The sequence below is a fragment of the Deltaproteobacteria bacterium HGW-Deltaproteobacteria-2 genome (assembly GCA_002840505.1).
In the GTDB taxonomy this organism is placed as follows: domain Bacteria; phylum Desulfobacterota; class Syntrophia; order Syntrophales; family Smithellaceae; genus Smithella.
Genome location: PHBC01000006.1, coordinates 183,952 through 241,622, shown reverse-complemented (window position 1 = coordinate 241,622; position 57,671 = coordinate 183,952). Strand labels below are relative to the sequence as shown.

The 57,671-nt window shown below is 42.1% G+C and carries 63 protein-coding genes, 1 tRNA gene and 1 pseudogene (1 of these 65 running past the window's edge); 34 read left to right on the top strand and 31 right to left on the bottom strand.

What is annotated here, in order from left to right:
* Positions 1–247: the beginning of a multidrug transporter AcrB gene (locus tag CVU62_13045; protein PKN37012.1), read on the bottom strand. 2,987 nt of this gene lie to the left of the window's left edge; the window shows 247 of its 3,234 coding nt (coding positions 1–247); it begins with the start codon at positions 245–247; the stop codon falls past the left edge of the window.
* The gene (locus tag CVU62_13040; GenBank protein ID PKN37011.1) at positions 244–1,341 is read right to left on the bottom strand and encodes a hypothetical protein; all 1,098 of its coding nucleotides are present in this window, start codon (positions 1,339–1,341) and stop codon (positions 244–246) included. Before CVU62_13040 ends, CVU62_13045 begins: the two co-directional genes overlap by 4 nt.
* A 325-nt stretch (positions 1,342–1,666) precedes the next feature.
* Between CVU62_13040 and CVU62_13035 the strand changes: the two genes are divergently transcribed.
* Positions 1,667–2,347, top strand: a complete 681-nt coding sequence (locus CVU62_13035) for a Crp/Fnr family transcriptional regulator (GenBank protein ID PKN37010.1) — start codon at positions 1,667–1,669, stop codon at positions 2,345–2,347.
* Positions 2,348–2,487: 140 nt separating this feature from the next.
* Here CVU62_13035 and CVU62_13030 read toward each other — a convergent pair whose 3' ends face one another.
* Together CVU62_13030 and CVU62_13025 are read right to left on the bottom strand one after the other, a co-directional pair.
* Positions 2,488–3,819, bottom strand: a complete 1,332-nt coding sequence (locus tag CVU62_13030; GenBank protein PKN37009.1) for an NADH oxidase — start codon at positions 3,817–3,819, stop codon at positions 2,488–2,490.
* An 81-nt stretch (positions 3,820–3,900) separates the two neighbouring features.
* Positions 3,901–4,268, bottom strand: a pseudogene (locus tag CVU62_13025) (permease).
* Positions 4,269–4,493: 225 nt separating this feature from the next.
* On the opposite strand from CVU62_13025, the gene CVU62_13020 reads away from it, so the two are divergent.
* From CVU62_13020 to CVU62_13005, 4 genes are all read left to right on the top strand, one after another.
* Entirely contained in the window at positions 4,494–4,841 is a 348-nt protein-coding gene (locus CVU62_13020; protein ID PKN37008.1) for a hypothetical protein, read from the top strand.
* 17 nt (positions 4,842–4,858) lie between these two features.
* The gene (locus tag CVU62_13015; protein PKN37007.1) at positions 4,859–5,218 is read left to right on the top strand and encodes a dinitrogenase iron-molybdenum cofactor biosynthesis protein; all 360 of its coding nucleotides are present in this window, start codon (positions 4,859–4,861) and stop codon (positions 5,216–5,218) included.
* A 164-nt stretch (positions 5,219–5,382) separates the two neighbouring features.
* A complete protein-coding gene (locus CVU62_13010; protein PKN37006.1) occupies positions 5,383–5,865 on the top strand; it encodes a thioesterase in 483 nt (160 codons plus the stop codon).
* A 317-nt stretch (positions 5,866–6,182) separates the two neighbouring features.
* Positions 6,183–7,376: a methionine adenosyltransferase gene (locus tag CVU62_13005; protein ID PKN37005.1), complete on the top strand. Its 1,194-nt coding sequence runs from the start codon at positions 6,183–6,185 to the stop codon at positions 7,374–7,376.
* Between the two features lie 129 nt (positions 7,377–7,505).
* Here the strand turns inward: CVU62_13005 and CVU62_13000 are convergent, their stop codons facing one another.
* Positions 7,506–8,234, bottom strand: a complete 729-nt coding sequence (locus CVU62_13000) for a hypothetical protein (GenBank protein ID PKN37004.1) — start codon at positions 8,232–8,234, stop codon at positions 7,506–7,508.
* Between the two features lie 354 nt (positions 8,235–8,588).
* Between CVU62_13000 and rsfS the strand changes: the two genes are divergently transcribed.
* The 5 genes from rsfS (at position 8,589) to CVU62_12975 (ending at position 13,386) form a co-directional block, all read left to right on the top strand.
* Positions 8,589–8,945, top strand: coding sequence for a ribosome silencing factor (rsfS, locus tag CVU62_12995; protein PKN37047.1), 357 nt, complete (start codon positions 8,589–8,591; stop codon positions 8,943–8,945).
* Positions 8,942–9,676, top strand: a complete 735-nt coding sequence (locus CVU62_12990; GenBank protein ID PKN37003.1) for a competence protein ComF — start codon at positions 8,942–8,944, stop codon at positions 9,674–9,676. The genes rsfS and CVU62_12990 overlap by 4 nt, the downstream gene beginning before the upstream one ends.
* A gap of 20 nt (positions 9,677–9,696) precedes the next feature.
* Positions 9,697–10,200: a D-glycero-beta-D-manno-heptose 1-phosphate adenylyltransferase gene (gene rfaE2, locus CVU62_12985; protein PKN37002.1), complete on the top strand. Its 504-nt coding sequence runs from the start codon at positions 9,697–9,699 to the stop codon at positions 10,198–10,200.
* Positions 10,201–10,358: 158 nt separating this feature from the next.
* Positions 10,359–10,706, top strand: coding sequence for an RNA polymerase-binding protein DksA (gene dksA / locus CVU62_12980; protein PKN37046.1), 348 nt, complete (start codon positions 10,359–10,361; stop codon positions 10,704–10,706).
* Between the two features lie 271 nt (positions 10,707–10,977).
* Positions 10,978–13,386 (top strand): primosomal protein N', encoded by a 2,409-nt coding sequence (locus CVU62_12975; GenBank protein ID PKN37001.1) that lies wholly within the window; start codon positions 10,978–10,980, stop codon positions 13,384–13,386.
* A gap of 172 nt (positions 13,387–13,558) precedes the next feature.
* On the opposite strand, the gene CVU62_12970 is transcribed toward CVU62_12975, so the two are convergent.
* The 6 genes from CVU62_12970 to CVU62_12945 form a co-directional block, all read right to left on the bottom strand.
* On the bottom strand, positions 13,559–14,224 hold the full coding sequence (locus CVU62_12970) for a GNAT family N-acetyltransferase (protein PKN37000.1): 666 nt from the start codon (positions 14,222–14,224) through the stop codon (positions 13,559–13,561).
* Positions 14,225–14,708: 484 nt separating this feature from the next.
* Positions 14,709–15,080, bottom strand: coding sequence for a cupin domain-containing protein (locus CVU62_12965; protein PKN36999.1), 372 nt, complete (start codon positions 15,078–15,080; stop codon positions 14,709–14,711).
* 44 nt (positions 15,081–15,124) lie between these two features.
* Complete coding sequence (locus CVU62_12960) at positions 15,125–15,616, bottom strand: hypothetical protein (GenBank protein ID PKN36998.1); 492 nt, start codon at positions 15,614–15,616, stop codon at positions 15,125–15,127.
* A gap of 12 nt (positions 15,617–15,628) precedes the next feature.
* Positions 15,629–17,110 (bottom strand): hypothetical protein, encoded by a 1,482-nt coding sequence (locus tag CVU62_12955; protein ID PKN36997.1) that lies wholly within the window; start codon positions 17,108–17,110, stop codon positions 15,629–15,631.
* A gap of 93 nt (positions 17,111–17,203) precedes the next feature.
* The gene (locus tag CVU62_12950; protein ID PKN36996.1) at positions 17,204–17,602 is read right to left on the bottom strand and encodes a hypothetical protein; all 399 of its coding nucleotides are present in this window, start codon (positions 17,600–17,602) and stop codon (positions 17,204–17,206) included.
* A gap of 37 nt (positions 17,603–17,639) precedes the next feature.
* Positions 17,640–17,843, bottom strand: a complete 204-nt coding sequence (locus CVU62_12945) for a cytosolic protein (GenBank protein PKN36995.1) — start codon at positions 17,841–17,843, stop codon at positions 17,640–17,642.
* 286 nt (positions 17,844–18,129) lie between these two features.
* Between CVU62_12945 and CVU62_12940 the strand changes: the two genes are divergently transcribed.
* The 3 genes from CVU62_12940 (at position 18,130) to CVU62_12930 (ending at position 21,977) form a co-directional block, all read left to right on the top strand.
* Positions 18,130–19,413 (top strand): acyl-CoA dehydrogenase, encoded by a 1,284-nt coding sequence (locus CVU62_12940; GenBank protein ID PKN36994.1) that lies wholly within the window; start codon positions 18,130–18,132, stop codon positions 19,411–19,413.
* Positions 19,414–19,519: 106 nt separating this feature from the next.
* Complete coding sequence (locus CVU62_12935; protein PKN36993.1) at positions 19,520–20,629, top strand: hypothetical protein; 1,110 nt, start codon at positions 19,520–19,522, stop codon at positions 20,627–20,629.
* A 91-nt stretch (positions 20,630–20,720) separates the two neighbouring features.
* On the top strand, positions 20,721–21,977 hold the full coding sequence (locus CVU62_12930; protein PKN37045.1) for a 2-hydroxyacyl-CoA dehydratase: 1,257 nt from the start codon (positions 20,721–20,723) through the stop codon (positions 21,975–21,977).
* Positions 21,978–22,148: 171 nt separating this feature from the next.
* Here CVU62_12930 and CVU62_12925 read toward each other — a convergent pair whose 3' ends face one another.
* The 8 genes from CVU62_12925 to CVU62_12890 all read right to left on the bottom strand — a co-directional run bounded on the left by CVU62_12925 (position 22,149) and on the right by CVU62_12890 (position 27,576).
* The gene (locus CVU62_12925) at positions 22,149–22,751 is read right to left on the bottom strand and encodes a TetR/AcrR family transcriptional regulator (protein ID PKN36992.1); all 603 of its coding nucleotides are present in this window, start codon (positions 22,749–22,751) and stop codon (positions 22,149–22,151) included.
* A 119-nt stretch (positions 22,752–22,870) separates the two neighbouring features.
* Positions 22,871–23,653, bottom strand: coding sequence for an enoyl-CoA hydratase (locus tag CVU62_12920; GenBank protein ID PKN36991.1), 783 nt, complete (start codon positions 23,651–23,653; stop codon positions 22,871–22,873).
* Between the two features lie 103 nt (positions 23,654–23,756).
* Positions 23,757–24,551 (bottom strand): radical SAM protein, encoded by a 795-nt coding sequence (locus CVU62_12915; protein PKN36990.1) that lies wholly within the window; start codon positions 24,549–24,551, stop codon positions 23,757–23,759.
* Between the two features lie 60 nt (positions 24,552–24,611).
* Entirely contained in the window at positions 24,612–24,980 is a 369-nt protein-coding gene (locus CVU62_12910) for a VapC toxin family PIN domain ribonuclease (GenBank protein PKN36989.1), read from the bottom strand.
* 3 nt (positions 24,981–24,983) lie between these two features.
* Complete coding sequence (locus CVU62_12905) at positions 24,984–25,178, bottom strand: DUF2191 domain-containing protein (GenBank protein ID PKN36988.1); 195 nt, start codon at positions 25,176–25,178, stop codon at positions 24,984–24,986.
* A 123-nt stretch (positions 25,179–25,301) separates the two neighbouring features.
* On the bottom strand, positions 25,302–25,733 hold the full coding sequence (locus tag CVU62_12900; GenBank protein ID PKN36987.1) for a hypothetical protein: 432 nt from the start codon (positions 25,731–25,733) through the stop codon (positions 25,302–25,304).
* Positions 25,734–25,800: 67 nt separating this feature from the next.
* Positions 25,801–26,172: a hypothetical protein gene (locus tag CVU62_12895; GenBank protein ID PKN36986.1), complete on the bottom strand. Its 372-nt coding sequence runs from the start codon at positions 26,170–26,172 to the stop codon at positions 25,801–25,803.
* Between the two features lie 213 nt (positions 26,173–26,385).
* The gene (locus tag CVU62_12890) at positions 26,386–27,576 is read right to left on the bottom strand and encodes an MFS transporter (GenBank protein PKN36985.1); all 1,191 of its coding nucleotides are present in this window, start codon (positions 27,574–27,576) and stop codon (positions 26,386–26,388) included.
* Positions 27,577–27,767: 191 nt separating this feature from the next.
* Between CVU62_12890 and CVU62_12885 the strand changes: the two genes are divergently transcribed.
* The 9 genes from CVU62_12885 (at position 27,768) to CVU62_12845 (ending at position 35,555) form a co-directional block, all read left to right on the top strand.
* On the top strand, positions 27,768–28,706 hold the full coding sequence (locus CVU62_12885) for a methionyl-tRNA formyltransferase (GenBank protein ID PKN36984.1): 939 nt from the start codon (positions 27,768–27,770) through the stop codon (positions 28,704–28,706).
* Between the two features lie 38 nt (positions 28,707–28,744).
* On the top strand, positions 28,745–29,347 hold the full coding sequence (locus CVU62_12880; protein PKN36983.1) for a glycerol acyltransferase: 603 nt from the start codon (positions 28,745–28,747) through the stop codon (positions 29,345–29,347).
* Positions 29,344–30,687: a 16S rRNA (cytosine(967)-C(5))-methyltransferase RsmB gene (locus CVU62_12875; GenBank protein ID PKN36982.1), complete on the top strand. Its 1,344-nt coding sequence runs from the start codon at positions 29,344–29,346 to the stop codon at positions 30,685–30,687. Before CVU62_12880 ends, CVU62_12875 begins: the two co-directional genes overlap by 4 nt.
* 277 nt (positions 30,688–30,964) lie before the next feature.
* On the top strand, positions 30,965–31,594 hold the full coding sequence (locus tag CVU62_12870; GenBank protein ID PKN36981.1) for a hydroxyacylglutathione hydrolase: 630 nt from the start codon (positions 30,965–30,967) through the stop codon (positions 31,592–31,594).
* A 14-nt stretch (positions 31,595–31,608) separates the two neighbouring features.
* Positions 31,609–32,490, top strand: a complete 882-nt coding sequence (locus CVU62_12865) for a phosphoribosylaminoimidazolesuccinocarboxamide synthase (protein ID PKN36980.1) — start codon at positions 31,609–31,611, stop codon at positions 32,488–32,490.
* A 92-nt stretch (positions 32,491–32,582) separates the two neighbouring features.
* Positions 32,583–32,981, top strand: coding sequence for a hypothetical protein (locus CVU62_12860; protein ID PKN36979.1), 399 nt, complete (start codon positions 32,583–32,585; stop codon positions 32,979–32,981).
* On the top strand, positions 32,978–34,045 hold the full coding sequence (gene dnaJ, locus CVU62_12855; GenBank protein PKN36978.1) for a molecular chaperone DnaJ: 1,068 nt from the start codon (positions 32,978–32,980) through the stop codon (positions 34,043–34,045). The genes CVU62_12860 and dnaJ overlap by 4 nt, the downstream gene beginning before the upstream one ends.
* 85 nt (positions 34,046–34,130) lie before the next feature.
* Positions 34,131–34,538, top strand: a complete 408-nt coding sequence (locus tag CVU62_12850; GenBank protein PKN36977.1) for a hypothetical protein — start codon at positions 34,131–34,133, stop codon at positions 34,536–34,538.
* A gap of 30 nt (positions 34,539–34,568) precedes the next feature.
* A complete protein-coding gene (locus tag CVU62_12845; GenBank protein ID PKN36976.1) occupies positions 34,569–35,555 on the top strand; it encodes a hypothetical protein in 987 nt (328 codons plus the stop codon).
* On the opposite strand, the gene CVU62_12840 is transcribed toward CVU62_12845, so the two are convergent.
* From CVU62_12840 to CVU62_12790, 11 genes are all read right to left on the bottom strand, one after another.
* Positions 35,552–36,922, bottom strand: a complete 1,371-nt coding sequence (locus CVU62_12840) for a Fis family transcriptional regulator (protein PKN36975.1) — start codon at positions 36,920–36,922, stop codon at positions 35,552–35,554. The genes CVU62_12845 and CVU62_12840 overlap by 4 nt on opposite strands.
* 165 nt (positions 36,923–37,087) lie before the next feature.
* Positions 37,088–39,295, bottom strand: coding sequence for a PAS domain-containing sensor histidine kinase (locus CVU62_12835; protein ID PKN36974.1), 2,208 nt, complete (start codon positions 39,293–39,295; stop codon positions 37,088–37,090).
* A gap of 45 nt (positions 39,296–39,340) precedes the next feature.
* A complete protein-coding gene (locus CVU62_12830) occupies positions 39,341–39,916 on the bottom strand; it encodes a hypothetical protein (GenBank protein PKN36973.1) in 576 nt (191 codons plus the stop codon).
* Positions 39,917–40,067: 151 nt separating this feature from the next.
* The gene (locus CVU62_12825) at positions 40,068–41,000 is read right to left on the bottom strand and encodes a UDP-3-O-[3-hydroxymyristoyl] N-acetylglucosamine deacetylase (protein PKN36972.1); all 933 of its coding nucleotides are present in this window, start codon (positions 40,998–41,000) and stop codon (positions 40,068–40,070) included.
* 197 nt (positions 41,001–41,197) lie between these two features.
* Positions 41,198–41,728 (bottom strand): hypothetical protein, encoded by a 531-nt coding sequence (locus CVU62_12820; protein ID PKN36971.1) that lies wholly within the window; start codon positions 41,726–41,728, stop codon positions 41,198–41,200.
* Between the two features lie 36 nt (positions 41,729–41,764).
* Positions 41,765–42,790: a Holliday junction branch migration DNA helicase RuvB gene (locus CVU62_12815; protein ID PKN36970.1), complete on the bottom strand. Its 1,026-nt coding sequence runs from the start codon at positions 42,788–42,790 to the stop codon at positions 41,765–41,767.
* Positions 42,791–42,813: 23 nt separating this feature from the next.
* On the bottom strand, positions 42,814–43,422 hold the full coding sequence (locus CVU62_12810; protein ID PKN36969.1) for a Holliday junction branch migration protein RuvA: 609 nt from the start codon (positions 43,420–43,422) through the stop codon (positions 42,814–42,816).
* Positions 43,422–43,901: a crossover junction endodeoxyribonuclease RuvC gene (locus tag CVU62_12805; GenBank protein PKN36968.1), complete on the bottom strand. Its 480-nt coding sequence runs from the start codon at positions 43,899–43,901 to the stop codon at positions 43,422–43,424. Before CVU62_12805 ends, CVU62_12810 begins: the two co-directional genes overlap by 1 nt.
* 206 nt (positions 43,902–44,107) lie before the next feature.
* Complete coding sequence (locus tag CVU62_12800) at positions 44,108–44,857, bottom strand: YebC/PmpR family DNA-binding transcriptional regulator (GenBank protein PKN36967.1); 750 nt, start codon at positions 44,855–44,857, stop codon at positions 44,108–44,110.
* Positions 44,858–44,937: 80 nt separating this feature from the next.
* Entirely contained in the window at positions 44,938–45,462 is a 525-nt protein-coding gene (locus CVU62_12795) for a hypothetical protein (GenBank protein PKN36966.1), read from the bottom strand.
* A gap of 18 nt (positions 45,463–45,480) precedes the next feature.
* Positions 45,481–46,476: a KpsF/GutQ family sugar-phosphate isomerase gene (locus CVU62_12790; GenBank protein ID PKN36965.1), complete on the bottom strand. Its 996-nt coding sequence runs from the start codon at positions 46,474–46,476 to the stop codon at positions 45,481–45,483.
* A gap of 241 nt (positions 46,477–46,717) precedes the next feature.
* Between CVU62_12790 and CVU62_12785 the strand changes: the two genes are divergently transcribed.
* The 9 genes from CVU62_12785 (at position 46,718) to CVU62_12745 (ending at position 53,858) form a co-directional block, all read left to right on the top strand.
* The gene (locus tag CVU62_12785) at positions 46,718–47,491 is read left to right on the top strand and encodes a hypothetical protein (GenBank protein ID PKN36964.1); all 774 of its coding nucleotides are present in this window, start codon (positions 46,718–46,720) and stop codon (positions 47,489–47,491) included.
* A 42-nt stretch (positions 47,492–47,533) separates the two neighbouring features.
* On the top strand, positions 47,534–48,379 hold the full coding sequence (speB, locus tag CVU62_12780) for an agmatinase (protein PKN36963.1): 846 nt from the start codon (positions 47,534–47,536) through the stop codon (positions 48,377–48,379).
* Positions 48,380–48,468: 89 nt separating this feature from the next.
* A tRNA-Met gene (locus tag CVU62_12775) sits at positions 48,469–48,545 on the top strand.
* Between the two features lie 404 nt (positions 48,546–48,949).
* Complete coding sequence (locus CVU62_12770) at positions 48,950–50,236, top strand: hypothetical protein (GenBank protein PKN36962.1); 1,287 nt, start codon at positions 48,950–48,952, stop codon at positions 50,234–50,236.
* A 313-nt stretch (positions 50,237–50,549) separates the two neighbouring features.
* A complete protein-coding gene (locus CVU62_12765) occupies positions 50,550–51,116 on the top strand; it encodes an RNA polymerase subunit sigma-24 (GenBank protein ID PKN36961.1) in 567 nt (188 codons plus the stop codon).
* 142 nt (positions 51,117–51,258) lie between these two features.
* Entirely contained in the window at positions 51,259–51,465 is a 207-nt protein-coding gene (locus tag CVU62_12760) for a glutaredoxin (protein ID PKN36960.1), read from the top strand.
* A 290-nt stretch (positions 51,466–51,755) separates the two neighbouring features.
* Positions 51,756–52,472, top strand: coding sequence for a hypothetical protein (locus tag CVU62_12755; GenBank protein ID PKN36959.1), 717 nt, complete (start codon positions 51,756–51,758; stop codon positions 52,470–52,472).
* Positions 52,473–52,621: 149 nt separating this feature from the next.
* Entirely contained in the window at positions 52,622–53,032 is a 411-nt protein-coding gene (locus CVU62_12750; GenBank protein ID PKN36958.1) for a MarR family transcriptional regulator, read from the top strand.
* 100 nt (positions 53,033–53,132) lie between these two features.
* Complete coding sequence (locus CVU62_12745) at positions 53,133–53,858, top strand: hypothetical protein (GenBank protein ID PKN36957.1); 726 nt, start codon at positions 53,133–53,135, stop codon at positions 53,856–53,858.
* A 106-nt stretch (positions 53,859–53,964) separates the two neighbouring features.
* Here the strand turns inward: CVU62_12745 and CVU62_12740 are convergent, their stop codons facing one another.
* The gene (locus CVU62_12740) at positions 53,965–54,639 is read right to left on the bottom strand and encodes a hypothetical protein (GenBank protein PKN36956.1); all 675 of its coding nucleotides are present in this window, start codon (positions 54,637–54,639) and stop codon (positions 53,965–53,967) included.
* A 352-nt stretch (positions 54,640–54,991) separates the two neighbouring features.
* Here CVU62_12740 and CVU62_12735 point away from each other — a divergent pair, with 352 nt between their 5' ends.
* The 3 genes from CVU62_12735 to CVU62_12725 all read left to right on the top strand — a co-directional run.
* Positions 54,992–55,423 carry a hypothetical protein gene (locus CVU62_12735; GenBank protein PKN36955.1) on the top strand — a complete coding sequence of 144 codons (432 nt, stop codon included), beginning with the start codon at positions 54,992–54,994 and terminating at the stop codon, positions 55,421–55,423.
* A 43-nt stretch (positions 55,424–55,466) separates the two neighbouring features.
* Positions 55,467–55,631 carry a benzylsuccinate synthase gene (locus CVU62_12730; GenBank protein ID PKN36954.1) on the top strand — a complete coding sequence of 55 codons (165 nt, stop codon included), beginning with the start codon at positions 55,467–55,469 and terminating at the stop codon, positions 55,629–55,631.
* Positions 55,632–55,708: 77 nt separating this feature from the next.
* Positions 55,709–57,671 (top strand): formate acetyltransferase (locus tag CVU62_12725; protein PKN36953.1); only part of this gene is annotated, 1,963 nt, incomplete at its 3' end.

Here is a 57,671-nt window from a genome sequence, read left to right as displayed (position 1 = left end):
CCCCTTTGATCTCCCAAAGGAGTTTCTCCATCGGGATCGTCACGCGTTCTTCGACTTCTTTAGGGGATGCCCCGGGATAGCTGACAAATACATCAATCATGGGAACGACAATCTGTGGTTCCTCCTCACGGGGCGTCACAATGACGGCAAATATCCCGAGCAAAAGGGCGGCAATGACGAGGAGCGGCGTGAGTTTCGACTTGATGAAGGCCCTGGCAATTTTTCCGGAAATCCCGATTCCTGTCATTTTGTTTTTTCTCCCGTTATCAAACCGCCATCTATTACCTTTTCGATTCCTGCCGTAATGATCCGGTCATTTACAGTAAGTCCCGACAAAATCTCCGTGCCGCCGGCAGAGGCGTTTCCTTTACGAACCAGACGATACGTGACAATGCCTTGGCCATCAACGGCATAAACGCCCGTTAGCTGTCCTTTTTGAACAATGGCTGTTTCAGGCACCAGGATTGTCTCCCTCTTACCTACTGGAATCCGCACACGGGCAAACAATCCACTTCGTAGATTGACATTCCTGATTTCCACCTTGACCGTAAAAGTCCGGGATAAGGGATCAACAGAAGGGAAAACCTCCCGGATCATTCCCGGAAGAGGCCGATCCATGGTCTCGACGATGGCTTCCACTACCATGCCTGTTTTTACCTTAGCCCCGAGACCGGCATCAATGGACACTTCGATGTAAGAACTGCCCCCGCTCTCAATAACCAGTAGGGGCATGCCGGGAGTGGCCATACTGCCGGCATCTATGCGTTTCTCTGTTATCCTGCCGGAGATCGGCGCGGTAACTCGGGCAAAAGAAAGGTACGTCCCTGCTTCCTCCGCTATGGACTTTATACGTTCATATTCGGCATCCGCTACTTTCTTCCGCGCATCCATCTGGTCCATCTCCTGGAGGGAAATGACATTTTCATCATAGAGTTTTTTATACCGCCGCCAGGTTTTTTCCGCCAAAGACTGACTTTGTTTTGCCGACTCCACTGCCATACCTGCGGCACGCACCCTCTGGGCGGCATCCCGGTCATCAATAGTCAAGAGAACCTGTCCCTCTTTCACAGAGTCGCCTTCCCGAACAGAGAGGGAAGTGACTGTACCCATTACCCGGCTGGCAACAATGCTGGTGCTGTTTGCCCGCACGGTCCCGGTGGCTTCATAGATATCGTCAACCTTTGACATTAAAACGGGAGAAACAGCAACACCGGTAATCTCAGGACGTTTAATCGCCTTCTCTTCCGTCTTGTCTTTGCAGCCTGCTGTCATACCGGCAAGCACGATCATTGCCGCTAGAAAACAGGATGCCATCAACCTGTGATAACTTTTCAATTCCATGGTTGTTTCTCCATTAATGGGCGTTATGATTAATATTCAAATTATTCAAGAAATGTAATATTACGGAAATCAACTGTTCCATATTCATAGGCTTTGGCCTCCTATTCCAATATACCTGGGAATTATCGTTTTATTTATAATACCAACACTTTCGTGTGTCCACTTAAATCGTTTTGAATTACTCATTCCGGTTTCTCCTTATAAATAATATATTTTGTTTCTCTTTTGCATCTGTGATAAAAAATATCTGATTTTGATTTTATGAATACACACTGATATTTAATATTTCATTGATTTGAATCAACGCGGGAGAATATTTTTTCATATGGATATTACAAAACAGATAAAGGATATTAGCCTGTTTCAGGGAGTTTCTTCAGAAAAAATAAGTTTACTGGCGCAGCAGGCAACATACAAAAAATTTAAACCGGGTGAGATGGTTATCGGCGAAACAGATCCTATCCGATCATTTTATGTGGTCATCTCCGGACAGTTAAAACTCTACCGGAGTTCAGCGGAAGGCAAAGAACAGACCCTGCAACTGCTCGGTCCGGGAGATCCTTTCGGTCTGTGCACGGCGTTTGCAACCGATTCCTTTCCGGCTTCCGCCATGGCCATTGAAGATGCTGCAGTTCTTTTAATTCCCGGCACGGTCATGGAGGAAACAGCAAGGCAGGAACCAGCGCTCTTGTTCAACATCATTCAGATACTATCCCAGCGCCTCAAGGATTCCATGGCCCTCATCGAATCTCTCGCCTTAAAAGAAATTCCCGGACGGCTGGCATCTTTCCTGCGCCATTCATTACCAAAGAATGCATCAGACAAAAAAACTGCGGTGGAATTAACGATTTCCCAACGTGAACTGTCTAAGATTATTGGCGCCACGCCGGAAGCACTTTCCCGAGCCCTCAGAAAAATGGCTAATGACGGTATCCTCTCCACATCAGGCCGTGTCATCACCATTCTCGATCATAAAGCGCTGGAACAACTGGCAGAAGGCGAGTAACCAATCACGGGGATGAAACCCCAAAGCAAGCAAGCTGCGTGGTATTATACTCTCCGCTTTGTCACGATGTATCGGGATTCAACTTACCAATTCCGCCGCGCTTCGCTTTCGGAATTGGAGTTTCACGAATAAACAAAACATTATATTATACGGCGCAACGCCTGCGCAGCATTATGAATGATGTCCCACGCCGCGCTGAAGGGAGGTGCGTAAGCCAGATCCAGATAGCCGATCTGATCAAGATCCATTCCAGCCCAGAGTGCGACGGAGAGCGCGTTGATCCTGCCTACAGCACCGGCTACTCCGACAGCCTGCGCTCCCAGCAGTTTGCCTGATGATTTATCGGCTATAAGTTTCAGGCCGATTTTTCTCATACCTAATGCAGGCGCCATTGCACTACCCCACGTAATGTTACTGACCGGCACATACCCAACGGCAAGAGCTTCTTTTTCCGATAGGCCGGTTGCCGCGCATTCCAGATCAAAAAGTCGGAAAGACTGAGCGCCGACAATGCCGTCAAAAGTTAAAGGTTTGCCAGCGATGTTGCGTCCGGCGACGCGTCCCTGTTTGTTGGCAATATCACCGAGAGGGATATTTACCCAGCGGCGGCTGACCTTATGAAATGACTCACAGCAGTCACCAGCCGCATATATACTTTCCAAAGATGTTTGTTGAGCGAAATTTACGGCAATCGCGCCGGTTTTGCCTATATCGAGACCGATGGATTTTGCCAGTCGCGCGTCTGGACGAACACCTACAGCCAATAAAACCAGATCCCCTTCCCAAAAGCCTTTATCTGTTGTTACTTTAAGCGGCGCACTCGTTCCTTTTTCAATAGCATTTGCTTGTGCATTGGCTATGAATTCCACGCCATGCGCTTGTAGTTCTTCGAGCATAATTGCAGACAGGGCTGCGTCCCAGCGATTGGCCGGCAGCGAATCCTTATGGATGATAGTTGTTTTAATGTTTGCAGCATGCAGTGTTTCACTCATTTCCAAGCCAATGAAACCGCCCCCGATGATCACAACACGCTTTGCATTTTTCTCTCGCAACCATGTTTTGATGGATATGGCATTTTCGAGATTTCTCAGTAAAAAGACACCAGGCAGATCGATACCGGTAATGTCTGGCACAATCGCAGAGGTTCCGGTGCTCATCATTAAAAAATCATAGGGAAACCGGCGGCTATCTTTTGTTTCAGCGACACCCGCCTTAGTATCTATATTTATAACCGGAGTATTAAGCTGCACATCGATTCCATCTTCGCTGAATCTCTCCGGCGTTCGTGCAACCAGATTGTTAGCATCCTTGATGAGATTACCAATATAATAAGGAGTTGGACATGATGCGTAAGCAACAAACTTACCTTCTTGCAGAATAGTAACTTTCAAAGAAGGGTCATTGCGTTTTGCTTCGGCGGCTGTGGATGCGCCACCCGCACCGCCACCTATAATCACTAAATTCTTATCCATACGTATCTCCTCTTTATTCCCCTTTTAAATGCAACATCCTTATTTAATATAGTGGTCAATCAATAATTCTTTTATCAATCTTTACTTCGAGAAAATCATTTTTATAGAAATGATCAGTAATGCTATTCCGAATATTCTTTCCAATGTTTGATTAGATAAATTGGTGGCAAATTTTGCGCCAATTAGACCGCCAAATATGAAACCAACGCAGATTAATGCAGCAATTGGAAAATCAACATATACTTGTTATAGTATGTCCACGCGGCAAGTATGCCTATTGGTGGAACCAATAAAGCCAAGGTTGTTCCCTGGGCCATTTTTTGGGAAAGACCGGCAAATATTACGAGAATCGGGACTATAATAGTTCCGCCGCCAATACCGATGAGGCCGCTTAATAGTCCGGCCAACAAACCTGTGAAAACATACAGAAACGCATTAGTGATACCCATATATTTATGCCCTCCTCTTTATTTAAAGCTGAAGGAAATCGCATGGTTATTTGTTCCCTATTAATAATACTGCGGCCATTCATTGTATTCTAACAATAAATATATTATTGCAAAAACGCAAGAACAATCATCTTCTTATCTTACTTTCTGGTAAGCAGAAAAAATTTATTCTTTGACAAGTTATGGGCATATGCTTATAATAACTAAAAGGAGCAATGAAGACAAATGCCCCGCCCCAAATGTCGCCGGAATATCGGTGGAATGCCTGACAAAAATTATTTCAAACCACGGGGAATACCTACTGTGGATTTGGAGGAGATTGTTTTGAATCTGGATGAATTTGAAGCTATTCGTCTTGCGGATTATGAACAGTTGTATCAGGAAGAAGCAGCGGCCAAAATGAACATTTCCCGCCAGACGTTTGGTAGGATAATTGAAGCGGCACACAAAAAAATAGCTGACGTTCTGCTGCACGGGAAAGCGCTGAAGATCGAAGGCGAAGAAGTTAATTTAGGCGAAAATACATCTTGCGGCCAGGGGAAAGGCCGCAGGGCTGGAACAAACAATCAATAATTTTAAAGGAGCAATACATGAAAATCGCGTTACCGTCATACCAAAATCAAATTGATGAACACTTTGGACACTGTGAATATTTCACGGTCTTTACAATTAACGATCAAAAGAAAATCATGGCAGAAGAAAAAATCGCCTCGCCCTCTGGCTGCGGTTGCAAATCGAATATTGCCCAGACACTTGCCGAGAAGGGCGTGAAACTTATGTTGGCCGGGAACATGGGACAAGGTGCAGTAAACGTTCTGAACAATCTGGGAATAGATGTTTTGCGCGGATGTTCCGGTGATGTGAAAGCCGTAACGGAAAGCTGGCTCGCTGGCAACCTTAGGGATTCGGGAATCGCCTGCGTTCAGCACAAGCATGAATGCCATGAATAATGATCGCACGACACAGGAGCTTCAAAATATTCATCCGACTTATGTGATTCCAACACACTGTACAGGCAGAAAAGCAATCATGGCTATGGAAAAACAAATGCCTAAGCAATTTATTTTGAACATGTCGGGAACAAAACTTACATTCAGTTGAGAAAGGAGATACCATGGAGAAAAAAGCGTTTCAGGATTACTATCCGGACGATTTAAGCCACTGTTACGGATGCGGACGACTTAATCAAGATGGTCTGCAAATCAAAAGTTACTGGGACGGAGATGAATCTGTCTGTCTTCACCAACCCAAGGCCTGTTACATGGCTATTCCCGGTATGGCGTATGGAGGTCTCATCGCATCTCTGATTGATTGCCACTCCACCGGCACGGCCGCGGCAGCCAAATATCGCGCGGAGAATCGCGAAATGGACACCTTACCGCCGATTCGCTTTCTGACAGCTTCTTTACATGTTAATTATTTGTTGCCGACACCTTTAAATGGACCAATTGAAATTCGGGGCAAAGTCAAGGAAGTCAGAGGGCGCAAAGTTGTAGTGGAATCCAGACTGATTGCCGAAGGTCAGGTTTGCGCCACAGGAGAAGTCGTGGCCGTTCAGGTATCGGATAATATGATGGATATTCTTCTTAAAAAATAATTTCTTGACAAAATGTTTATGATTTGTTTTATCAAACCAAACAAAAGCGGCGATTTAAACAAGTTAATTGCTCCGCTCTAAAAATGTGCTAAAGGCTGGTGCAAAAGAAAATGAGCCCGTTGCCCTTTGGCGCGGGCTTTTTGTTTTAAGGAAGTTTGAATCACGGGTATGAATCCCAAAGCTATGGTGTTCATAACTCCGTTGTGTCCCGACAGCGTCGGGATTCAACTTACCAATTCCGTTGCGCTATGCTTTCGGAATTGGAGTTTCACAAAAAAAATGAACGCAAAATCTAATAGAGAGGTAATAAAAATAAAATGAGTAAACTAAGCACTCGTCACATTTACACTTCGGAATCGGTTTCAGAAGGACATCCGGATAAAGTATGCGATCAGATTTCCGACGCGATTCTGGACGCATGCCTGGAGCAGGATAAGCATTCTCACGTAGGCTGCGAAACGGCTGTGGGACCGAATATCGTCGTTAATCTAGGAGAAATCACCTGTAAAAACTGGAACAAAATCAATCCCCAGGCCATCGCGCGACAAGTCGTCAAAGACATCGGTTACGATGACCCGTGCGAGAACTTCAGCTGGGACACTTTTAATTACGTTTCCGCCATTCACGGTCAATCACCGGATATCAAACAAGGTGTCGACCGTGATAAGCCTGAAAATCAGGGTGCCGGTGATCAGGGTATGATGTTCGGCTATGCTTCATATGCCACCCCGCAAATGATGCCTGCTCCCATAGTTTATTCGCATCGATTACTGGAGGAGCTGACTAAACTCCGCAAGGAAAAGGCTATTGAATATCTCCGCCCCGATTCCAAAGCGCAGGTCAGCGTATTACATGAAGATGGAAAAGCCGTGAAAATTACGACCGTCGTTATTTCCCATCAGACATGCGACGTACCGTTAAAACGAATTCGCAAGGATTTGATAGAAATCGCTCATCAGGTTCTCGACAAGACGGGAATGCTGACCAACAAGACGGAATTTTTGATTAATCCTACAGGTCGATTTGTAATCGGCGGCCCCAGTGGCGATTCCGGTGTCACGGGTCGGAAAATTATCGTGGATTCTTATGGAGGAGTCGGTTCTCACGGCGGCGGTGCTTTTTCCGGCAAAGATCCCTCCAAAGTAGATCGTTCTGCTGCCTATTACGCCCGTTATGCCGCCAAGAATATTGTAGCAGCCAGACTGGCCGACAAATGTGAAATCCAGATTGCCTACGCAATTGGCGTTGCCACACCGCTCAGCATCAATGTCTGCACCTATGGTACAGAGGCAATCCCGGAGCAAAAAATTGAAAAGATTCTCATGGAAGGAGATATTTTTGATTTCCGTCCGGCAATGATGATTAAGGATTTGGGACTGACAACACCCAAAGGCTGGAGCTATCGCAAGAGTTGCAACTACGGTCATTTCGGCCGCCCGGGATTCCCCTGGGAAAAGACGGATCGTGTGGATGCGCTTCGTGAAGCAGCCGGATTGAAGTCTAAAAAGTAATCACCATACTTGCATCTTATATAAAAAAGCCCGCTCCCTTTTGAGAGCGGGCTTTTTTATATATATATTTCAAGTTAATTTTGTTTATCTTTATACTTGGCTTGATGGACATAGTCCGTGAATCCTGTACTATGGCAAGTTCTTATTATTTACTTCTGTTTTTATCGGCAATTCTGGACAAACTAGCGTCTTATAAGAAGAATCTTTGATTGATTCCAAGACAATATTTCTCATGTTTTTTAAAGAGTAATAAGGTGTTTCTTTGGTTATCAAATTTACACCCCATTCAGGAACGTAGGCTGCAACAGGCTCAGTAAAGTTTTGATACGTTACACGCGTCTTATCAGGACTAATTTTTTCAAGCGTCCATGTATGTTCTGAATTTGTAATGCGAACAGTTCTATCTTTATAAGGCACAAGAGGTTCTTTTACAGCCAGGCAATAAAAGATCATACGGTTCATTTCAGGATTAATTTCGCCGTGAGTATCATAAACAATATCTCTGTTCCTTAAAGGCCAAGGTGCTTTCAATGCAATATAATGTATAAGGTGACCATTTTCCCATGGTTTAATGACAAAACTTTCATAGCTATTATGTACGAATTTTTTGTGTAATGTAGCGTCAGATAATAGTCTACAAATAATATCCATAGAAGCAGGAATCGTAGTGATACCCTTGCATTCATTGAGACCAGAATTTTTATATGGGCGGACATAGACTTCTATACCATCATCATTTTTTATCAGCTTCCAGTTGTCTTCTGCGTAAAGATTTTGAGAGATACAAGTACTGAGCAAGGTAAATAAAAATAAGATACGAAGAATAAATCTGCTTTTGTTGGAGGAAAAGTATTGCATAGAACAACGCCTCCTTCTTAAATTGATGAGTCATTGTTTATTGACTTATAGCATAGGTCGAACATATTTCATAATGTCAACATATATTTATTTATGGAAGCATGAACAATGTTCACAAGTAATAATTTGAGGAAAAAGAAGTTGATACGAGGCTTGACACTGAATGTCAGATCAATATCCGTTTATGTCAGTATTATCTAACCATATTTTCTGATAAATTTTTTTTATAAAAACGAAAGTGTAGAGCGAAGTTGTCAATTCTTCTGATTTGTGGCATATATTACAAAAATCCCATGCTTTAAAAAGGAGGTTTATTTGCCCGCCAAAAAAAATGTAACCAGAGAGCGTCTTATTTTGTGTATCAATGCAACCCTGCAGAAAAAAGCGAAAGAAATAGTTGTTTTAAATTTAAAAGAAATTTCTGCTTTTACAGATTACATGATTATCTGCAGTGGAACATCGGAAAGAGAAGTTCAGGCAATCGCTCAAGCTATTCAACAATTCTTAAAGAAAGCGGGAATCAGGCCTATGGGTATCGAAGGCGAAACCAACGGTCAATGGATTCTGCTTGATTACGATGATGTCGTAATTTCCGTTTTTTATGAACCTGCCCGGGAATTTTACAACATAGAAAATCTGTGGGATGCGCCCCGGATGAATATTGATGAAAATAAGAAGGAAATAAAAAGATTAAACAAGGAACTGGCATGATCTTCGGCGAAGTTTTAAATGATTTAAGTAAAGTTATTTTCCCTCCCCAGTGTCCGGGCTGTTCTGAAATTTTGTATCCGTTTGACCGTCAAATGTTTTGCTCCCTTTGCAATGACAAGATTAATTTTATAAAAGGCGGCATCTGCTCCATTTGCGGTACAACTTTTCCCGATAGTCCGGCTGAGAATCATTTATGCGGAGATTGTCTGGAGAAGAGACCTTATTTTTCTTATGCCCGCGCCGTATTCAGTTACGAAAACATTATACTGAACGCTATTCACCAATTTAAATACAAACGCAATATATCCATCGGAGAAATGATGTCTTCTTTTATGGCCGACTTTTCCTTTCCTGATATCGATTTCACTGATTACTCTTTGATTATACCCGTGCCCCTGCACATTAAAAGACTCCGCGAACGTGGTTTTAATCAATCTCTGATTCTGGCCCGCGCCATAGGGAAAAAACAGCAAATTCCTGTTAATTTTTCCTTGCTGAAAAGGCACAAATTTACTGAAACACAAACCGGTATGCACAAAGACGAAAGAAAGCAAAATATCAAGAAGGCTTTCGAAGTAAGTAACAAGGAGAAAATCGCCGGCAAAGATATCATCCTTGTTGACGATGTCTACACCACCGGCGCAACGGTTAATGAATGCGCAAAAACGTTAATTAAGGCTGGAGCTCGAAAAGTTTCCGTTTTAACACTGGCCAGAGTCTTCCAAAATTAATTTCAGTATAAGGAGCGGGAATGTATAAAATTTTAGAAAGAGAAGCTCTCCGGAATAAACTGGAAGCCCTGCGTAAAAAAGGAAAGAAAATAGCTTTTACCAACGGATGTTTCGATATTTTACATGTCGGCCATGTACGTTATTTGCGCGAAGCTAAAAAAACCGCCGACGTACTGGTACTCGCTCTCAACAGCGACTCCTCCGTGCGCTCGATCAAGGGAGAAAAAAGACCCTTAATTAATGAAAAAGAAAGGGCCGAAATTCTCGCCGCTCTTGAATTTATCAATTTTGTAACTATATTTGAAGAGTCAACACCATTGGAATTGATCAAATACCTAAAACCGGATATTCTGATAAAGGGAGGAGATTGGCCGGAAGAAAAAGTTGTCGGTCGGGAAGAAATAAAAAAATGGGGAGGCAGGGTAGTCATAATTCCCGAAGTAGAGGGGAAATCCACAACCAATATCGTGGAAAAAATTAAACAAATTTATTGTTCCGGCAATAAAGTTATTGATTTTAATTGAATTATCACGATATCAGCCAATATAATAAAAAAATTATATTGACAAAGATTTTCCTTTACAAATAAAATTCACTTGTGTAATAAGGACGACCCGATTTTTTCATATAAGGAGTGAATATTTTGGAAAAACAGGCAAACGTAAAACAAAAGCAAGACAAAATGGAAACATACAGAGCTTTGCTTACTCAAAAAATAAATGAGTTGCTCAGCGAAGCAGGAAAAACGGTTTCCGAAATGACCAATGGCAAGGAAAACTATCCTGATCCTAACGACAGAGCGTCTCTGGAATCCGACAGAAATTTTGAATTACGCATCCGCGACAGGGAACGCAAGCTGATTATGAAAATGCAGGAAGCTATCAAAAGGATCGATGATGGCATTTTTGGTATTTGTGAAGTTTGCGGCGGACCAATCTCCGACAAAAGATTGATGGCCAGACCTGTTACTACTCTTTGCATCGATTGTAAAACCAAGCAGGAAAAACTGGAAAAACTAAAAGGTGAATAACCTCACAATATAAATTCTTGCTCAAAACGCCCCTATTATTGGGGCGTTTTTTATTTAGGAAAACAAAATCCTGTAAATATTAACAATCTCATAATAGTCCGGCTCCCGTCATTCCGGCGGATCCGGCATACGCCGGAGTAAACGGCCCGAAGTCCGACGAATGTCGGAGGAATCCATAGTTTTCTGGATGCCGGATCAAGTCCCGCATGACAATACTATTTGAGTGCCATTAGTAATTCCATTTTTAAATCAAAAGTGATAGTTAGACTGCATGTATGCGAATATTGCTTTAAACATCCCATCAGATAAACTCTTCACTTATGAAGTGCCTGCGGATTTACAGCAGGGAGTCAAAATCGGCCAACGTGCCTTTGTCCCTTTCGGTAATAAAAAACGCACCGGTTTTATTGTCGGGATAAATCAATCCTGCGAGCTGAAAAGTATAAAATCCATTGCTGAGATACTCGATGATGAACCTCTTTTCAGCGCCAGCGATCTTGATTTTTACCAATGGATTGCCAATTATTTCATGTATCCGCTGGGCAAGACACTTGCCGAACTGATTCCTTCCGGGTCGGAAAAGAAAGATTTCTTTTGGATAATTCCTCTGACATTGGAAACGGATATCCACCTGCCACCAGCGCAGAAGAAACTGATGGAATTTTTACATCAGTATCCTCAAGGCATAGCTCTTAACAATATAAACAAAATCAGCGGCCTGAAAAATATTTCTTCTGCGGCTCGGGAATTACAATCGGTTGGACTTGTCCAAATAGAAAAAAGACAAAGTAAGCAACTTTCTCCTCTAAGCGAAAAAATTGTGACGCTCGTGCAAGATAAAATCGCTGAGACAAAATTAACCGATAAACAGGGAAAGCTAATTGATTTTATTCAAAAGACCGGAGCGATACCCCTCAATAATCTGATTGAAAAATCCAATATCTCCGGTGCTGTGGTCAAAGCATTGCGCGACAAAGGAATCATTAATTTTACTGATAAAGAAAAAGTGCGCACCGCATCGCTTGATTCTGCAATTAGCAATAGCAACGACGCTATCATTCTCAACGATCAACAAGCTCAGGTAATGGAAAAGATTTCGCGTCATCTGGAGAAAAACGTCTTTGCGCCGGTACTTCTTCACGGAGTCACGGGCAGCGGCAAAACGGAAATTTATCTAAAAGCCATCGAAAAAGTTCTGAAAGACGGCGGTTCCGCGATTTATCTTGTTCCGGAAATAGCTCTTACACCGCAACTAATATCGCGCGTTGCGGGAAGATTTGACGAACAAAAAATAGCGGTTCTTCACAGCGGAATCGCCGAATCCGTCCGCTACGATCAGTGGCGTCAAATCAAACGCGGTCGGATCAATCTGGTTATCGGCACCCGTTCCGCTCTTTTCGCTCCCCTGCAAAATTTAAAACTGATTATTGTTGATGAGGAACATGATTCATCCTATAAGCAAGATGAACGGCTCTGCTATAACGCCCGCGATATGGCGATTCTGAAAGCAAAGATGTCTTGTTCTGTTGTAATTGCAGGTTCGGCCACTCCCAGTGTGCACACCTATTTCAACGCGCAGACAAAGAAATACCTTTATCTGGAATTGCCCCGGCGCGTGGACGATAGACCAATGCCTGTAGTCGAAATAGTTGATATGAAAGCACAGCAGGAAAAATCGGGGAAAGTCCCCATTCTTTCCGACGCCCTGATTGAAGGGATAAAGGAAACGCTTGCTCAAAAAGAACAGGTTTTGCTTTTTCTCAACAAACGTGGATTTGATACGTTTTTAGTTTGCGCCGATTGCGGTTATAATTTTCGATGTCCCAATTGCGCTGTTTCCTTGAAAAATCACGCGGCGGAAGGCGTGGTCAAATGTCACTATTGCGACTACACAATAAAATCTCTGCCTCTCTGCCCATCATGCAAAAGCAGCCGTATTTTAAGTTACGGAGTCGGCACACAAAAACTTGAAAAAGAAATAGAAAAACTTTTTTCTGACGCCCGCATTCAAAGAATGGATTCCGACACCACTTCCCAAAAAGGAACTCAGGAAAAAATTCTTCATGCACTGGAGCAAAGAAAAATTGATGTTCTAATCGGCACGCAGATGATTACCAAAGGCCATGACTTCCCTTTTATTACGCTGGTCGGCGTAATTTCCGCTGACACCTCGATGAATATGCCCGATTTTCGTGCCGCAGAAAAAACCTTTCAATTGATAACTCAGGTTGCCGGACGCGGTGGACGCGGCGATTCTCCGGCTAAAGTAATAATCCAGACCTTCAATCCCCAGCATTATGCATTGCAATACGCGCAAAATCACGATTACAAATCTTTTTATGAAGAAGAAGTTGATTTTCGCAAAGCTTTGCACTATCCGCCGTTTGGCCGGATAATCAATTTACGTTTATCTTCCGTAAAGAAAGACGTTTTAGTTGAAGAAGCACAACGTCTAGGCAAATTGGCTAAAAAACTGAGCGCGCGTCATGGAAATACCACGGAAATTATCGGCCCGGCGGAATCACCGCTGGCCAAAATCAGAGGTCGCTTCCGCTGGCAGATGCTGATCAAAGGCACGAACATAAATGTGCTGCATCAAATCGCGCGAGAGATTATCCAAAGACACAAAAACAGTAACGTAAAGATTACCGCGGATGTTGATCCGGAAAACTTCATGTAGCTCCGGTCCTGAATCAAAGCGCTATCTTCGTTGGCACAGCCTGCCCAGGCGCAGGCCGGGGTCGTCAGCTTCCTAACATTTGCGTAACCTGCTTTCCCGTGCCCGAAGGGCTTGGCGCGGTTTGTGCGTAAAACGAGCGAAGCGAGCAGCACAAACCGTGACAAAGGAAATGTCAGGTTGAAGCAGTTGTTAGCTGATTCTTTTGCAAGAAAGACCTAATCTGTATTTTAAATATCTCTTGACTATACTGAAATTTCCTTTCTTTTTCCTTAAACTTCTTGTCAAACTCTATGGCTTTCTCATGCTCAAAAATAAATACATCACTTTGTTTTGCCTTCCATTTTTTATTACCAAAAAAACCAGGCTGAAGCTCTAGAACAAGTAATCCTAAAGGATACTCTCCATCCATATTACTTACTTGGTAGTCAATTCCATTCTTAAACTCATGTTTGCAGTAATTGTGAGGATCTCCGCAAATTACAATTGCTGGAATATTTCTTTTTTCTACCAATAATTTTGTTTTTTCAATTAATGATGTACCTATTCCTTTCCTCTGATAGTCAGGATGAACACAGAAAGGACCAAATGATACAATTTTTACCTTTTCCTGATCATCACTTAAAAGGTACGAATCGGTATACATAATTGAAGCTATTACATTTCCATCTATTTCTGCAACATAATCAAGTTCTTGAATAAAGTCTTTGTGATCTCTCAATATATGACATAAATAATGTTCATCACATCCTGGAGTATATAAATTCCAGAATGCTTCTCGTGTTAGTTCTTCGACTTTTAAGTAATCTTCTTTGGTTTCTAAACGAATCTTAATATCCATAATATTCCTCTTCCAGCGCGAAGCATCCAGCTAACAATGTTTATACAATCTGTATAATTCTGTAAACACAGACTGTTTCCTTCTGTATCACGGGTATGAACCCCAAAGCAAGTTGCGGGGTATTATACCCTCCGCTTCGCGGGATTGTTCAACTTGCCAATTCCGCTACGCGTCGCTCTCGGAATTGGAGTTTCAACAATAAATCGTTTTTCTATAGTTTTAGAATTACCAACATTATTAAATAAAATCAAGCTACTGTATTATAATTTATACTTTTGCGATTCCGATTTATACCGGCCTACGAGACTATGTCGTAATAAGAAAAATGTCATTCCGAATCCCGCTTGCGGGTGAGGAATCTTAGGGTTTTAAAATTACCGGAATCAAGATTTCTCGCGGAGTATGATCCCGCGCATACGGGACTTCGAAATGACAGCAAAGTTAATTGTGACACAGTTTCCTGCGCCGGTATGACAACAAAACTCTATTGATCCTCGATATCTTCATAAACATCCTGCGTAAAACGAGGTGAGCAGATGGCAAGAAATACTAGATCCTTTTTACCTATATTAGTAATGCGCTGACGGCACATCGGGGGAATAAAAACGATGTCGCCGTCAGTTACTTCCTGTGGCGGATGTTCTCCAATTTCCACACGCCCTCTGCCGCTGATAATAACATAACGTTCGGTAATTCCTTTAAGACGGTGCCAGCTGGTTGTTACTCCGGGCTCTACCCTCGCCCGCGCAATGGACACGTCCGGATCATCCGGTGTGTTGGATAATTCAGTAATGAAGCATTTCTCTGCAGTATAAAATTCATTTTTTAGATTTTGTTTTTTAATTTCTTCCTTCATTTTTTACTAAAGCACCTTAACCAATTATTTATTTTGGTGAACATTTATGTATTTTTATGCCACAATTTGGGCCACCATGACAACCTTCTCCAACTTTTCCATGATAGTTTATCAGGGAGAGCAGGAATGACTTCTTCAGGAGAACCGTTAGGAACGTATGCTACCTTGCGTTCCCTCACATCAAAAACCATTATCCCGTAAAACTGTTTGAGCTGTCCGGATAAAGAGAAACTCGGACTAAGGCTATAAGGAGTGACCACACAAAACCGATCTCCGATCCATTGTATGGATTTTTCGGCGGTGGACGAAATAAGGCAGGCAAGGCCGCTTGGACGGAGCAATAAACATGGAGAGTCCTTCGGTTCCTCAAACAGAGCGAAAAATCCGACTTCTTTGTAAATATCAATTTCACCACACGAATAAAGAACTGCAACGTGTTTGCCGTCAGGGCTTTCCACAATAATGTCCCGCAAGTCCGGCCATTTTTTTCGGTTGGGACCCGGCCAGGAATCAATGTCTAAATGCCATTCATTCATTATTTTTTACCATTACCGCTGCACTACCACATCAATAACATTCTCCGCCACCTCTAGAAATTGCCGAAGTGCGGCTTCTTTGCGCGTGCTGAAAAGATTTTCTGTTATTTCCACTGTTACTGATTTACCATCAATCTCTATATTCGGCTTTTTAAATTCTTCCAGACGCATGATTGTGCCGGCAATGTCGGAGCTGAGCATTTTTTCAGCCAGCATTTTATCCGTGCCTGACATTGTAAACTTTCTGCCAAAATCGTTATCCGGTAAGGAAATATTGTCCTTGTCCGAACGGCCGAAAACCTTGCTGATTACATTCTTTTTACTGATTGACAGCCATCCCCCGGAATGTCTTGTTACCGCTTCCAGACGGGTACAGGAGTCTTGATGCTCGCCACCTTCCTGAAAAACAACTTTTCCCAGCCACCCTTCCCTGGCATAGAAGAGCGTAGGAAATGTCCCGCTTATAAACAAAAAGGCTCCCGGTCTTAGCTCCGCAATTCGTTTTAAGAAGGGACACATTTTCGCCGCTTGATTACGTGTGTTAATCCATATCAAAGTAATGAATAAAAATAGAAAGACTGCCAAAAAAATAATCACTGCGGTAAGGGAAACCGTATGGACTTTATTGTATTGAAAGCCAAAATATATCCAGTAGCTTATTGCCGCTATCAGGACAATATAAGCGGGCACAACCGGTATATTCATCTTCTGGGGCATGGACTCGCTTTTTTGTTCCATCCGCCGATGAAACTCCTCCGGTTTCTGGAATTCTCCGGGCAGCTCTGCCTCATACAGACCTCTCTTAACTTTCCTGGGCTTGTTTTTCTCTTTCATCCATATCTTTTGTAATTGCCTGGTTTTAGCCTGCATTTTTTCGCTATCCAAAGGAACGCCCATCTCATCGGCAACTCTCTTTACTTCCAGAGAGGTCGGGCCACCTCTGTCCATCCGCCACTTCATTTCTTTTTTATACGCTTCCTCGAAATTGGAAGAGAATTCTTCTTTGGTTATTGTTTTCCTCCCCTTATCTTTTCTCTCGGCCAGAATTTTTACCAGAAGTTCCTCCAGAGAACTCCCCTTCAAATAAAATTTTGTCGATTGCGGCATGTGATCCATTTCCTGTCCCAAAGGCGCGTTGGAAACAGTGAGATTTTCTCCATCATTATACTCAATACAAAGATCCTCCCATATTCCCGCAGTAGGATGATCGTAAATTACGCCGATCAATTGTTCCGACGGCTTCACAAAGCCCGCTATAATGAGACCGGGTATTTCCCAGCATTCATACTGTCCGGCCAGATCGAACCCTTTTTTCTGAAATGTTTCCATCAGTTCTGTTATTTTTTTCTTGTCGGACCATCGCGGATCATCAGACGGAGAAAGATTTATTTCCATAACGGGTTTAGTGGTAAATTGTACAAGAAAACGATAAAGAAAAAAGAGTATTGCAATAACAAACGGAACGCTGACTATAACGATAAGCAATGTATTCATAATGCTAACCTATTATAATTTAGGGTTGTCAATATTCGCTTACAGAAAAATATGCCCCTTGATGAAATTTTTTTCATTACTTTGTATCCTACTCTATTTCTCAAACTTTTCCTGCTCTATCGCTTTTCGTTCCAGGTAATTTCCTTTGTATGCTCCTCTACCTCTTATCAGTCCCCATATGCCTGCTAATATATAAACAGGAATGAATGCCGGACCCAATAGCTCATATTGTTTAACATGCGCTCTTTCATGTCGACGATCATTAACGAGCGACTCTCTATCGCATCCCAAAACAACATGCCCTAGTGTTACAGCACTTACATATCCCTTACTCGGAATACAATATTTTAGAATCCATGAAACGAGCCCGCCGTGAATCTCCAGCACACCATCTTGTATTTCCATCCGGCCTTTAGTAATCATAGCCAGGGGAACAAAGAGGAGCCCCAGTAGAGTGTTGGGTAAAGCCCAGATGTAACGGAGAAGTTTCATATTCAGGAAATATCCTTTTCATAATATCAATATTTTTCTATATCTTATGTTTTGATACTAATTCCGCAAAATGTTGGAATGATCTGTCATATGTTTTTTCCGCGTCTTTCGAAAAAAAGCACGCGGGCAGTTCCCTGTTCTTACGATGATACGTAAGGCAGTCGCAGCATACGCCTTTTCTGCTGCAAGGTTCATATGTGCAGTTACATTTATCAAGATTCTTCTCTTTTTTGCATTCCATTGTTTTCTTCCTTTAATATTTTGTAAAGTTTATTAAGTATCTCTATTTCTGTTCGACAACTTGAAATACCCTCTTAAATAGAACAAATGTTTTTAACATTAAAAAGACTTAATGTATTACGTTAAATATTGATAAAATATTGCTCTTTTTATATAATTTTCTCATTACTTTGTCCATATACTTACAATATGAAAAAATGGTTGTGATCAAAAAATACTTGACAAAAAATAACCATTGGTTACTATTCTTACCAAAGGTAAAACTAGGCAAATTATAGGAGGCAAATATGTCATTCAATGACTTTCTGCTGGATGCGGACACTCTCGCAGTTGCCGATGAGGCCCGTTTGATGGTTAAGGATGAAATCGATCCCGAATATCTTCGCGCTATGGACCGTGATGAAATAAAATTCCCCCGTAAAATTTATGAAACATACGCCCGCCATAATCTACTGGGAATTCGATTCCCGAAAAAATATGGAGGCCGGGGGCTAAACTGGGTGGCCGCAGTTGCAACTATGGCCGAAATCGGATCTATCGGTACCGCCTGCGGCTGCGCTTATGTCATGCCGGATATCGTCGGAGAAGGTCTTATCAGATTCGGCACAGAAGAACAGAAGATGAAATACCTCAAACCAATGCTTGAAGGAAAACTTGTGGCCGCAGAGGCGCTGACTGAACCTCGCGGCGGATCAGATTTCTTTGGTGCTACGAGCAGAGCGATTGATAAGGGAGATCATTTTCTGGTGACAGGTCAGAAGCGTTTTGTCGTAGGAGCCGAAGGAGCCGACTTTTTCCTCGTGTATGTCCGCACCAATATGGATCCCAAAGCAAGTCCATACGAACGAATCAGCACCCTCATCATCGACCGATCACCCGAGGTTGAGGTAAAATATCTATATGGTTTGATGGGAACCAGAGGTGGCGGCACAGGAAAAATTACTTTCCGCAATGTTAAAGTTCCGAAGGAAAATCTATTGGGTTCGCTCAATGGCGGAGCCTTGGTTTTCAATCGGATGATGATACCCGAACGTATCACCAGCGCCGCACCTTGTATTGGCGGTATGAGGGCCGGTCTTGAACTTGCAGCGCGTTACACAGACCGTCGCATGGCTTTCGGGAAAAAAATACGAAAGTTCCAACTCGTAAGCGCAATGCTCGCCCGGGGTATTACACTGATGGATGCCAGCGCGGGCATTGTGTATCAGGCTGCCCTCGCAGCCGACCGGGATGATCCCCGCGTCCGCCGATTAGCGAGTGAAGCCAAACGTTTCGTCACAGACAATTCCTGGGAAATATCCAACCTGGTTATGCAAATGATGGGAGGTATAGGCTACACCAACGTGTATCCAGTCGAACGGGCATTAAGAGATGCGCGATTATGCCAGATATGGACAGGAACCAATCAGATAATGGACCTCATGATTCAGCATGATTACTATGACGAACTGTTAAAGCAGATTGGAAGGTATCGTCAGAGTGAACTGGACGCGGAGAACGCCGCAGCCGAGGAAGAAAAGATCTATGACGATGACGATATGTGGCGTGTATTGGAGAAGGAGAACAAGTAACTGCTCATTAATCAGCAAAAAGATGATAATTCATCGCCTTGAACTTTTATAAAAATTGAAATAATAAGTCTCTTATATTAAATTTTTACGATGCGGGGGATTATTTATGTTTGATATGGTTGAAAACATTAGACAGGCAAAAATAAAAGGCGCAAAAGTTGTGGGATGTTTCCCCCTGTACCCACCGCTGGAGTTGCTCCATTCTTTCGGCCTGATGCCTGTGATTCTTTGGGATATGAAAGATGGAGTGCACACGCTCAAAGAAAGCGATCGCCATCTTCAGAGCTTTACCTGTTCTGTGGCCAGGCGACTTACAGAGTTTGTCCTGTCAGAAGAAGGAGCTCTTCTTGACGGTCTCCTGATGTACAATGCCTGTGATACTTTCCGCAATATGCCGGAAATTATCAAACACGGTCTTAAGGAAAAGGGGAAGACTCTGCCTTTGCTTAAGCTACATGTGCCCATGGTGTCTCCAAACCAGACCGATTCAACAGGATATTTGGCCGATAGAATCCGTAAACTGATAGCAGAAATTGAGAGTACCTTCGGAGTCCGGTTTTCTTCAGAACGTTTCCTCGCCAGCGTCAGATTACACAATGCAATAAGAAAATTATCTCTGGAAATGGAGATGCTGGTTGCTGAAGGAAGGATGTCTTATGTTGACTTCTCGCGCCATATGAGGGACGGGTATTTCATGACACCTGAAGATAATCTATCCGCATTGAATGATGCTATAAAAAATGCTACGTCAAATCCAAAGGAAAACAGTTCTGACGGAAAGAAAATTATCGTTTCAGGTATTCTTCCTCCTCCGGATGCGCTGTGCGCCATTATTGAAGAAGCCGGCATGAGAGTAGCCGGCAACGATATATCATCTCAAGCCCGATCCTATGGCTACATTCCTCAGGAAACCGGTGATCCTGCCGCTTATTACGCTGATTTTTACCGCAATCACTACCCCTGCACGACCCTTCTTTACTCATCGGATGAGCGTCTCAAGGCGCTCAATGAACTGATTGAAAAGCGAGGAGCCCGGGGCCTGATTTTTATCGGAGAAAAATTCTGCGAATATGAGTATCTGGAAATGCCTTTTATCACCAAAATACTTGAGCAGAAAAACATTGTCACTCTCCAACTGGAGATAGCAACGGACGACAACGAAAATGTGGAGGCCCTGCGGACAAGAATCGAGGCATTTTCAGAATTGATACGTTGATTAAGATATCTGTTAATGCCCCCAACCGAAACTTTTAAGATTGAACGCTGATAATTTAGGATGGTTAAATATGGCTGAAGAAAAGGATGAAATGAAGGGATTAATGAAGACCGAATCAGGCAGGCGGCTTACACAGATCCTAACCGATGACTATATGAACCTTCATGGCAAAGCCAGCGGGGGAGCCTTTGTTGTCTGGGTAGCCATAATCGTGCCGATCGAGTTATTCAAAGGATTCGACAATGTCGTGTTTGCCGTGCCGGAAAGCCACGCAGCCCTTAGCGCAGCAAAAGGCGTCGGCATGCTTCAGTGTGAAAAGGCAGAGCACAGCGGCTACTCGATGGACATCTGCTCCTACGCCAGGATCGACATCGGAACCGCCATGAGCGGCGGCAAAGATTCGCCGACTTTCGGATTACCACGGCCAAACCTTCTTGTCTCGGATAACAACAATTGTTCTCTCCTGGTCAAGTGGTTTGACGTGTATCATCGGGAATGGGGCGTTCCTCATTTTATCCTCGACGTTCCTTTTTGCTATGAAATGCAGAAGGAAACAGACCTCAAGTATATCGTAGCACAGTTTAAAGACCTGATTAGAACCATCGAAGAGCTGAGCGGACAAAAGTTCAATATCGACCGGGTTAAGGAAGCTCTGCGAAACAGCAGCGAGGCAGCAAGGCATTACAAACGTTTCATAGATTGTGCAGTACATCGGCCATCCGGAATAACAGCTTTCGATTCCTTTGTCCAGATGGCTCCTCTTTTGACTTCACGGGGTCGTCCGGAGGTTGTCGAGCACTTCAGGATGCTCGCCGATGAAACCGAAGAAAGAATTAAAAACGGTCAGTTCCCTGTGCCCAACGAGAAGTATCGCCTCTTATGGGACAGCATAGCTCCCTGGCACCAACTGCGGAAGATGTCGACAAGATTGTCCGATCTAGACGCCAATATCGTTGCGGCAAGCTATACATCATGTGTGGGAAGTATCGAGGGCTCCTATGAATTTCTCCAGGAATACAAGGACGGCGATCCTCTGGAGTCGCTTGCCCGTGTACAAAATTTTTCGGTGTGCCCCTACGGGATGGAGTTACGGTTCAAAGCGATGTCCTGGGCGGCTCGACACTACTCAATAGATGGATTTGTGTTTGCCAGCAACAGAAGCTGCAAGGTATATTCCGTTATGCAGATGGACCTCCAGAAGTGGATAACCGAAGAACTGGGAATTCCCTCGATAATGATCGACGTGGACCACGCGGATGTCAGAAAGTACAACGAGGAGAGCGCTTTCCTGAGAATTGAGGCTTTGCTGGAAAGTATTGACGCAGGCCGGACACACGCGAAAACCTAATAGATATGCTGACCGCGAAATCTTTGCATAATGATCAACTTGTCATTTAGACCGAAGGAAGGAATCTTAAAAGATATTTACATAAAAGAAAGGTTTCTCGTCGTCCCGATACATCGGGACTCCTCGAAATGACATGAAGTATAGTTTTGCAAATCTCTCTGACCGGATAAATTATTGTTTGAATTTTTCAGCAATGATTTTCCCCAACGCCAGCATATGATTTAGAGCCTCTTCCCTGCTCCTTCCCGGGAAGCTCCGGAAAGTTATGATAATCCCGTTCATGGCAGCAAATAAAGCATGAGAAAGCATTCGGGTACTCTTTTCATCATTCGTCTTTGCGAAAATTCTATCGAATTGAGCAAGCAACACTCTCTCGGCAGTGTTCAGGCGTTGGAGCATTTCCGCATTCAGGGAGCCGTCCAGCACGAAATGCGTCATCATCCTGAAATATTGATCATTCTCTGCCAGAAACTGAATGAATCTCTCCATGACTTTTTCGATCTTGATATTGCTATCGTCATCGATTAACTGATTGACAAATTCCACAATCTCGGCACCGCGTCTTATACATGCTTCCACAAACAACGACTGCTGATCAGGAAAGTAACGATAGATGAGAGCGTGAGAAATTCCGGCTTCTTTCGCGATATCCCGAATGGTCACCGTGTTAAAGGCTTTTTTCGCAAAGACCCGTTCCGCCGCGCTGATAATAAAATCACGCCTGGCTTCCCGCTCCTGCTCTTTAAGTTCATTTAATGAAACTGTTTTTGCCATGGCACCTAAAAATAAATTAAAGATTGCTTACTTAAACACCAGTATTATCTTTTGTTCAAGTATTTTTTGCGACTAAATCTAAAAGATATAATTCGCGTCCGTCAAAATGGACAAACGGTTTATTTGCCTTTGAATACCGCAGTGCGTCTTTCAATGAAAGATTGGAGGCCTTCTTTCATATCATCGCTTTTCATAACTTCAGACACTGTTTGATAAATAATTTTCTTTGCTGCTTCTTCGCCCTGTTTTTCAGCCAGACGACTGTTCTGTAAAATACTGCGCACACCCAGAGGAGCGGCGCTGGCCACTTTCTTTGCCAGTTCCATTGCTTTTTCCAGTTGTTTTCCCGGTTCGGTGACATACTGTATCAAACCCATACGATAAGCATCGTCTGCTGTCCATTGATCCCCGGTCAAAAGATAGCGCATCGCATTGGACCACCCCATATCTCGGGGCAATCTGAAAGTTGCTCCTCCACACGGGAAAAATCCGCGGCGCACTTCCAGCATGGCAAAACGCGTGTCCGATGCCGCCACGCGGATATCCGCGTTGAGCATTACTTCCACACCCCATGTGAAGCAATATCCCTGTACCGCATAAATAATCGGTTTTCGACATCGTTTCTCATCCATCATGTAAAAAGGATCAATTTCGTCTTTACCGCCCAGAGGAAAACCCACTCCATTACTGAAAGCATCCGACCAGTCGGTTAACTCCAGTCCGGAAGTAAAATGCGGGCCATTGGCATAAACAACTCCAACACGCAAATCGTCGTCCTGATCCAGTTTGTAATAAGCGCGCGCCATCTGCGTATACATTTCACGCGTCATGGCGTTGTATTTTTTAGGCCGGTCAATTTCAATGAGCATAATATGCTCTTCGGTTTTTACATTAATAGTCATACTGGTTTCTCCTTCCGGGAAATTCTTTACATTGCCGCCTCGTTATCTTTTGAATGCAAGTCGGTATTATTGGTCGAGAGTATAAGTAAATGGACACGCAGTGTCAACGAAAGAAATCTGCATCGTTATTTGAACGCTGGTGTTTTCTTTTTCTTGAAAACGCCGATCTGCACTCAATTCCCAATTTCCGGCAATCATTTTCTATCTTATTTCCAACAGTCTTGAAATATTCGTAAGTATTTTTCTCTTTCCACCCATATTTTTCGTAAATTTTATCAGCGTGGTAATAGTTCATGCGGTCAATAATGATGTGGTCAACTTTCCCTGCCAACATGGGGATGAGATTCTCGGCTTCAGGAAGAATCGGCGCAATCATTACATAAGTCCTGATGCCATTTTGATGCAATGTTGCAATAGCTTTCAGCCGCTCCTGGATCGGCGGCGCATAAGGTTCAAATATCTTTCTCATTTCGTCATTGGCGGTGGTGATAGTTAGTCCGACTTCGATATTTTTCGATTTTCTAAATATATCCAAATCCCGAAGAACAAGTGGCGAGCGTGTCTGAATAACTACCGGCCAGTCATTCTTTACGAGTATTTCCAAACATTGTCTTGTAAGTTTATATCTTGCTTCCAGCGGCTGATACGGGTCGCAAACACCGCTCACCCAAACTGTACCCATTTTTTTCTTCTTGATTTCTTTGCTTAACAAATCCGGTGCGTTGATTTTTATGTCAACAAAATCACCCCATGGTTCTTTATGTCCGGTAAATCTCTTCATAAATCTGGCATAGCAATAAGAACACGCGTGCTGACATCCCACATATGGATTTATGACATAATCATAAATCTTTGACGAAGAAAGAATGGATTTAGCGTGTATTTCTTTTATCTTCATTGATTATTCATACTAATGAAATAATCATCCGGAGCATAGCGATCGGCTGTATGGACTTTGTCATCTATTTTTTAGATAATTTTTATGCAGGCTGTCAGCAGTTTGCGCCAGTTTCTTATCCAGTGTCCAGATAGGTACACCCGTCAATACAGCGGATGTAATAAGATGGACATCCGCATAGCCCATCCCTTTTCCCATTAAACGGTTATTCTCTATGAATGATAATACTTCGTCATGTTCGGCTTCAATGCTCATCGGCAACAATTGCAAAAACGAAAGGATGACTGCTCTGTCCTTAAGATTCCCGCAGGCAAGTTCACCTACAATTATTGGATGGCACAATACTCTTCCATCATTGAGCAGGTTTGCAAGTTCATCATTTCCATCCCTCAAATGGGAAACCCAAACCGATGTATCCACAAGAACCATTTCTTATAATGCCCCTTTTCTTCTTGGTATCGCTTTCAACTGCTTTTGAGTCCCACCGAGTCTTGCAAGCCTCTTACCACTTTCTCTGGCAATAAGCGCCTCAAGCCCAAGTTTAACGAGGGCGGTTTTTTCCTTGATTCCAGTCATTTTGGATGCTTTATTTATCAGATTATCTTCAATATTCAAAGTTGTTCTCATCGCTTCACCTCATACAATTAGTATGCCTGAGTATGCATCATCTATGCATACATGTCAAGTCATTCTTAGATAACGAAAAACACAGCCGGAGCGTAGCGATCGGCTGTATTGACTTTGTTATGACTAAAATAATTTATCATTATGTGAGTTTATAACTACACATGGCTTCGTATGAATATTGGCGCTGTGATTTTGCCATGTATTCCATTGACGCTCATTTAATCTAGAGGCAACCCTCTCTTTGTCTGGTACGAATAATACCCTGCTTTCACCATCAACTCTTGGTGTAATATCTACAAGTTTATTTTTACGCCTGATAACTGCGTGAAATTCTGCAACCATACTTCTTGTCTTTTTGTCTTCCCAAATAACCCAACCAAAGACTACAGGACTATCAGTAAAATGTGATTCCGCTTCACAATTAGACAAACAATGTTGCGGAAGATATTTATTCGAACAATTTGTAAAAAGTAAATATTCTGGCTCATCAATATCGCCTAGTGTATTAATAAAACTTCTAATTCTTTTTGATATTTTTTGTGGTGTTGTCTTCATAACGAAAAAATCAGCCGGAGCGTGGCGATCGGCGTATTGCCTTTGTTAGACATACTTTCACTATATGTTAATATTCCTTTATATACCATTTACCATCTTGCCATTTTTCAAATTCTACCTCGTAAGCATATAATTTCCCGTTTTCTTTTGTTTTTAATGTGTATTCTGCTGTATCATCCGAAATTCTAACAAGTTGAAAATCGATCTGCGTAGACATGATTTGAGGCAATTCATTCTTTATAGCTTGAAACATAATTGCATATTTGTTTCTGGTCATGGGATGTATTAGTTTCAGTGCTTTTTCGGTATTACCTTGCTTTAAATAAGAGGTCATCGTATTCCACATAGCTCTCAGATTTTGATCGGTGTCCTCTCCTAAACTGACTGCTGTAATACAAAAAACCATAAGAATAGTAATACAGGCAATATTTTTTTTCATAATCTATTTCCTTTTTTTATTTATTGTCCTTGGTCTAACGGAGCCGCGGCTCCGTTCGCCCGACACCATATTTTATTATAACGCTGTTTAACAAAAGCATAACTATTGTTAATATGTCAATGATTTTAATGAGTGGCGAAGATAATATTTCTTGTCTGGATACCGGCCTTCGCCGGTATGACACTTTGATTCCCGATCAGGTCGGGAATGACACTAATTGTGAGGTTTTATTTCAATCTGCAGTGCGGAGAAGAAATTAATCACGGCAATGATCGCGCCGAGCAGAAAGACATACTGATATCCCCATTTAATCCAGACAAAACCACCAAAGACAGCAAGAAAAATAGAAAAGATGTGATCAATGCTCACTCCCATCGTCAGAGTCTGCGTAACATCTTCAGGCTTGACCGCTATTTTCTGGAGGTAAGTCGCCCGCGCCATGGATACAGCGATCAGCATTTGATCGAGAATGTAACAGGCAAAAACTATAAACATGGCTGTCGTTTCTGAAAAAATACTTTTAGAAAAACCATAACCAATGCAGACAAAAACAAGAATTGCCGCTTCGGCGGTAAGAATGAATCTTTCGCCCAGTTTGTCAATTGCTTTCCCCAGCATAGGTTTGGAAAATATGCCGATAACTCCGCCGATAGTCAGAAGAGTCGCCAGGATTTCCGTCTTCTGCTTAAAGACTGTAACCAGTACCCAGGGAGCAAAAGTAAGAAATAACTGCTTGCGTGTGCCGTACAAAACGGTTAACCAGTAATAAAGCTTGTATTCCCGGCGCAGCTGAAATTTCATCCTCATGGAAACCGGCTCGTCTTTTTTCATCATGGATATTAAAACAGCCACGGTTATAAATCCCAGAAAAGCCACGATGTATGACATTTTAAAATTCAGATTAAGAAATTTAAATCCGATAAAAATAGCAAAGCTGCCGATAATCATGGCAACATTGGCCACAGCGCTGAACTGCCCCAGCCTTTTGCCGGTTTCTCCCTTAACAGCCAGTTCCATGCCAATGCTCTGATTCAGCGGAATAAATAAATGCTGGCCGATGCTGAAGATAAAAAGCCAAATCAGCATTACCGAAAAGCTCGGTGAAAATAATCCGATAAAAAGTATCCCGAAAGCGCACAGGATATTGGCCAGTGCCGCCTGCCTTCGGGAACACAGAAAAAATAAAATCGCTGAAACAACGATTGTCAAAAGACCCGGCAATTCACGGGGAAGTTCCAAAAGTCCGCGCTGAAGATTGTTGATAAAGAATGTCTCATTCAGAAAATTATTGAACGTAGAATCAACAATGCTCTGAGAGAATCCGAAAATAAATGTCGCCGCCAGAAACAACTGGAGGTCCCGCGGTAATTTTAAGAGGGTATTTTTAGTTCGCTTAAGAATAATTTTAACCTTATCTTGTCATTACGGACTAGATCCGGAATCCAGTATTCTTATAACTGGTTCCCGTCTTCCGCCGGGACGAAGTCTGGATACCGGCTTCCGCCGGTATGACGTCTCAATAATTTGTAATCCTTGACACTTCTTTCAGATTTCCATATATGTTTTTACATAGAAAAAATAAAGGATATTTATCCATGGCCAAGCCTCGAATTCTTTTTATGGGCACACCTGATTTTGCACTTCCCGCTTTGCGCCTTTTGCACGACCAGAATTATCCGATAGCCGGTGTTGTTACCCAACCTGACCGCCCCAAGGGCAGAGGTTTAAAAGAAGTCGCACCGCCAGTGAAACTTCTGGCGCAGGAATTTGGCCTGCCTGTTTTTCAGCCTCAAAAAGTTAGAGACGAATCTTTTCTGGAAATTTTTAGAAAACTTAATCCGGATATGGTCGTGTTGGTAGCTTTCGGACAGATTCTGCCCAAATCAATTATTGATTATCCGCCCCTGAAATGCCTGAACATCCACCCTTCCCTTCTGCCGAAATACCGTGGCGCGGCGCCGCTTAACTGGCAGATTATCCGCGGAGAAACAAAAACCGGTGTAACCATTATGCTGATGGATGAAGGAATGGATTCCGGCGATATTATTCTGCAGGAAGAAACTGGACTTGGCGCTACCGAAACGTTCGGTGAATTGCATGACCGTCTTGCGCAACTGGGCGCGACAATGCTTATAAAATCCATTGAGCAAATGACAAACGGAACCGCAACAAGAAAACCGCAGGACGCCTCCGGCGCAACATTCGCGCCGCGCCTGACAAAGGAAACAGGAAAGATTAATTGGAACAGTAAAGCCTCGGATATTGTAAATCTAATCCGCGCCCTAAGTCCCTCGCCTACTGCCCACACATCACTGGACGGACAATCTCTGAAAATTTTTACAGCCGAAGCACGACCGGAAAATATTAATCAACCACCGGGCACCATCGGCTCTGCCGGTGAAGCAGGAATGACTGTGGCGGCAGCGGACGGTTACGTGATTTTAAAAGATTTACAATTGGCGGGAAAGAAGAGAATGCTGATTTCAGACTTCCTGCGCGGCCATCATTTAAAGCAGGGAAGTGTTTTGCAATGAAATAAAAATTGTTGCATCAATCGGGGGGCTGGGAATTTATGCATCATACGATTTTTAATACACCCGTTGTAAAATCATTTTTCCGTGGTATTTCCCTGGTTCTTTTAAAAATGCTCGGTTGGAAAGCATCAGGAAAGTTGCCCCAAAAAGCAAAATATATTCTTATTGTCGCGCCGCACACATCCAACTGGGATTTATTCCATGGAATTCTCCTGGCGTTTGCCCTGAAACTGGATGCTTGTTACGTAGCCAAAAAAGAATTATTTCGCGGACCTTTTTCTTTACTGATGAAATGGTCGGGAGCCATTCCGGTCGACAGGTCATCGTCCTCCCATTTCGTTGAGCACATGTCATCCGAATTCGAGAAAAACGAAAAGTTTGTTCTCGCCCTGGCTCCCGAAGGCACCCGTCATAAAATGGATTGCTGGAAATCAGGGTTTTATTATATTGCTCTGAATGCCCATGTTCCCATTTTGCTGGCATTTATCGATTACGAAAGAAAAACCGGTGGAGCAGGTCCTCTAATATACCCCACCGGTGATATGGAAAAGGATATGAACGTAATTCGCAATTTTTATCTGACGGTCAAAGGCAAATATCCCGAGAATGCAAGCCTCGTGGTTATCCGTTCTAAATCATGAAAATATCAGTTCGCCATCAGGCCGTCGACATTTTAAATAAAGTAAGCGCGGGTCAGGATTTCGCCAGTCCGCTTATCAATGATTGTCTGGATAAGAACTCTTTATCCGGAACACCGGACGGACGGTTACTTACTCATCTGGTATATGGAGTACTGCGCTTTCGTGGTCACCTCGACTGGATATTAGCAAAATTCTATCGCGGAGATTTTGAAAAGATAGACGAAGGCGTAAAAAATATTTTGCGCCTTGGCATTTACCAGCTTAAATTCAGCGACCGGCTGCCTGATTTTGCCGTTGTAAATGAAGCAGTCAAAATTGCCAAAATACTAAAGCCGGATAAAAGCGCATTGGTTAATGCTGTTTTAAGAAACTATTTGCGCCGCGGCCAAAATTTACCATTCCCTTCAGCGAAAAAAAATGTAGCTGAGTATATAGCCGCTTTTCATTCGCATCCTCTCTGGCTTGTTAAAAGATGGATAAAAATATTCGGCCCGGAAGAAACGATTTCTTTATGTTCAACCGACAACAAGTTGCCGCCGCTGACGGCCCGCGTCAATACATTAAAAATATCACGTGAAGATTTGACAGAAAAACTTACCGCTGACGGATTCACACCGGAGGCAACTAAATATTCTCCTGACGGCATTATCCTGAATGCTTCCACCAATCCCCTTCAAAAAACAGATTTCTTTGAGGCCGGTCTTCTGCGTATTCAGGATGAAGGGGCGCAACTGATTTCTTACCTGGTTAAACCTGACAGCATTGAATCCATATTGGATGTCTGCGCCGGATCGGGAGGCAAAACCACACAACTTGCCGCAATTCTTAAAAACAAGGGAAGAATTGTTGCGATTGATCGCAATCCGAGAAAAATTGCCGAATTAAAATTGGAAGCAGCACGGTTAGGAATAAATATAATTGAAACGCAAACAGGCAATTTGGATGTCGGCCTTCATGGTTCTCTAAAAGAGAAATTTGATTATGTTTTGGTGGATGCACCATGCTCCGGTACAGGAACATTGCGTCGCAATCCGGAAATCAAATGGCGTACAACAGAAAAAGATTTGCGTAATTTTACCGCCGCTCAAAAATTAATCCTGCAAAACGCATCTGTAGCAGTAAAAAAAGGCGGGTACTTAATATATTGCACCTGTTCACTGTTGCCCGAAGAAAACGAAAATATTGTTGACGTTTTTTTAAAGCAAAACCATAATTTTTCCTTATGCCACCCGACTGATTCAATTAACCGGCAATTTATTGACAGCTGCGGATTTTTTCACACCTATCCACACAAGCATAATATGGACGGATTCTTTGGAGCTATACTCAAATACTTGTAAAGTCGTCTCCCCGGCGTAGGCCGGGGCCCATGATTTATTAAATTCTGGATACCCCCGGTATTCGCCGGGTTTGGGACCGGAGTGAAATCCCGCGTATGCGGGACCGGTATGACGATACTGATGAGGCTTTTTCCTATTACAACATAGTCTACCAACCTGCCCCGATATTATCTATAATTTAAAATGGAATATTATTAATAACTTATACGATTGATTTCAGTTGACGTTTCCAATAAAAAAATGTTATTAGCGATGCACTTTTTTGAGGAGCAAAATAATGTTCGTAAAACAAATGCAGGTAAGCACGATGGCTGTTTTTGCCTATCTGGTCGGCGACCAAATAACCGGAGACGCTCTGGTTATTGATCCGGCGGCTGACGTTAAAGGAATTATTGCTGAAGCCAAGAAGAATAATTTACGCATTAATTACATAGTCAATACCCACGGCCATGTTGACCACATCAGCGGCAACACGGAAATGCAAAAAGAAACCGGCGCCAAAATTATTGTTCATGGAGACGACGCTATTATGCTGACTCACACGCCGGCCATGATTCTGCGAATGTTCGGAGCAAAGGCCTCTCCGCCGGCCGATATTCTGGTTAAAGATGGTGATACAATTTCCGTAGGCAACGTTGAGCTCAAAGTTATCCATACTCCGGGACACTCTCCCGGCGGAATCAGTTTATATACACCCGGGTATGTTTTCACCGGAGATACGTTATTCGTTGAAGCTGTAGGCAGAACAGATTTGCCGGGCGGATCATGGCAGACAATGTTTACAGCCATCAAGGAAAAACTTTTTTGTCTGCCTGACGACACTAAAGTAATGCCCGGACATAATTACGGCCGTATGCCAACTTCCACTATTGGCCATGAAAAAACCTGCAATCCATTCGTTCAATAAAGGAGTGTATTTTTATGAATAAGAGCATACAGACAACAGAATTTAAAAATCTGAAACTGATTGGCCGTGGAAAAGTTCGCGATATTTATTCTGTAAAAAACTATTTGCTCATTGTGACCACCGACCGCATCTCGGCATTTGATGTTATCATGCCCAATCCCGTACCCGGCAAAGGCATAATTCTAAACCGTATGTCCGCCTTTTGGTTCGAAAAAATGAAAGATATTATCGGCAATCACATTGTTTCCACTGATCCTGCCGAGTTTCCCGAAGAATGTGCTCTTTACAGCAAAGGTCTTGAAGGCAGAAGCATGTTAGTTAAAAAGGCTAATCCTTTGCCGGTTGAATGTATTGTGCGCGGGTATTTAAGTGGTTCCGGCTGGAAAGATTATCAGCACAATAATACAGTTTCCGGTATTAGACTCCCGGATGGTTTAAAAGAATCATCCAAATTACCTGAACCCATTTTCACTCCGACCACCAAAGCAGAGGCCGGCGAACATGATTCGCCCATTAACAAAAAAGAAATGGAGGATCTGATCGGGGCAGAATTAACCGACAGAGTTATAAAGATTTCACTCGCTATTTATGAAAGGGCAGCGGCAATAGCGCTGAAGGCTGGAATTATCATCGCCGATACAAAAATGGAATTCGGCTTGATGGGTAAGGAATTAATCCTGATTGATGAATTGCTGACTCCCGATTCCTCACGTTTCTGGCCTGCCGATGATTATGAAGAAGGCCGTCCACAAAAAAGTTTTGATAAACAGTTCTTGCGGGACTATCTTCTTTCCATAAAGTGGAATCAAAAGCCGCCCGCACCAGAATTGCCTGCAGAAATTATAGAAAATACAAAGAAAAAATACGAAGAAGCGCTGAAGCGCCTTGTGGAGTGATCTATCTATCAATATATTGACTTGAACTAAATTATCATTAGATTATATCCAAATCCAAACAGATATATCTATTCCCCGTAAGGAGACATATTTTGAGTATTAAAAAACTGCCTGATTATCGTTTAAGACAAAAAATACTATATGTGGATAAAGCTAATCAGAAAGTACTTCAGGATTATGGCAACTCTTTGCTGGAAGAAGGTTTTTTATCCGACGCTCTTGATTTTTATCAAAAGGCAGAAGATAAAGGCGGCCTTCAAAAAATTAAGGATATCGCATTTGATCGCGGCGATGTGATGCTTTTTCAGCAGGCGGCCAAAGCTCTTAACCTGGAACTAAAACCTGCCGACTGGGAAAATATCGGACAGAAAGCCATAAGCCTGAAGAAATATTCCTTTGCCCGGCACGCTCTGGAAAAAGCAAATAATGAGGAAATGCTTAATTCCCTCAATAAAATAATGCAACAAGAGGTTGACTCAAAAAGCGCATGACAACGAAGAAAGATTATTACGAAATTTTAAACGTGGATAGAAATGCTTCAGATGAAGAAATAAAAAAAAGCTACCGCACGATAGCAATGCAGTGTCATCCGGACAGGAATCCGGGAAATAAAAAAGCGGAAGAAAAATTCAAAGAAGCGGCTGAAGCTTATGAAGTATTAAGCGACACGCAAAAAAGAGAAATATACGACCATTACGGGCATGAAGGCTTAAACAATACCGGTTTTAGAGGATTCAGCGGTTTCGACGATATCTTTTCCCATTTCAGCAATATTTTCGAGGATGCTTTCGGATACGGCAATACGGGAGGGCAATCTCATTCCGGAGCTGCTGCCGGCGCTGATTTACGCTATGACCTGAAAATCTCTTTCCTTGATGCCGCCTTTGGACTTACCACTACAATTGAAGTGGGGAAATTGGCAACCTGTCGTAAATGTCAGGGCACCGGAGCTGCGCCGGGATCATCTCCCGAAATATGCCGCACCTGTAAGGGTCGCGGTCAGGTAATCCAATCGAGTGGTTTTTTCACCATCAGTTCTACCTGTCCTCATTGCAATGGACACGGCAAAGTTATCTCCAAACCGTGCGATAATTGCCGCGGCAGAGGCAAGGAACATATATCTAAAACCGTGCAATTGAAAATTCCCGCCGGTGTGGAAACAGGATCGCGTCTGCGTCTGCGTGGAGAGGGAGAAGCCGGAGACCGCGGCGGACCTGATGGTGATTTGTATGTATTTTTACATGTTGAAGAGCATGATTTTTTTGCCCGATCAGGTGACGATATTATTTGCCGCATTCCTGTTTCATTTGTTCATGCTACATTGGGCGCAACGATTGAAGTTCCTACACTTCAAGGACAAGAAAAGTTCAAAATTCCCAAAGGTACGCAAAACGGACAGACTTTCAGACTCAAAGGCAAAGGAATTTCTCATCTGAGGGGTTACGGACGCGGAGATCAGATTATTGAAATTTTCGTGCAAATTCCCACAGTACTCAGTAAAAAGCAGGAAGAACTTTTAATCGAATTTGAAAAACTCAATAAGGCAGTCCATTGATTTAAGAGACTGTCGGATATTAGCGATTGCAATACCCTACAACTTGTGCTTTAAATATTGCAATAAATTTACCGGAGGAAAAAACATGAAAAGAAATAATTTTTTGTTCTTGATTTTATCCTTGTTCGCTCTTTGTATTTTTTCCGGTTGCGTACCATTACTTATCGGAGGAGCTGCTGCCGGAGCGGGTACGGCAGGAACTTATTATTATATTAACGGTGAGTTGAAAACTGATTATAGTTTTTCATTCGATGAAGTATGGACAGCCTGTGAAAAAACTGTAGCCGATATGAAAGGCATCGAAGTTGTTCCTGAAAAAGAAATTGCCCGGGGAGCAATCAATACATTAATAAATGATGAAAAAGTTAAATTCGATATTAAATATAAATCAAAGAATCTAACCACAGTAGCCATTCGCGTGGGCTTACTCGGCAATAAGCTATCGTCCCAGCTTCTGCATGATAAAATTGCCGATTACCTGGCTAAAAAATAAAATCGCCGTAATATGGCCGGGTAAATTTAAATGAATAAAAAAGTTATCCTAGGTATACTGATCAGCGTCTTCCTGGTTTACTTATCTATAAGAGGCATTAATCTTCAGGATGTTTTCCGTGATCTGCAAAGAATACAGTTCAGCTATGTTATTTCTTTCATTATCCTTGTAATGCTGATGCAATGGCTGCGATCTTACCGCTGGGGTGTTATGTTACAGCCGATGGAGAAAATAGATCAATTATCTCTTTTCTCAGTTACTTCGGTAGGTTTTCTGGCAATAGCATCAATTCCAGCGCGAATTGGCGAATTGGCCAGACCTTATTTAATCTCCAAAAGAAGTTCCATAAAAATGTCTTCCGCACTGGGGACCATTCTTGTGGAAAGAGTATTTGATAGTTTCACAGTATTGGCAATTGCTATAATTATTCTTTTTTTTACAGACCTGCCGCCATGGATGATTAAATCAAGCATTATCTTTTTTCTGCTCGCGTTAGTGATGTTTTGTTTTATCATCTTTCTGATACTGCGCAGAGAAGCAGCATTAAAGTTAATCAATGGGATATTAAGTAAACTTCCCGGAAAATTAGCGCATAAAATTGACGAACTTATACATCATTTTATTGACGGCTTTCAAATCATCACTAATATTAAACTGTTTTTATATTTGTTTTTTCTTTCGGCTTTAATCTGGCTTGTGGATGTTCTGGCAATTTATATGTTGCTGGAGTCTTTCGGCTTTGGTCTGCCGATAATGGCTTCGTTTGTTTTAATGATTATTCTCATCGTGGGCATAGCCATTCCCACAGCCCCCGGTTATATTGGCAATTGGCATTTTGCCTGTGTTCTGGCTTTAAGTCTTTTTGGTTTGGCTAAAGCTGAAGCGCTTTCTTTTGCTCTTGTTTACCATTTCTTATCTATGATAATTGTAGTTGTGCTCGGCGTAGCATTTCTTCCTTTCAATAAATTTTCAATACCCGATATGAAAAACCAGCTAAATAAAATAACAAAAAGTTAAGGCTGGTCTTTCACTGCAATTTTCAGAGCTTTTAATTTTTTGTGCAGATTACTGCGTTCCAGACCAATCGCTTCAGCGGTCTTAGAAATATTTCCTTCGTTCTCTTCCAGCTTCTTTAAAATAAACTGCCTTTCGAAATCCATCTTCGCATCTTTCAACGAATCTCCGGCTACAGACTGAGAGCCGAAAGCCGCCTCACTTTCCTCTTTAATATTTAAAGGTGGAATATCCTTGGTCGTTATTTCATCATCAGGAGTCAGAATGATCATTCTTTCAATGATATTTTTCAACTCCCGCACATTCCCCGGCCAATCGTGCTTCATCAGCAGAGCCATCGCTTCATCTGTCAATGTCTTCGGTTCCAGACCTTCTTTGGTGGTAAAGTCAAGAATAAAACGTTCTACCAGAGGGTTAATGTCTTCCTTTCTTTCACGCAGGGGTGGAACAACAAGAGGAATTACATGCAAACGATAATAAAGATCCTGGCGGAAACGCCCCGCTTTCATTTCCTCTTCCAGGTCTTTATTTGTCGCAGCTAAAACCCGCACATCCATGTCGATTAATTTATTACCGCCGACTCTTTCAAACTTTTTTTCCTGCAAAATACGCAGAATTTTTGCCTGCGCTTTCAGGCTCATATCGGCAACTTCATCAAGAAATATTGTGCCTTCATGGGCAAGATCGAATTTGCCGCGCTTTTTCTCTGTAGCTCCGGTAAAAGCTCCTTTTTCGTGACCGAACAATTCACTTTCTATAAGCTCTTCCGGTATTGCCGCACAGTTGACCTCAACGATATCTTTGTGTGATCTCAAACTTAAATGATGAATCGACCGCGCCACCAACTCTTTACCCGTACCGTTTTCTCCCATAATTAAAATCCAGGCGTTCGTCGGAGCGACAATGCTGATCATCTCTTTAAGTTCAGTTATCGCCGGGCTTGTGCCGGTAAGTTCATACTGGTGTGAAACTTTCTCTTTCAATAAAACGTTTTCTTCCTGCAGACGAATTAAATTTATGGCGTTGTTTACCAGAATTATAATTTTATCCAGCGACAAAGGTTTTTCGATAAAATCGAATGCGCCAAGCTTCGTGGCCTTTACTGCTGTTTCGATTGTGCCATGACCGGACATTACAATTACCAGCATTTGAGGATTTATTTTCTTAATGGACTTGAGAGTTTCCAGACCATCCATGCCCGGCAGCCAGATATCGAGTAAAATAAGCTGGGGCATTTCTTCTTCAACAATCTTAATAGCTTCTTCACCGCTGCCTGCGACCAGAACCTGATAGCCCTCGTCTGCCAGGATTGCCTTCAAAGAGTGGCAAATGCTTTCTTCATCATCAACTACAAGAATTGTCTCGTTCATGTCAACTTTTCCGCCAATTAATTATTTTTATATCACGGGTATGAATCCCAAAGCAAGATTTGCGGTTCATACTCTCCGGCATACCTCTAATCCCGCGTCGCTTCGCTCCTGGGATAGTTCGTTTTACGCTTCAAGCTTCATTCCATTCGCTTTCAGCTTGGCTCACTAAACCGGCAACTGAAAAGAAACAATCGTTCCCGTGGGTTTATTATCAGCGACGCTAACCTGACCACGATGATCGGAAATAATTGAGCTTACAATCGCCAGACCAAGACCGCTTCCCGCTTTTTTTGTCGAAAAATACGGCTCAAATACTTTTCTTTTATAACTTGCAGGAACTCCTCTGCCATCGTCTGCCACCGTCACCGTGGCTTTACGGTGTTGTTCATCATAGGTTACGGTAATATCTATATGACCACTTTTCTTATCGATCGCCGCGACGGCGTTATCCAGCAAATTGATCATTACTCTGTTGATTTGCTCTGCGTCTAAATCAAATTTCGGAAGTCCCTCTGAGGGTTTAAATTCAAAAACGATATCTTTGTGCGCATCCTGAAAAAGTAAAACGGCTTCGGCAACCACGGCATTCAAGTCGTTCGGAGACAAAGAAGTCACCGGCATTCGCGCGTAACGGGAAAATTCATTGACCAGATTTTTCAGCACTTCCACTTGATCAATAATTGTCTGAGTGCACTCTTTAAATACGGAACCTTCTTCTCCTAATTTATCTCCATATTTTTTCTGCAATCTTTGTGCGGAAAGCTGAACCGGAGTCAGCGGATTTTTGATTTCGTGCGCCATGCGACGTGCTACTTCACGCCAGGCAGCAGCACGTTCTGCTTTTTGAAGTTGAGTCAAATCTTCAAAAACTATAACGATACCGGAGTCATTACCTTCCTCATCATGAATTGTTGTAATAGTCAGAAGAACAGTAATGGCTTTCTCTTTAAGCATAACTTCCAACTGTTTTTCCAATACGCTCTCGTTGTTCTCTTTCATTTCCTGCAGAAATTCGTCAACCAGAGAAAGGTGTTCCGGCATCATTAAATCGCGATAATTTTGAAAAAGAACCTTCTCCGCTTTAATATCAAACATATTCTCCGCAGCACGATTTATAGTAGTGATCATTCCGGCTTTATCCACGGAAATAACCCCGGCGGAAACATTTCGCAAAACTGTTTCCATATATTTTCGCCGCTGCTCCAGATTTATATTCGCTTCTTCCACGCTGTTCTTGCTTTTCTTTAAATCCACGGTCATCTGGTTAAATGATTTTACCAAAAGTCCAATCTCATCGTCCGCTTCAATATTAATACGACTATCCAAATCTCCCTGTGTAATTCTATTAGTAGCCAAAACAAGATCTTGAATAGGATCAGTGATTCCCTTGGCTAGAGTCAATCCAAACCATGTCGCTAAAAATATGATAACCAGAGTCACTATGGACAGCGTAATAATGTAATTTGATTTAATCGGATTTTTCAAAAGTTTAATCTTGCCATACTGTTCAGAAGCGTCGGCTATGCTTCTAAGTTTATCCACAAAGCCCTTAGGAACAATGTAATTTACCGAGACACGGCCGATTACTTCCGAAGGCAGCGCAGAAGAAAAAACCGGAACGATACCGACAACTGCATCTCCGATATTGGTAGGTTGAATTGTAGAAGCTTCTTTACCGGAATAAATATCTTCTATCATTTTCGGGTCAAGAGTCACCGGAACAAGTTCCGGATGTTCGGCATCAGCAAAAACCGTTCTTTCTTTTTGAAAATCAAAATAAGTTTCAACCATGCCTACCTTATAATTCTTTTGGCGTTGACCGATGAAACTTTTCAGGTACTCAATCCTTTCGCTTTCATATAGATGGTTTCTGGTAATATCGGCGCTGATTTGGCGGGCATTGAACTTGGCTTGTTCTCCCATTTGCTGGTAATAAACCTGGGCCACTTCCAATGACCGGTTTAAGGCATCACCAATTTTAATATTGAACCAGAACTCCATGCTGTATGAAAGAAAATTGACGGCAAACAAAAAAAGTAAAATTGTCGGAATAAGTGATAACCCGACAAAAGTAGCCACCAGTTTTGTTCTTAGTCTGGAACCGATAATTCCACGGCGGTGCTCATAAAATAGTTTGACGACATTCCTGATAATCAGAAAAAGCAGGAGAATTATAAGAATAGCATTAAGGCTGGTAAGACCATAGACGAAAATGTTTGTTGATAGAGGCAAATCATTTTTGTTGAAAAATTGACTGGCAAGCAGCGTAAAAGTAATTGCTAAAATGCCCACAGCTACCATGACAATCCGTTCACGGCGTCGTTTTTTTAATTCCTTTTCATCGATATTGCTTTTTTTTTGTTTTATTTTCATCGGCTAATCAAGGCCACTCCCGTACACCAAAAATGAATTCACCCGCTAATAGGAAAAATTCTGTCGATTCCATGCCGTTTCAAAATCCCAGAAAGAAACGAAGAAAAATACATACTCCATGCGCAAAGGCAGGCGAACCTTATCCATTTTAACTTTAATCAGCATATAATAATTTTTCCCCTTTGTAAGCGAAGACAGAGGAACAGCAATTATTCCATTAAAATCCGTCATTGCCTTTTGCGCACTTTCAAAATCAGAGAAAATAACAGGCTGCTGGTTGCCATTGGTGTAAATACTAAATGTCTTTTTGAGATTGTCATATTTCATAGTGCGTTTAATTTCATAACCTGTTATTTTTTTATCCCATGCAATAGACCTTTCCTGATAAACTTCCAGTTGCAGAGTAAAGACTGCGGGGATTCCGGCTAAAATCGCCATTTCCATTTCGGGTTTAAAACCGTTGACCAGGCGCGCATATAAAAGAACGCTTTCTCTATTGTTTGTAACCAAAATATCCGTAATTTTCGGTTCGATAGCCTGCACCCTCATTGGCAGCGCCATAAAAACAAAAACGAGAAACAAGAAAATCAAAAACAATCTTTTATTTTTTATATTATTCATAAAACGCCTGTTTATCCAAAATTTAAAACAAGTAAAATCACGCAGTACTCGTATTAAAATTTAAAAGGGGTACGGCATGAAAGAAACCAGCCTTAAAATTTTAAGTTGTAATCTTAGGCAACCTATCGATAAAAATCAAGATTTATTTGGTTTAAGCCCGAATGGCGTCGAGAATTTTAAAGGAAGGAATTTTTTTGAGAAAATTAAGCTTATGTACTTCTTCTTTATTGATAGAATTAACAATTTCCCAACAATCTTTTTTAGCCATTAACTCTCTAAGCAAAAGATTATTTAAACGATGGCCGGATTTGTAAGCTATAAAATGCCCGATTATCGGCATTCCCAACAAAAACAAATCTCCGATCGCATCAAGAATTTTATGTTTTACAAAAACATTCTCGATTCGTTGTCCTTCTTTATTGATAATTTTTTTCTCATCGAGAACAATTGCATTTTTCAGCGATCCACCCAGCGCCAGACCTTTTGCCTGCAGAAACTCCAGATCTTTCAGAAAACCGAAAGTCTGAGCAGCACAAATATCTTTTTCATATATTTCATCCGAGAAAGTCATGTCTAATGATTGTTTACCGATAACAGGGTGTTTGAAATCTATTTCATAAGTTATTTTAAATTCATCCGCAGGCATAAACATGGCGCTGCCATCGCCGTTATTTACAGATACGGGTTTCTTAATAATCAACAGTTTTTTATTTTTCTTTTGAACGTGCGTGCCGACCTCCTTGAGCATATTCACAAAAGGAAGCGCGCTGCCGTCCATAACAGGTACCTCAAAAGAATCAAGTTCTACAACAGCGTTATCAACACCCATCCCGCTGAACGCCGATAAAAGATGTTCCACTGTAGAAACCGTTACCCCGTTGGAACCTAATGTTGTGGCCAGCGTCGTATCGCAAACATTATCATAGCGGGCTAGAATCGGCATTGCTTCGGGCAAATCCTTACGGATAAAAACTATACCTGTATCAGCCTGTGCCGGTTTTATCTTCATGTTGATTTTACGGCCGGTATGCAAACCTATGCTGGAACAATTTATTTCTTTTTTAAGTGTACGCTGCAAATTCATAATTTTTCCCAAAATAAAAAATTGATACTTCAAATAACAGCAATTAGCATACCATATTCTGCAATATTCGTCATAAAATATATCATGTTGTAATAATTATGTTTTTATTGAAATACGAATCGATAAAATTGGTTGTTTTCTGTCTTGGTGTGGCATAATCGCCACAGTTGATATTCTAGATATATAAGTATATAAAATTATTTGCAGTATCTCTGCTTTTCGCTGTAAATGCAACCGCAATAAGGCTGGCGGTACATATCCAACTCTTTGGATATTTTTACACCTTCGGCCCATCCAGTACGAAAATCCTGATAATAAAAGAATATTCCCAGTTGCTGGCCCAAGGTTTTCCCGATTTCCTTAATCATATCATGCTTTTGATATTTGCTGTAAAGTAATGTGGTCGTAAAACCATCGTATTTTTCCTGAATTGCCATTTCTGCAGTATAGGCCAGACGATCTCTCAGACAGAAAGCACATCTTTCATTTTCTTTTAGATTAGCAACTGCCCGTAAAAATTCTTCCAACGGATATCCTTCCGGCCAGACAATATTTAAAAATGTTTTATCAGAATAATCCATAAGAGTCTGGCGGCGTCTCTGATATTCCTGATAAGGATGAATATTGGGATTGTAAAAAACCCCGGTGATTTGATGCCCATGAGTTCTTAACTCTTTCAGGGGATAGATGGTGCAAGGCCCGCAACAGATGTGCATTAACATTTTCATATTATAAAATTTAACCGGTGTTATTTTTGTCCTATGTTAAAATATTTCTCCCTGTCCAGTGGCCTTCAACCCAAAGTGTTCGTACGCTCTGGCGGAAGCGATTCTACCGCGAGCCGTTCTTTGCAAATAACCTTCCTGAATCAGATACGGTTCATAGACATCTTCAATGGTCACTCTTTCTTCGCCAATGGCCGCGGCAAGACTATCCACTCCGACCGGTCCGCCGTTGAATTTTTCAATCAGCGTCAGTAGTAGTTTTCTGTCCATCTGATCAAATCCTTTTTGATCAACTTCAAAAGCATCCAGCGCTTCCCGGGCTATTTTCCCATCAATGGTCCCATCGCTTTTCACCTCGGCGTAATCGCGTACGCGTTTGAGTAGACGGTTGGCAATACGCGGCGTGCCACGTGCGCGTGCGGCGAGTTCCTCCGCCCCTGCGGCGGCAAGTTTGACTCCCAGAATGGATGCAGATCTCTTCAGAATAATAGCAAGTTCCTGCGGCGAGTAAAACTCCAGACGAAAGTGCATGCCGAAACGGTCACGCAAGGGAGAAGTAAGCGATCCGGCGCGGGTTGTCGCTCCCACCAGCGTAAATTTGGGAATGTCCAGTTTCATTGATCTGGCGGATGGTCCCTGCCCGATTAAAATATCAATATGAAAATCCTCCATGGCCGGATACAAAATTTCTTCCACCACATGGGAAAGCCTGTGAATTTCATCGATGAAGAGAACTTCATGCTCTTGCATATTCGTTAAAATTGCTGCCAAATCTCCCGGCCTCTCTATAACCGGCCCGGAAGTAACCTTGATATCAACGCCCATTTCCCTGGCAATAATATAAGCCAGCGTAGTTTTTCCCAACCCGGGAGGACCGTATAGAAGTACATGATCAAGGGCCTCGCGGCGTTTTTTTGCTGCTTCAACAAAGATAGCCAGATTGCTTTTTACTTTTTCCTGACCGACATAATCTTTTAATTTCGCCGGACGTAAAGTAACTTCAAAGTCACTTTCTTCATCGGCGCAGGAAGGACTGATTAAAACATTTTTTACAGGTTTATCCATATCGCATACCTTATTCGTTCAAATTAACCGGCAAGAAATTTTAAAGTCTTTTTCAAGAGCTTATCCATTTCCAATTTTTCTTCGGATGAACGGATAGCCCTATCTAAAGCGTCTTTAGCGACATTGTTTTTATAACCTAAATTCACCAAAGCGGAAAGAACATCTTCTGTTATAATTTCATCAATGCGATTCTGAAGACCAGCCTCGGGTTCTTTCTCCAGCATCATTTTCTTGAGAACTTTTTCTTTTAATTCCAGAATCAGACGCTCGGCCATTTTTTTGCCCACTCCCGGAACCTTAATCAGTTTTTCGACATGCCCGCCGGATATGGCACTCAACAATTCCAGCGCGGAAATACCGGAAAGGATATTCATGGCAACTTTAGGCCCAATGCCGCTCACCGAAATCATCAATTGAAAAAGATCTCTTTCCTGAATAGTGTGAAAACCAAACAGGTTTATGGCGTCCTGTTTGACATTGGTATGAATATGCAGAGTTATTGGTTGTCCTGCTTCCGGCAATTCATAAAAAGTTGTCAGCGGAATAAAAATACGATAGCCGACGCCCTGGACATCAACAATCACGTGAGCGATACCTTTATAAACGATTTTACCGCTGATTAAGGCAATCATCAGATTGGTATTTCCTTTGAGAAGTTAGCATGGCATATCGCGGTTGCCAGCGCATCCGCAGCGTCCGCCGGAGGAAGCTCGGGCAGTTTTAAAATGGCTTTGACCATGACCTGAACTTGTCGTTTTTCCGCCCTTCCGTAACCCACCACGGCCTTTTTAATTTCCAACGGTGAGTATTCAAAGACATCCAGCCCTTTATCGGCGCCGGCAAAAATTACAACACCTCTGACCTGAGCCTGTTTAATCAAGCTGCGGACATTTTTTCCGTAAAAAATATTTTCCAGTGCAATAGCCTGAGGCGTGGTCTGAGAAATTACTGCGGAAAGCTGCTGATAAACAACAATTAACGTTGCGGATAAAGGCGAATCTTTTTTCGGCTTGATTTCGCCATGAAGAACATGCTGCAAATAATTCCCCTTCTTTTCAATGATGCCGTAACCGGTAACATGACTGCCTGGATCAATTCCTAAGATTCGCAATTTTTTAATTCCGCAAAAAATATCTTACACGTGACATTCATTAAACCATTGAAAATTATCATTTGTCATCTCGACCATAGGGAGAAATTTTATAACTTAAAGTAAAGATTTCTCATCGTCCGCCAAGGCAGACTCCTCGAAATGACAACTAGAGCGGTTTTTCAAAGGTTCTTCGACATAATAAAACATGAAAGCTTTGATATTCTTTAACTTAACTTCTCCATGACATCTTCATCTATATCGAAATTAGCGTAGACATTCTGCACGTCGTCATTATCTTCCAGTTTTTCCATCATCTTGAGCATTTGCTCCGCTTTGTTCGCTCCCAATTTGACGGTATTGGACGGAATCATGCTGATCCGGGCTTCCAGATGCTTTATCCCCTTGGCATCAAGCGCCTTTTTTACAACTTCAAAGGAAGCGGGATCGGTAATTACTTCATATTCACTATCTTCACTTTGCACATCTTCCGCTCCGGCTTCCAGAGCCAGTTCCATCAGAGCATCTTCATCAATAACTTTTTTATCAATAACTATACTTCCCTTTTTCGCGAATATCCATGACACACAACCGTTCTCACCGAGATTGCCTCCGTGTTTGGAGAAGATATGTCTGATTTCCGCCACAGTCCTGTTTTTGTTATCGGTCATAATTTCCACAATAACTGCCGCGCCGCCGGGACCGTAACCCTCATAGGTTATTTCTTCAAAAGCAGCCGCGCCCTGTTCGCCACCGGTACCTTTTTTAATCGCCCTATCAATATTATCCTTGGGCATATTTTCTTCTTTGGCGAGCGCAACCGCCTGCCTGAGCCGGGAATTTCCTTCAATATCTCCGCCGCCCAGCCGTGCTGCCAGGGTTATTTCCTTAATAATCTTGGTAAATATCTTGCCGCGCTTGGCGTCTATCGCGCCTTTTTTTCTTTTTATTGTGCTCCATTTGGAATGGCCGGACATGTTACTTCTCCTTAATGGTTTTTCAACACTTTTATTTAATATCACAAGGTGTTAAGCTTGTAAAGTTTATTGCAGGTGAATCAAATAACTGCTTTCATCGTAGCGATATATTTTTTGCAGATATCACAATAATAGTCGATGCCGGCTTTCGCCATCATTTTTTGTTCATCAGTAACATCGTGAGTGATTTTTGCCGGGTTGCCGGCGACTATCTTACCGGCAGGGATATGCATGCCCCTGGGTACAATTGAACCAACAGACACAAAAACATCTTCTTCGCAAACAGAGTTAAAGAGCAAAATAGCGCCTATGCCGATTACACATCTTGATTTAATGATAACATCATGAAGAATAGTACCGTGAGCAATAGTGACATCTTCTTCAATGATCACCCTGGAATCGGGATAGACATGAATAACGGAATTATCCTGAACGTTGGAACGATTGCCGATAACAACCGGTCCAAAATCCGCCCGGATGGAGACACCGGGAGCAATCAGGCATTCATGGCCTACTTTTACATCGCCGATTAAAACGGCATGCGGGTGAACAAAAGAATCGATCGGCACCTGCGGTCTTTTGCCGTCAAATTCATAAAGGGCCATTATTATTTCCCCCGGCAATTATTGATTCAACGAAATATTAACCGATCCGCCCCGTCCTAAAATATCATGCAGGTGGATATATCCTTTCAATTCTTTTTTCTCATTAACCACGGCAAAGGAGGTTATTTCTTTTTTCTGCATTAGTTCCAATGTCTGAGCCAGGGAAATATTTTCATCTATTGTCTGAGGATTTTTAGTCATAACCTCATTAATAATTTTTCCTTCAAAAGATATTCCTTTGCTGATCATGCGACGTACATCGCCGTCAGTAAAAATCCCCAGAAGTTTATCTTTATTATCGGTAATTAAAACAAATCCGACATTTTTACTGTTAATTTCCTGTACTGCTTTTGTAACGGAAGTTCCCGCAAGCACTTTGGGAATTTGTTTTCCGGCAATCATGGCATCTTTTACGGTTTCTTTTAACCTGGTACCAAGATTTCCTCCGGGATGAAATTTATAGAAATCTTTTTCCTTAAATTGCTTCTCATCAATAAGAACAATAGCCAGAGCGTCGCCAATTGCCAATGTGGCAGTAGAACTGGAAGTGGGAGCAAGACCGAAGGGACAGGCTTCTTTTTCCACGGAAACGTCAATGACAATATCACTAGCCTGTGCCAGAGTTGAAGATAGACCGCCCGTAAAAGCTATTATAGGCGCCCCGATATGACGAACGGATTTTATGATGGGTATAAGTTCGCCGGTTTCACCGCTGTTGGAAATGGCCAGCAATATGTCCTCCTTGGTGACTATACCCAAATCGCCGTGGATGCCTTCAACAGGATGTAAGAAAAGCGCCGGTGTTCCCGTGCTCGTTAACGTGGCAACGATTTTTCGTCCAATTAAGCCTGATTTTCCAATGCCCGTAATGATAACTCTGCCCTTGGATTTGGAAATTAAATCTACAGCACGGGAAAAATTGTTGTCGATTTTATCGATCAACTGCAAAATGCTCTGTGCTTCTATTTTTAATACATCTATTGCCTGTTTAATTACTTTTTGTTTTTTTGTCATTTATTTGCCTTTATTTAAATTATGAATATTAATTTTTCTAAACCGGATAATTTTTATCAAAGCTAGCAAAAAAACACAGACAAAACAAGAATGAATTGAAAACGTTTCTTAGCAAAATGATTCTTCAGGCATCTGCGATTTTGTTAATATATCATTATTTTTATGGATGCAGCAGGTGTTTATTGACCTCACGAAAGGTATCTGCTAAAACACATTTGAATCAAATTAACGGGACTAAAGCATGAAAGCCATTTTCATTTCCGATGCTCATTTACGAAAATACAGCGATGACAGATATAAGAAACTGATGGATTTCTTCGATGCTGTTAAGAAAGGGAATATCACGTCCCAAATTAATCATAACGTAACGGACTCATCACCAAAAAGCATTAACGATCTTTATATTGCCGGCGATTTATTTGATTTCTGGTTCTGTCGGAAGGAGAAAATCAATCCGGAGTTTAAGCCGGCGATCAATAAATTAATCGAACTAAAGGAAGCGGGAATCAATATTCACTTAAGTGAAGGTAATCATGATTTCTTTATGGGAGAATATTTCAGCGATGTTCTGGGAATGGAAGTATTCGAAGAAATGATCAATGCCAAACTGGATAATTTGAATGTTCTTATCGCACACGGTGACACAACGGATGGAGACAATATCAGATATCTTTTATTCCGCAAGGCTTTGCGCAGCCGTACTTTCTATAACATTCAGCGTATAATCCCGGCTAACATCAGTTGGACTCTGGCCGGACTTGCTTCCTCTACCAGTAAAGAACTGACTGTGGAAGACGGCGACGCACTGGTAAAAAAAATGGCTTCTTTTGCTTTAGCTAAATTTCAGGAAAACTATGACGCAGTTATTCTGGGACATTGTCATGTGCCAAGTTTAAACAATTATACTATAGCGGAAAAGAAAAAGACTTTTGTTACACTGGGCGATTGGATAAATTATTACTCTTTCTTATACTATGAGGACGGTAACTTTTTTCTAAGGTACTACCGGCCTTGATTTAAAGATATACTGAATTTAACCATTAGTGAGGATGAACTTATGAACTTTGGAGGAATTTATCCGGCGCATTCACTGCGCGATGCTTTATTTGTCGTCGTTCCCGTTGGGTATGATCTGACTTCCACATACCAGCCGGGAAGTCGCCGGGGACCGGCAGCTATTATCGAAGCTTCAACCAATATGGAACTCTATGATGAAGAATTAGAGAAGGAAACCTATTTGGCCGGCATTCATACGACCCTGCCTGTTGACATTGATTCGCGCGGACCAAAAAATATGATCAATGCTGTGCGCAAAAAAATTGCCAAAGTTGCCGCTCTTAATAAAATACCGGTAATGCTAGGGGGAGAACACAGCATCAGTTTCGGAGCTGTACAGGCACTTAAAGAAAAATATCCCAAACTAAAAGTACTGCAATTGGACGCTCACGCCGACTTGCGCGAAAGCTATCAGGAAAGTCCTTATAACCATGCTTCCGTTGCCAGAAGAATTTCCGAAATTTGCCCGCTGATCCAAGTGGGCATCAGAAGCATGAGCAAAGAAGAAGCTGCTTTTTTACCGCAAAGCAAAGTTAAATCCTATAGTGCCGATTTCGCTTTAGAAAAGAAAGACTGGCACACAACAGTTTGCAAAGACCTGAGCGGTGATGTATTTGTCACTATTGATTTGGATGTTTTTGATCCTTCCATAATGCCTTCAACGGGCACTCCCGAGCCGGGTGGTCTTTATTGGAGGGACGTTTTACGCCTGCTCAAGTTAGTTTCAAGTTCCTGTAAGATTCGTGGCTTTGACGTGGTAGAACTGGCGCCTATTCCCGGCATTGTTGCTCCGGATTTCATGGCGGCGAAACTTATTTACCGCTTTATGGGTTACATAACTAAATAGTGACTTTCTGTCCAATATACTTCGAGTCATTACAAGTAAGTGTAATTTTGAAAGTCTTTATCAAAATAACTCCTTGACAAAAATTGGATCGCGGGGTGGAGCAGTCCGGTAGCTCGTTGGGCTCATAACCCAAAGGTCAGAGGTTCGAATCCTCTCCCCGCTACCAAATAATTACAAGGGGTTAGCTGATATAGCTAATTCCTTTTTTGCATTTTGGATCAGACACAATCAGATACATTTGTGTTTTTAACCCAACGAGCGGGGAAACGAATCTCACCTCTTCTAACAACATAAGAACATTAAGAACAACCCTTCTTTCTTTGAGTCAATAAATGTGGATTACTTCCGGTAATGTTGTTTAACTGTTTTCCCAATTCATGCAATATTTCAATTTACTAAATAATAATTGACGTACAAACGGAAACGCTATAAATTGTATCCAATAAGGTCACCGCTCCGGTACAGAAAGATTTAAAGAATTCGGCAAGACCAGTTGAAGAAGCTGAAAAGATCGAAAAATAATCTCTACGATTTAAAGTTAATTTACTAAAAGAAGCATGAGGTGAAATTATGATAAAAAAATCTGTTATTTTATCCGTAATCATTATGATTATTTTCGTTCAAGGCGTTGCTTTAAGTAATCCCGTGGAAACCCCAAATCGCACTATTGATCCTGTGATCATTAAGGGTAAAGATTGCAAATTCATTCTAGGCAATCCAATAAATAATTATAATTTATATTCATATAAAGAGGACAAGCTTAATATGATCCCGTTTCAAATAGACAAGATAATTAACGGGAATTATGTACTGACATCGGGAAAGGATATATCTAAAAGCTCTAATAACAATTTTGATAAAGACGATGAGCTTGTTTTTATGGTAAAAGATGCCGGCGATAAAATTAAAAATTATAAGTTCAGAGATGCCATATCTTGCGCTGAGATAGAATTGACAGACCCCGAAACATCGGACAAAGTATGGGTATATTTGGTTTTGTACAGATCAGCAACTCAGAAATCAACTGTAGATTACGTAGATTATGATGCCGGCAATCTTAAAATAACAGCAGCAAATTACATTGCAGCATTTGATAAAAACCATCCGGTAGCAGCTTCTAATTATGCTTTTGGGAAAGGACTTGGCGGCAACGGTACAAATATAATAGACAGGGTGAAAGTCAGGATTTCAATGACATCCATGGGAGTCACGTTAAATCCTACCGAAGATGATATTAAAGTCAAAGAATACGGTTATATTGACGGACCGGTACGCGTGATTGTTCATACAAAAAACACAATTACGGTATTGGGTATCCCTGTTGTCTCAACGGAACAGGATACTATTTATTATTATACCTATGCTGAATTTCCTTTCGCAGCTAAATTCCCGATTAAGCCGTCCGCGTTTCACGCTACTGTTATCGATGACTTTAGAAACTGCGCAGGATGGAAATTTTATTCGTCTACAAATTTGGCAGGACAGGTTATTGACGGCAAAATGGATGACTCAGATAAATCCCTTAATCTATCGCCGTGGAAATGGAGTGTTCTTACAAATGAAAAATTAGCGTTCTGGTCTCGATGTATATCGCCAGCGGCAAGTCCTGTAAAGGTTAATCTGTACTATAATGACAATGCAAGTGCTGTCGATAAACACGAAAATATTAAAGGAGAACTTCCGGGCATCGGATCTGATTTTAAAGAAGGCTGGCTTAATTTAAAAACCAATTCCATAAAATTTAATCTTGTACATTTTTTTACAAAGTCTTACAACCGGGGCATGGAAAAAGAAATTGTTAATGTACATGATAATCCATTGAAAACTTCGATAAAACCATTTAATGTAGATAACTAATTAGCTGTTGCTGACCCGGTCAATTATTTTACGCAGGCGGTGGTTGGAGGATGCATCAATAGCATCCCAAAGAATTATATAAGCGAAATCGCTATGCCGATGTCATACGTTGCATCTTTCAAATTGGTAATCTTCAATTCTGACAACTGCCTACTACCGAGACTTTGCACGTGAAGTCAACGCTAAAATAAATTTCTAGATAATATAATTTAATGTTATGAAAATGTCTGCTCCTAATCATTAAGAATGATTAGATATTTATCTTTTATGATCCGAATGGCGTTGCTATGATTTGGCATAGGTATTAATAACAATGGCATCTTTTGATTTTCAACAAATTCACGACGAATTTCGAGATCGAGTTTTCCATTATCTTTTCGGTATGGTTGGCAAGAGCGATGCAGAGGATTTGACACAGGTAGTGTTTGAAAAGATAAACCGTAACTTATCAAGTTTTAGAGAAGAATCAAGTCTTGCTACTTGGATTTATCGCATCGCCACCAATGTTGCATTAGATAATAGACGTTCAGCCTCGTCACGCCAAACAATAATATCCCTGGATACAATTGAAGACAGCTGTGATTGTGATATTTTTGGAAAGGAAAAGCATCTTGACGCTGAGAGTGGTCTTATGAGGCGTGAAATGAATACCTGCATACACCGCATCATTAAGCGAATGCCGGAAAACGAACGTGTTGTGTTGCTTCTCCGTGAATTTGAGGGGATGAAAAACCGTGAGATTGCAGAGATTCTGGATATTACCCTTGATGCCGTAAAAACAAGGCTTCACCGCGCTCGAACAAGATTAAGAAAAAATATCACGACAGAGTGTTCTCTTTATCATGATCAAAGAAACGAGTTAGTTTGCACCCCCAAGTAATTAATCTATATCTAACACGCTAAATAATTAATTTCTTCAACCCATAGTCCACCATATTTATAAAAGAATAAAATGTATCCTTTTTGACATCCTTTACGTCTATAAAGCAAAAATGCCAATATTGAATAAGGAGGGACTCACTATGGATAAAGAAATTATTATATACGGAAAGTCTGGTTGACCATTCACTGACAAGGCCCTGTCGGCCTTCGGAGAAAAAACAAAATACGTGGATGTTGAGTCTGACATTCTAAGATTGCAGGAAATGCTTAATATCACAGGTGGTGTTCGTAAGGTACCTGTCATAGTTGATGGCAGCAAAGTCATTATCGGATATGGTGGCACCTGAGGTGTATGATATAATTCGATCGTGCATCGAATCAAAAATAATCTATAGGGGAAGCTGAAAAAGACAAGGGAACGCTGTTACATTGTTAACTTTCGCCTTTGCGAATCATTTTGCGGTTACTGCTACACTTTAGCTGATTTTTACGTTGCACCTGTCAAAAAGATAGTCTCCGAAGGTAACGGATTGCCTTGACATGCAAATTGACATTTCTTATATTGATCCCGGCAGTTTTTATCAATTTAAGGTATAGTGCCGATTACAATATTTTGAAACCTGATTATAGGTGGATTATGCAGCCCCTTTCAAATCTATTTGAATCCCAAATTAAAGTTAACAAATTTGATAGAATAATAAGCCTCGGCTGTAACTGTGAGTTAACGTGGAATATTCGAGCCAACTTTGGCATCGAGTATGCTTATCCGCTTGACTGGTGGATAACACCCTTTCAGGCGCTGTGGAAGTTATTGGAGAGCAGGTTCCACGATCTGTTTAATATAAACCATCTGGAAGTATCTTCCGATCTGCTCACAGTCAGGGATACTTACTATAATTTGTTGTACCATCATGACTTTAAAAAGACAGAGGATGACAAAATTATTGACAACAATATAGAGCAGCAAATTCCTTTACTTAAGCAGAAATACGACATGCTTATTGAAAGATTCTTTAACGATCCCAAAAACAAGAGAGTTTTATTTATAAGAAATCGTGATGGTAACATTCCGCATCTGGAAAAAGATGCAACTCCGATGGACAAAAATACATTTGTGCGACTATACGACTTACTGGAAAATTTATTCCCCTATTCTGAAATAAGTTTACTGGTCACAAACTGTCCCGTTTTCCCCAGCATGCAGCATAAAAACGGCCGTATCGTATGGGATATCGTTGCTGATCATTATGATGATTATAAATTCTTCGGTGGTTCTCCTCGGGGATGGCAGGAAATGTTTTCCAGAAACAATATCTTCTATGAAGTTGACAGAGCAATGCATTCAGCGGCTTAGCATCTTTTGACTATGGCATTATATGCATCAATGACGTCTAATTGTGCGCGCTGGATTTAAGGGGTTGTTGTTTTGAACCGAGCATTTTTTATCTTGACAGGTGAATAAATATTAATTATTTCGTATACGAACTAAAGGAGTAATGCCTATTGCTTTATGAAGATACTATTATATTCGTTATCGCAAAAGCCAACCAGCGGGTTTATAGCAAATTCAAGCCCATGTTTTTGCGCCATGGTTTGACGCCCACACAGGCCCTTGTCCTCAATGCCTTGTATCAAAATGATGGGCTTTCAATCGGAGAGATAGGGAATCAACTGGTGTTGGATAGTGCAACCCTGTCCGGAGTCCTGGAGCGGATGGTGGATGGCGGATGGATTGCAAAAGATACTCACGATGAAGACCGACGAATTACAAAAATCTATTTAACTAAGAAGGCAGTCAGTGCCAGGGACGCACTGCTCAACGACATTGAGGCCACGCATCGCGAAGTGCTTTCCATTTTTAAACCAGAGGAAAGATTGCTTTTCGAACGGATGCTGAAGGATTCAGGGAAGTAAAAATTTTTATCAATATAGTTAGCATGCAAGATATTATTTGCTGGCGGGAGAGAATAAAGAAATTTGTAAACTATCAAGAAAATATTCAGGAGGAGACAATATGGCACATGAAAGTCTGGTAAAAGAGAGACTCGCCGCGGAATCGAAACCGTGTATTTCAGGAACTCCCAAATGGATACATATTTTCTTTTTACTAACCTTGATCAGTGTTTGTATTTCTCAAAATCTATATGCGGAAGACGAATGGAAACTGGTGAAAAACGCCGATGACATAGAGGTATACGTCCGGCCATATAAAAATTCGAACATTAATGAATGTAAAGGAATCATCACAATTCCCGCCTCTATTGATATTATCTATGCCATTATATCGTATGCTCCTCTGCACAAAAAATTAATGCATACCTGTTATGAAAGTTTTCTTGTCCGGCCATGGGAAAAAGGTTGTCAGGTGCATTATTTTGCTTTTACTGCGCCCTGGCCTATTGGAAATAGAGACCTCCTCTATGAAACATGTGCTAAATTTGATCGCGAAAAGGGAAACATGGTGGTTACCAGCAGAGTGGTTACGGATGCTTCTGTTCCCGTTAATGGTAAACTCGTTCGCGTTACGGATTCTAACAATACGTGGATTCTTGAAAAGCTTGGTACTGATAAGACGCGGGTGATCTACCGGAATTATTTCAATCCCGAAGTAAAATATGTTCCTAAGAAGATTGTAAATCTTATCTGCGAGGACGTTCCGTTTTATACATTGATTAATATGCGTAATTTGGCGAAAGAACCGATATTTAAGGAGCTCGCTCCAAAATACCGCCTCGAATGAAATTTTTGAAGGTACCCGGGGAAGTCATGGAAGATCAATGACCTAGATAGTCATATTTCCGAGATATTCTCGATGATCATGACTGTTAAATTACATACACAACATCTTATTTTGCGTAACCTTTCTCACGTAAATACTTAATTACATTTTTTTCCTCATTTTCCAAAAGGTCATGTATGACTTTGGCAGCCATATCCGATTTTCCTTTCCTATAATAATTCAAGGCACGCTCGAAGTATTCTACATTCTTCTTCAACCCATTCCTCTGGGATATGCGTGAGATATATTGAAGTCGGCTGACTAAAGGCCAAAGAAAGAGAACAACCCTCTCCAACAATAAATTCTTGGTGGCCCGGCAGGCTGAATGGGCAAATTGCATGGTGGCATTAAGGTATCCGGAGATGTCTTCAATCTCCGCATACTCTGACAAGGATTCTCCTATAGTCCTGAGTATCTCGTAATCTTCCATAGTTCCATTTTCGACACCCCTTAGTGCAACCAGACCGAGGACTTCCTTGAGCACGTCAGTGATTGCGAGAACCGTTTTCTCCGATAATTCACTCACTCTGACACCGCGTCTGGGCACGAACTCTACAAGACCACTCATTTCCATCATGCGTAACGCCTCTCGTACGGGCGCCCTGCTCACACCCATTTCCGATGCCAGTTTCGCCTCGAAGAGGCGCTCGCCCGGCTTGAGTTCCATGTGAATGATGCGAGATCCAAGGTACTCGGCTATCTGTTCAGTCAGCCCCTTTGACGCCTTAAATTCAATAGCCAACGCTCTACCTCCTACGATTAGAAAATATTTGTTACATTTATCCTAAATAATATCCAAGAGCAATAACAATATGCACACCAGCGAAGTTCTCTTTTTCACCAATTTTTGTTTAATAAAATTCTTGACAATTTATATTTATTCTGTAGTAAAGTAAGATTGTCGACTATAGATATATATTCCAATCCTATTAAACGCCCAGACCAAACTGTCCAAATAAAAGCTCGGTACAAAGCTGAAATGAACAATGGGAAAGAAAATCAGTTACATAGGTTCTTAAAGGCAGCTTGTTTTTTTTGACATGAGGTAGAAGCTATCGCTTCTTTTGTCAAAAATATTTCAGAAGGTGACTTTTATGAAATGTAAAAAAGTTGCAGAGTTTCTTTGCATGGGATTCGTCTTGTTTTTGATTGGGTCTGTGTCCTTATCTCAAACAGTGTGGGGAGCGAAGAACATTAAACAAACTAAAGATGGCAAAACATTGTATCTTTTCAAGATGGGTACACTGGCTCAAGATGGCGTCGGTTGGGCTGACCTAATCAAAGAAATAGTTAATCATGGCATATTAAAGGTAACAAATGGCCAGGTCAACATAGACTGGTATTATGGTGGTACGATAGGGGATGGCCAGGATATCCTGGCCAAAATGCGCAATGAGCAGTTGCAGGGAGGTGGATTAACCGGAAATGGACTGGTAATGACATGTCCGGAAATGACCTTGATGGACCTCCCGTTCATGTTTGAAGATTATAACGAAGTGGAATATGCAAGCATAAAAAGGAAGTAAATAGTTTAAATAATGCAAAGAAAAAAACAAGGAGGTGACATTGATGCCGTTATGCAAGGAGTGTAAGAAATTCTTTCCCGTAAAGGGAGAACCTAAAAATGGAGATTGTGTTGCAAGAGTGGTTGATCCAAGGCAGGCCTACTACAAAGCAAATCCCGTAGTTGCGGATAAGGATGCAAGTTCGTGTTCTTCGTTTGAGAAGCGGTAACGACAGACCAGGTACCGACTAAAAGAAGATGGACGTCAGCTAAAAAGTCAAACAACAATATAAGGGGAGGAGATCTTATGGCAGAACCAGCAAAAAACGCTAGTATTCAAGAACTGGAAAAAAAACAAGAATGGTGGTGGGCCGCCGAGAAGAAAAGATCGAAGAGATTGGACTACCTCAGAAAGGCCATATGGAAAAAAGGTGCAATAGGTGGACTTTATCCGGCTGGCTTGCATGTCGATTTGGAGGAGGCCCAGTTGGATACCGCAAAGGCGCGCGAGCTGGAGTTTTCACCCGATCCGTTTGTCGTTAAACAGGCCAAGATTTTTGCTCATTACCTGGATAACAAGACGATCTTTATCACCGACAAGGCCCAGCTCGTAGGCTACGTGGGCAGCCTGCCCAATACGATCGGTTGGAATCCAACCATAGCCTCAATGCTGAATTCAGAGGTTGTCAATGACTCTACGGCTATTCCGGAGCCCATTGATGCGAGTCTAAAGATAATCAATGAGGTGGTTACTTACTGGTCCGGAAAATCTGATCTGGACAAGATCCTGCCCTACATGGACCTGGCCGACGTGATGAAGGTCGTCTCCGGCACGATAGGGTGGGGTGCCCCGGTCGCCAGGGGTGGTTATTCCGGCAAGGATTACGAATACATCATGACCGGCAAGCGGGCATTTGAAGACATCATTGCCGAACTTGACCGCCAAATCGACAAGGCGGACGCCAATGTCCACAAACCCGGCGCCAACTCGGAAATGGGCGATCTGTATGACAAGATGAACATGTGGGAAGCCATGAAGATAACCCTTGAAGCTGGTATTCGCCATGGTCAGCGCTTTGCACGCCTGGCCAGGATCATTGCGGAAAACTATGAGACCGATAATAAGCGCAAAGAAGAGCTCTTGCAGATCGCCAACTGCTGCGAACGAGTACCGGCCAAGACGCCCCGTACCCTCCAGGAATCGCTCCAGTACGACATCTTCATTCAACTGTTCAGCCGGAGCGAAGCAATTGAAGGCGCCTGGCCCGCCAGACCGGACTACTACCATGGTCCGTATTACGACAAAGACGTCAACATCGACAAGAGCCTCACCAAGGAAGAGGCCATGGATCTGGTCGGCGAGTTTCTGATCAGAGCCGCCGAGATTTCTCAGTACAAGGTGAAAATGATCCGGGAAGGATTGCAGGGTATAGAAGGAACCTGGGTCTGGACCCTGGGTGGTGTCAATAAAGACGGCAGCGACGCCTGCAACGATATGACAATTGCGTTGCTTCAGGCAGCACGTCTGGTCAGGGTTGCCAACCCGACCTTCAGTTTCCGTTGGCATCCTAAAGTCAAGGAAGAAGTCCTGCGCGAATGTTTTGAATGCATCCGCCAAGGGCTCGGTTATCCTTCAATGCGTAATGATCCTATCCTGATTGCTAATTCCATGCATTGGCACGGACACCCCATCGAGGAGGCCCGCACCTGGGTGCATCAGGCCTGCATGTCGCCGTGTCCCACGACCAATCATGGTTTCCAGTCCATGCGCATGGCCAACGCCACGGCGAACTGTGCCAAGATCATCGAGTACGTCTTTACCAGCGGTTTCGACCCGGTGGTCAACATGCAGATCGGAGCTGAAACGCCTGATGCGGCAACTTTCACCGATTTCGAGCAGGTATACGATGCATGGATTCTCCAGATGAAGACCATCTTCAGTACCCTGGTTCGTCCGGTGAACCGGGCCAGATCACTAGCTTCCAAGTTTACCCCACGGCCTTTCCTGTCGGCCATCTCCGAGCGTTCGGTTGAAGGCGGACTGGATGTGAACGATCCGTCGATCAGCCGTGGTAATTCCTGGATAACAGCATTTACCTGGGTAGAAAACGCCGATAGTTTGGCAGCAATCAAGAAGCTGGTTTTCGAAGAAAAGAAATACACCATGGCCCAGCTTAAGCAGGCGATCACCGACGATTGGCAGGGCCATGAGGAGATGCGTCTTGATTTCGTCAAGAATGCGCCTAAGTGGGGCAATGATGATGACTATG

Excerpts from the sequence above, each read along its gene's own strand:
- CVU62_13040 (PKN37011.1), bottom strand. The coding sequence starts at position 1,341 with ATGGAATTGAAAAGTTATCACAGGTTGATGGCATCCTGTTTTCTAGCG.
- CVU62_13035 (PKN37010.1), top strand. The coding sequence starts at position 1,667 with ATGGATATTACAAAACAGATAAAGGATATTAGCCTGTTTCAGGGAGTT.
- CVU62_13030 (PKN37009.1), bottom strand. The coding sequence starts at position 3,819 with ATGGATAAGAATTTAGTGATTATAGGTGGCGGTGCGGGTGGCGCATCC.
- CVU62_13020 (PKN37008.1), top strand. The coding sequence starts at position 4,494 with ATGCCCCGCCCCAAATGTCGCCGGAATATCGGTGGAATGCCTGACAAA.
- CVU62_13015 (PKN37007.1), top strand. The coding sequence starts at position 4,859 with ATGAAAATCGCGTTACCGTCATACCAAAATCAAATTGATGAACACTTT.
- CVU62_13010 (PKN37006.1), top strand. The coding sequence starts at position 5,383 with ATGGAGAAAAAAGCGTTTCAGGATTACTATCCGGACGATTTAAGCCAC.
- CVU62_13005 (PKN37005.1), top strand. The coding sequence starts at position 6,183 with ATGAGTAAACTAAGCACTCGTCACATTTACACTTCGGAATCGGTTTCA.
- CVU62_13000 (PKN37004.1), bottom strand. The coding sequence starts at position 8,234 with ATGCAATACTTTTCCTCCAACAAAAGCAGATTTATTCTTCGTATCTTA.
- CVU62_12990 (PKN37003.1), top strand. The coding sequence starts at position 8,942 with ATGATCTTCGGCGAAGTTTTAAATGATTTAAGTAAAGTTATTTTCCCT.
- rfaE2 (PKN37002.1), top strand. The coding sequence starts at position 9,697 with ATGTATAAAATTTTAGAAAGAGAAGCTCTCCGGAATAAACTGGAAGCC.
- dksA (PKN37046.1), top strand. The coding sequence starts at position 10,359 with ATGGAAACATACAGAGCTTTGCTTACTCAAAAAATAAATGAGTTGCTC.
- CVU62_12975 (PKN37001.1), top strand. The coding sequence starts at position 10,978 with ATGTATGCGAATATTGCTTTAAACATCCCATCAGATAAACTCTTCACT.
- CVU62_12970 (PKN37000.1), bottom strand. The coding sequence starts at position 14,224 with ATGGATATTAAGATTCGTTTAGAAACCAAAGAAGATTACTTAAAAGTC.
- CVU62_12965 (PKN36999.1), bottom strand. The coding sequence starts at position 15,080 with ATGAAGGAAGAAATTAAAAAACAAAATCTAAAAAATGAATTTTATACT.
- CVU62_12960 (PKN36998.1), bottom strand. The coding sequence starts at position 15,616 with ATGAATGAATGGCATTTAGACATTGATTCCTGGCCGGGTCCCAACCGA.
- CVU62_12955 (PKN36997.1), bottom strand. The coding sequence starts at position 17,110 with ATGAATACATTGCTTATCGTTATAGTCAGCGTTCCGTTTGTTATTGCA.
- CVU62_12950 (PKN36996.1), bottom strand. The coding sequence starts at position 17,602 with ATGAAACTTCTCCGTTACATCTGGGCTTTACCCAACACTCTACTGGGG.
- CVU62_12945 (PKN36995.1), bottom strand. The coding sequence starts at position 17,843 with ATGGAATGCAAAAAAGAGAAGAATCTTGATAAATGTAACTGCACATAT.
- CVU62_12940 (PKN36994.1), top strand. The coding sequence starts at position 18,130 with ATGTCATTCAATGACTTTCTGCTGGATGCGGACACTCTCGCAGTTGCC.
- CVU62_12935 (PKN36993.1), top strand. The coding sequence starts at position 19,520 with ATGTTTGATATGGTTGAAAACATTAGACAGGCAAAAATAAAAGGCGCA.
- CVU62_12930 (PKN37045.1), top strand. The coding sequence starts at position 20,721 with ATGAAGGGATTAATGAAGACCGAATCAGGCAGGCGGCTTACACAGATC.
- CVU62_12925 (PKN36992.1), bottom strand. The coding sequence starts at position 22,751 with ATGGCAAAAACAGTTTCATTAAATGAACTTAAAGAGCAGGAGCGGGAA.
- CVU62_12920 (PKN36991.1), bottom strand. The coding sequence starts at position 23,653 with ATGACTATTAATGTAAAAACCGAAGAGCATATTATGCTCATTGAAATT.
- CVU62_12915 (PKN36990.1), bottom strand. The coding sequence starts at position 24,551 with ATGAAGATAAAAGAAATACACGCTAAATCCATTCTTTCTTCGTCAAAG.
- CVU62_12910 (PKN36989.1), bottom strand. The coding sequence starts at position 24,980 with ATGGTTCTTGTGGATACATCGGTTTGGGTTTCCCATTTGAGGGATGGA.
- CVU62_12905 (PKN36988.1), bottom strand. The coding sequence starts at position 25,178 with ATGAGAACAACTTTGAATATTGAAGATAATCTGATAAATAAAGCATCC.
- CVU62_12900 (PKN36987.1), bottom strand. The coding sequence starts at position 25,733 with ATGAAGACAACACCACAAAAAATATCAAAAAGAATTAGAAGTTTTATT.
- CVU62_12895 (PKN36986.1), bottom strand. The coding sequence starts at position 26,172 with ATGAAAAAAAATATTGCCTGTATTACTATTCTTATGGTTTTTTGTATT.
- CVU62_12885 (PKN36984.1), top strand. The coding sequence starts at position 27,768 with ATGGCCAAGCCTCGAATTCTTTTTATGGGCACACCTGATTTTGCACTT.
- CVU62_12880 (PKN36983.1), top strand. The coding sequence starts at position 28,745 with ATGCATCATACGATTTTTAATACACCCGTTGTAAAATCATTTTTCCGT.
- CVU62_12875 (PKN36982.1), top strand. The coding sequence starts at position 29,344 with ATGAAAATATCAGTTCGCCATCAGGCCGTCGACATTTTAAATAAAGTA.
- CVU62_12870 (PKN36981.1), top strand. The coding sequence starts at position 30,965 with ATGTTCGTAAAACAAATGCAGGTAAGCACGATGGCTGTTTTTGCCTAT.
- CVU62_12865 (PKN36980.1), top strand. The coding sequence starts at position 31,609 with ATGAATAAGAGCATACAGACAACAGAATTTAAAAATCTGAAACTGATT.
- dnaJ (PKN36978.1), top strand. The coding sequence starts at position 32,978 with ATGACAACGAAGAAAGATTATTACGAAATTTTAAACGTGGATAGAAAT.
- CVU62_12850 (PKN36977.1), top strand. The coding sequence starts at position 34,131 with ATGAAAAGAAATAATTTTTTGTTCTTGATTTTATCCTTGTTCGCTCTT.
- CVU62_12845 (PKN36976.1), top strand. The coding sequence starts at position 34,569 with ATGAATAAAAAAGTTATCCTAGGTATACTGATCAGCGTCTTCCTGGTT.
- CVU62_12840 (PKN36975.1), bottom strand. The coding sequence starts at position 36,922 with ATGAACGAGACAATTCTTGTAGTTGATGATGAAGAAAGCATTTGCCAC.
- CVU62_12835 (PKN36974.1), bottom strand. The coding sequence starts at position 39,295 with ATGAAAATAAAACAAAAAAAAAGCAATATCGATGAAAAGGAATTAAAA.
- CVU62_12830 (PKN36973.1), bottom strand. The coding sequence starts at position 39,916 with ATGAATAATATAAAAAATAAAAGATTGTTTTTGATTTTCTTGTTTCTC.
- CVU62_12825 (PKN36972.1), bottom strand. The coding sequence starts at position 41,000 with ATGAATTTGCAGCGTACACTTAAAAAAGAAATAAATTGTTCCAGCATA.
- CVU62_12820 (PKN36971.1), bottom strand. The coding sequence starts at position 41,728 with ATGAAAATGTTAATGCACATCTGTTGCGGGCCTTGCACCATCTATCCC.
- CVU62_12815 (PKN36970.1), bottom strand. The coding sequence starts at position 42,790 with ATGGATAAACCTGTAAAAAATGTTTTAATCAGTCCTTCCTGCGCCGAT.
- CVU62_12810 (PKN36969.1), bottom strand. The coding sequence starts at position 43,422 with ATGATTGCCTTAATCAGCGGTAAAATCGTTTATAAAGGTATCGCTCAC.
- CVU62_12800 (PKN36967.1), bottom strand. The coding sequence starts at position 44,857 with ATGTCCGGCCATTCCAAATGGAGCACAATAAAAAGAAAAAAAGGCGCG.
- CVU62_12795 (PKN36966.1), bottom strand. The coding sequence starts at position 45,462 with ATGGCCCTTTATGAATTTGACGGCAAAAGACCGCAGGTGCCGATCGAT.
- CVU62_12790 (PKN36965.1), bottom strand. The coding sequence starts at position 46,476 with ATGACAAAAAAACAAAAAGTAATTAAACAGGCAATAGATGTATTAAAA.
- CVU62_12785 (PKN36964.1), top strand. The coding sequence starts at position 46,718 with ATGAAAGCCATTTTCATTTCCGATGCTCATTTACGAAAATACAGCGAT.
- speB (PKN36963.1), top strand. The coding sequence starts at position 47,534 with ATGAACTTTGGAGGAATTTATCCGGCGCATTCACTGCGCGATGCTTTA.
- CVU62_12770 (PKN36962.1), top strand. The coding sequence starts at position 48,950 with ATGATAAAAAAATCTGTTATTTTATCCGTAATCATTATGATTATTTTC.
- CVU62_12765 (PKN36961.1), top strand. The coding sequence starts at position 50,550 with ATGGCATCTTTTGATTTTCAACAAATTCACGACGAATTTCGAGATCGA.
- CVU62_12755 (PKN36959.1), top strand. The coding sequence starts at position 51,756 with ATGCAGCCCCTTTCAAATCTATTTGAATCCCAAATTAAAGTTAACAAA.
- CVU62_12745 (PKN36957.1), top strand. The coding sequence starts at position 53,133 with ATGGCACATGAAAGTCTGGTAAAAGAGAGACTCGCCGCGGAATCGAAA.
- CVU62_12735 (PKN36955.1), top strand. The coding sequence starts at position 54,992 with ATGAAATGTAAAAAAGTTGCAGAGTTTCTTTGCATGGGATTCGTCTTG.
- CVU62_12730 (PKN36954.1), top strand. The coding sequence starts at position 55,467 with ATGCCGTTATGCAAGGAGTGTAAGAAATTCTTTCCCGTAAAGGGAGAA.